This is a genomic window from Micromonospora sp. WMMA1949, assembly GCF_027460145.1.
In the GTDB taxonomy this organism is placed as follows: domain Bacteria; phylum Actinomycetota; class Actinomycetes; order Mycobacteriales; family Micromonosporaceae; genus Micromonospora.
Window position 1 is genome coordinate 4392846 of record NZ_JAPZBG010000001.1, and the last position, 57671, is coordinate 4450516.

General features: G+C 73.6%; 52 protein-coding genes (2 of these 52 cut by a window edge). 35 read left to right on the forward strand and 17 right to left on the reverse strand.

Annotated features, from left to right (window positions below):
• On the reverse strand, positions 1 to 2186 hold the 5' portion of the coding sequence (locus O7607_RS20830) for an ATP-binding protein (RefSeq protein WP_269707046.1). Its footprint begins 1282 nt before the window's first position; only the first 2186 of its 3468 coding nucleotides appear in the window; it begins with the start codon at positions 2184 to 2186; its stop codon lies beyond the left edge, outside the window.
• 139 nt (positions 2187 to 2325) lie between these two features.
• Between O7607_RS20830 and O7607_RS20835 the strand changes: the two genes are divergently transcribed.
• Entirely contained in the window at positions 2326 to 2568 is a 243-nt protein-coding gene (locus O7607_RS20835; protein WP_269704850.1) for a hypothetical protein, read from the forward strand.
• 77 nt (positions 2569 to 2645) lie between these two features.
• Here the strand turns inward: O7607_RS20835 and O7607_RS20840 are convergent, their stop codons facing one another.
• Positions 2646 to 3338, reverse strand: coding sequence for a Crp/Fnr family transcriptional regulator (locus O7607_RS20840; protein ID WP_013287664.1), 693 nt, complete (start codon positions 3336 to 3338; stop codon positions 2646 to 2648).
• A 246-nt stretch (positions 3339 to 3584) separates the two neighbouring features.
• Between O7607_RS20840 and O7607_RS20845 the strand changes: the two genes are divergently transcribed.
• The 4 genes from O7607_RS20845 (at position 3585) to proC (ending at position 6756) form a co-directional block, all read left to right on the forward strand.
• Entirely contained in the window at positions 3585 to 4088 is a 504-nt protein-coding gene (locus tag O7607_RS20845) for a polyadenylate-specific 3'-exoribonuclease AS (RefSeq protein ID WP_013287663.1), read from the forward strand.
• A 58-nt stretch (positions 4089 to 4146) separates the two neighbouring features.
• Entirely contained in the window at positions 4147 to 4650 is a 504-nt protein-coding gene (locus O7607_RS20850) for a pyridoxamine 5'-phosphate oxidase family protein (protein ID WP_269704851.1), read from the forward strand.
• Between the two features lie 178 nt (positions 4651 to 4828).
• The gene (locus O7607_RS20855) at positions 4829 to 5857 is read left to right on the forward strand and encodes a 6-phosphofructokinase (RefSeq protein WP_269707047.1); all 1029 of its coding nucleotides are present in this window, start codon (positions 4829 to 4831) and stop codon (positions 5855 to 5857) included.
• 80 nt (positions 5858 to 5937) lie between these two features.
• Positions 5938 to 6756 carry a pyrroline-5-carboxylate reductase gene (proC, locus tag O7607_RS20860; RefSeq protein WP_269704852.1) on the forward strand — a complete coding sequence of 273 codons (819 nt, stop codon included), beginning with the start codon at positions 5938 to 5940 and terminating at the stop codon, positions 6754 to 6756.
• A gap of 3 nt (positions 6757 to 6759) precedes the next feature.
• Here the strand turns inward: proC and O7607_RS20865 are convergent, their stop codons facing one another.
• Positions 6760 to 7482 carry a YoaK family protein gene (locus tag O7607_RS20865; RefSeq protein WP_269704853.1) on the reverse strand — a complete coding sequence of 241 codons (723 nt, stop codon included), beginning with the start codon at positions 7480 to 7482 and terminating at the stop codon, positions 6760 to 6762.
• Positions 7483 to 7808: 326 nt separating this feature from the next.
• Here O7607_RS20865 and O7607_RS20870 point away from each other — a divergent pair, with 326 nt between their 5' ends.
• From O7607_RS20870 to O7607_RS20930, 13 genes are all read left to right on the forward strand, one after another.
• Positions 7809 to 8111: an urease subunit gamma gene (locus tag O7607_RS20870; RefSeq protein ID WP_013287657.1), complete on the forward strand. Its 303-nt coding sequence runs from the start codon at positions 7809 to 7811 to the stop codon at positions 8109 to 8111.
• A gap of 43 nt (positions 8112 to 8154) precedes the next feature.
• On the forward strand, positions 8155 to 8634 hold the full coding sequence (locus O7607_RS20875; protein ID WP_269704854.1) for an urease subunit beta: 480 nt from the start codon (positions 8155 to 8157) through the stop codon (positions 8632 to 8634).
• Positions 8631 to 10349, forward strand: coding sequence for an urease subunit alpha (locus tag O7607_RS20880; protein ID WP_269704855.1), 1719 nt, complete (start codon positions 8631 to 8633; stop codon positions 10347 to 10349). The genes O7607_RS20875 and O7607_RS20880 overlap by 4 nt, the downstream gene beginning before the upstream one ends.
• 59 nt (positions 10350 to 10408) lie before the next feature.
• Positions 10409 to 10972 (forward strand): urease accessory protein UreE, encoded by a 564-nt coding sequence (ureE, locus tag O7607_RS20885; protein ID WP_013475749.1) that lies wholly within the window; start codon positions 10409 to 10411, stop codon positions 10970 to 10972.
• Positions 10973 to 10990: 18 nt separating this feature from the next.
• Positions 10991 to 11668, forward strand: coding sequence for an urease accessory protein UreF (locus O7607_RS20890; RefSeq protein ID WP_244933245.1), 678 nt, complete (start codon positions 10991 to 10993; stop codon positions 11666 to 11668).
• Between the two features lie 29 nt (positions 11669 to 11697).
• Complete coding sequence (gene ureG / locus O7607_RS20895) at positions 11698 to 12327, forward strand: urease accessory protein UreG (RefSeq protein WP_013287653.1); 630 nt, start codon at positions 11698 to 11700, stop codon at positions 12325 to 12327.
• Positions 12324 to 13241, forward strand: coding sequence for an urease accessory protein UreD (locus O7607_RS20900; protein ID WP_269704856.1), 918 nt, complete (start codon positions 12324 to 12326; stop codon positions 13239 to 13241). Before ureG ends, O7607_RS20900 begins: the two co-directional genes overlap by 4 nt.
• 18 nt (positions 13242 to 13259) lie before the next feature.
• On the forward strand, positions 13260 to 14330 hold the full coding sequence (yut, locus tag O7607_RS20905; RefSeq protein WP_269704857.1) for an urea transporter: 1071 nt from the start codon (positions 13260 to 13262) through the stop codon (positions 14328 to 14330).
• Entirely contained in the window at positions 14308 to 15948 is a 1641-nt protein-coding gene (locus O7607_RS20910; protein ID WP_269704858.1) for an ammonium transporter, read from the forward strand. The genes yut and O7607_RS20910 overlap by 23 nt, the downstream gene beginning before the upstream one ends.
• A gap of 55 nt (positions 15949 to 16003) precedes the next feature.
• The gene (locus tag O7607_RS20915; RefSeq protein WP_269704859.1) at positions 16004 to 16789 is read left to right on the forward strand and encodes a maleylpyruvate isomerase family mycothiol-dependent enzyme; all 786 of its coding nucleotides are present in this window, start codon (positions 16004 to 16006) and stop codon (positions 16787 to 16789) included.
• 24 nt (positions 16790 to 16813) lie between these two features.
• Entirely contained in the window at positions 16814 to 17164 is a 351-nt protein-coding gene (locus O7607_RS20920) for a DUF2203 domain-containing protein (protein ID WP_260034125.1), read from the forward strand.
• 7 nt (positions 17165 to 17171) lie between these two features.
• Complete coding sequence (locus O7607_RS20925; RefSeq protein ID WP_269704860.1) at positions 17172 to 17687, forward strand: GNAT family N-acetyltransferase; 516 nt, start codon at positions 17172 to 17174, stop codon at positions 17685 to 17687.
• Positions 17688 to 17793: 106 nt separating this feature from the next.
• Positions 17794 to 18597 carry an SGNH/GDSL hydrolase family protein gene (locus tag O7607_RS20930; RefSeq protein WP_269704861.1) on the forward strand — a complete coding sequence of 268 codons (804 nt, stop codon included), beginning with the start codon at positions 17794 to 17796 and terminating at the stop codon, positions 18595 to 18597.
• A 64-nt stretch (positions 18598 to 18661) separates the two neighbouring features.
• Here O7607_RS20930 and O7607_RS20935 read toward each other — a convergent pair whose 3' ends face one another.
• On the reverse strand, positions 18662 to 19150 hold the full coding sequence (locus tag O7607_RS20935; RefSeq protein ID WP_269704862.1) for a glutathione peroxidase: 489 nt from the start codon (positions 19148 to 19150) through the stop codon (positions 18662 to 18664).
• A 143-nt stretch (positions 19151 to 19293) separates the two neighbouring features.
• On the opposite strand from O7607_RS20935, the gene O7607_RS20940 reads away from it, so the two are divergent.
• From O7607_RS20940 to O7607_RS20955, 4 genes are all read left to right on the forward strand, one after another.
• A complete protein-coding gene (locus O7607_RS20940) occupies positions 19294 to 20928 on the forward strand; it encodes a glycosyl hydrolase family 18 protein (RefSeq protein ID WP_269704863.1) in 1635 nt (544 codons plus the stop codon).
• Positions 20929 to 21101: 173 nt separating this feature from the next.
• Positions 21102 to 21635: a hypothetical protein gene (locus tag O7607_RS20945; RefSeq protein WP_269704864.1), complete on the forward strand. Its 534-nt coding sequence runs from the start codon at positions 21102 to 21104 to the stop codon at positions 21633 to 21635.
• A gap of 57 nt (positions 21636 to 21692) precedes the next feature.
• A complete protein-coding gene (locus O7607_RS20950; RefSeq protein ID WP_269704865.1) occupies positions 21693 to 23099 on the forward strand; it encodes a class II 3-deoxy-7-phosphoheptulonate synthase in 1407 nt (468 codons plus the stop codon).
• A 162-nt stretch (positions 23100 to 23261) separates the two neighbouring features.
• The gene (locus tag O7607_RS20955) at positions 23262 to 24236 is read left to right on the forward strand and encodes a threonine aldolase family protein (RefSeq protein WP_269707048.1); all 975 of its coding nucleotides are present in this window, start codon (positions 23262 to 23264) and stop codon (positions 24234 to 24236) included.
• A gap of 132 nt (positions 24237 to 24368) precedes the next feature.
• Here O7607_RS20955 and O7607_RS20960 read toward each other — a convergent pair whose 3' ends face one another.
• Together O7607_RS20960 and O7607_RS20965 are read right to left on the reverse strand one after the other, a co-directional pair.
• Positions 24369 to 25238, reverse strand: a complete 870-nt coding sequence (locus O7607_RS20960) for a deoxyribonuclease IV (protein ID WP_269704866.1) — start codon at positions 25236 to 25238, stop codon at positions 24369 to 24371.
• A complete protein-coding gene (locus O7607_RS20965; protein WP_269704867.1) occupies positions 25235 to 27220 on the reverse strand; it encodes a Stk1 family PASTA domain-containing Ser/Thr kinase in 1986 nt (661 codons plus the stop codon). The genes O7607_RS20960 and O7607_RS20965 overlap by 4 nt, the downstream gene beginning before the upstream one ends.
• A gap of 142 nt (positions 27221 to 27362) precedes the next feature.
• Between O7607_RS20965 and O7607_RS20970 the strand changes: the two genes are divergently transcribed.
• Positions 27363 to 27743 carry an Rv2175c family DNA-binding protein gene (locus O7607_RS20970; protein WP_269704868.1) on the forward strand — a complete coding sequence of 127 codons (381 nt, stop codon included), beginning with the start codon at positions 27363 to 27365 and terminating at the stop codon, positions 27741 to 27743.
• Positions 27744 to 27880: 137 nt separating this feature from the next.
• Here the strand turns inward: O7607_RS20970 and O7607_RS20975 are convergent, their stop codons facing one another.
• Positions 27881 to 28963, reverse strand: coding sequence for a polyprenyl synthetase family protein (locus O7607_RS20975; RefSeq protein WP_269704869.1), 1083 nt, complete (start codon positions 28961 to 28963; stop codon positions 27881 to 27883).
• Positions 28964 to 29025: 62 nt separating this feature from the next.
• Positions 29026 to 30447, reverse strand: a complete 1422-nt coding sequence (locus O7607_RS20980; RefSeq protein WP_269704870.1) for a helix-turn-helix domain-containing protein — start codon at positions 30445 to 30447, stop codon at positions 29026 to 29028.
• 228 nt (positions 30448 to 30675) lie between these two features.
• On the opposite strand from O7607_RS20980, the gene metF reads away from it, so the two are divergent.
• Together metF and O7607_RS20990 are read left to right on the forward strand one after the other, a co-directional pair.
• Positions 30676 to 31593, forward strand: coding sequence for a methylenetetrahydrofolate reductase [NAD(P)H] (metF, locus tag O7607_RS20985; protein WP_269704871.1), 918 nt, complete (start codon positions 30676 to 30678; stop codon positions 31591 to 31593).
• Between the two features lie 44 nt (positions 31594 to 31637).
• On the forward strand, positions 31638 to 32327 hold the full coding sequence (locus O7607_RS20990) for a CDP-alcohol phosphatidyltransferase family protein (RefSeq protein WP_174536148.1): 690 nt from the start codon (positions 31638 to 31640) through the stop codon (positions 32325 to 32327).
• A gap of 112 nt (positions 32328 to 32439) precedes the next feature.
• Here the strand turns inward: O7607_RS20990 and O7607_RS20995 are convergent, their stop codons facing one another.
• From O7607_RS20995 to O7607_RS21020, 6 genes are read right to left on the reverse strand one after another with little or no spacing between them, the layout of a single operon-like run.
• A complete protein-coding gene (locus tag O7607_RS20995; protein ID WP_269704872.1) occupies positions 32440 to 33927 on the reverse strand; it encodes a phytoene desaturase family protein in 1488 nt (495 codons plus the stop codon).
• Positions 33928 to 33939: 12 nt separating this feature from the next.
• Positions 33940 to 35067, reverse strand: a complete 1128-nt coding sequence (locus O7607_RS21000) for a glycosyltransferase (protein WP_269704873.1) — start codon at positions 35065 to 35067, stop codon at positions 33940 to 33942.
• Positions 35064 to 35882: a carotenoid biosynthesis protein gene (locus tag O7607_RS21005; RefSeq protein WP_269704874.1), complete on the reverse strand. Its 819-nt coding sequence runs from the start codon at positions 35880 to 35882 to the stop codon at positions 35064 to 35066. Before O7607_RS21005 ends, O7607_RS21000 begins: the two co-directional genes overlap by 4 nt.
• The gene (locus tag O7607_RS21010; RefSeq protein WP_269704875.1) at positions 35879 to 36433 is read right to left on the reverse strand and encodes a GNAT family N-acetyltransferase; all 555 of its coding nucleotides are present in this window, start codon (positions 36431 to 36433) and stop codon (positions 35879 to 35881) included. The genes O7607_RS21005 and O7607_RS21010 overlap by 4 nt, the downstream gene beginning before the upstream one ends.
• Positions 36430 to 37158: a monooxygenase gene (locus O7607_RS21015; protein ID WP_269704876.1), complete on the reverse strand. Its 729-nt coding sequence runs from the start codon at positions 37156 to 37158 to the stop codon at positions 36430 to 36432. Before O7607_RS21015 ends, O7607_RS21010 begins: the two co-directional genes overlap by 4 nt.
• Positions 37155 to 37643 (reverse strand): YbaK/EbsC family protein, encoded by a 489-nt coding sequence (locus tag O7607_RS21020; RefSeq protein ID WP_269704877.1) that lies wholly within the window; start codon positions 37641 to 37643, stop codon positions 37155 to 37157. The genes O7607_RS21015 and O7607_RS21020 overlap by 4 nt, the downstream gene beginning before the upstream one ends.
• Before the next feature lie 545 nt (positions 37644 to 38188).
• Here O7607_RS21020 and O7607_RS21025 point away from each other — a divergent pair.
• The 9 genes from O7607_RS21025 to O7607_RS21065 all read left to right on the forward strand — a co-directional run bounded on the left by O7607_RS21025 (position 38189) and on the right by O7607_RS21065 (position 48925).
• Positions 38189 to 38692, forward strand: coding sequence for an SAV_6107 family HEPN domain-containing protein (locus tag O7607_RS21025; RefSeq protein ID WP_269704878.1), 504 nt, complete (start codon positions 38189 to 38191; stop codon positions 38690 to 38692).
• 138 nt (positions 38693 to 38830) lie between these two features.
• Entirely contained in the window at positions 38831 to 39592 is a 762-nt protein-coding gene (locus O7607_RS21030; protein ID WP_269704879.1) for a hypothetical protein, read from the forward strand.
• Positions 39589 to 41307, forward strand: coding sequence for a DNA polymerase Y family protein (locus O7607_RS21035; RefSeq protein ID WP_269704880.1), 1719 nt, complete (start codon positions 39589 to 39591; stop codon positions 41305 to 41307). Before O7607_RS21030 ends, O7607_RS21035 begins: the two co-directional genes overlap by 4 nt.
• Positions 41308 to 41400: 93 nt before the next feature.
• Positions 41401 to 44751 carry an error-prone DNA polymerase gene (locus O7607_RS21040; RefSeq protein ID WP_269704881.1) on the forward strand — a complete coding sequence of 1117 codons (3351 nt, stop codon included), beginning with the start codon at positions 41401 to 41403 and terminating at the stop codon, positions 44749 to 44751.
• A 96-nt stretch (positions 44752 to 44847) separates the two neighbouring features.
• Positions 44848 to 45027: a hypothetical protein gene (locus O7607_RS21045; RefSeq protein ID WP_269704882.1), complete on the forward strand. Its 180-nt coding sequence runs from the start codon at positions 44848 to 44850 to the stop codon at positions 45025 to 45027.
• Between the two features lie 31 nt (positions 45028 to 45058).
• Positions 45059 to 45790 carry a methyltransferase domain-containing protein gene (locus O7607_RS21050; RefSeq protein ID WP_269704883.1) on the forward strand — a complete coding sequence of 244 codons (732 nt, stop codon included), beginning with the start codon at positions 45059 to 45061 and terminating at the stop codon, positions 45788 to 45790.
• Entirely contained in the window at positions 45787 to 46962 is a 1176-nt protein-coding gene (locus O7607_RS21055) for an alkaline phosphatase family protein (RefSeq protein WP_269704884.1), read from the forward strand. The genes O7607_RS21050 and O7607_RS21055 overlap by 4 nt, the downstream gene beginning before the upstream one ends.
• Before the next feature lie 186 nt (positions 46963 to 47148).
• Positions 47149 to 48408: a DNA polymerase IV gene (locus tag O7607_RS21060; RefSeq protein WP_269704885.1), complete on the forward strand. Its 1260-nt coding sequence runs from the start codon at positions 47149 to 47151 to the stop codon at positions 48406 to 48408.
• Between the two features lie 115 nt (positions 48409 to 48523).
• Positions 48524 to 48925, forward strand: a complete 402-nt coding sequence (locus tag O7607_RS21065; RefSeq protein WP_128139017.1) for a DUF3040 domain-containing protein — start codon at positions 48524 to 48526, stop codon at positions 48923 to 48925.
• Between the two features lie 678 nt (positions 48926 to 49603).
• Here O7607_RS21065 and O7607_RS21070 read toward each other — a convergent pair.
• Genes O7607_RS21070 through O7607_RS21080 form a run of 3 tightly spaced genes read right to left on the reverse strand, consistent with a single transcriptional unit; the run spans position 49604 to position 54438 of the window.
• Entirely contained in the window at positions 49604 to 52066 is a 2463-nt protein-coding gene (locus O7607_RS21070; RefSeq protein WP_269704886.1) for a transglutaminase TgpA family protein, read from the reverse strand.
• Between the two features lie 16 nt (positions 52067 to 52082).
• Positions 52083 to 53381 carry a DUF58 domain-containing protein gene (locus tag O7607_RS21075; protein ID WP_269704887.1) on the reverse strand — a complete coding sequence of 433 codons (1299 nt, stop codon included), beginning with the start codon at positions 53379 to 53381 and terminating at the stop codon, positions 52083 to 52085.
• A 1-nt stretch (position 53382) separates the two neighbouring features.
• A complete protein-coding gene (locus tag O7607_RS21080; RefSeq protein ID WP_269704888.1) occupies positions 53383 to 54438 on the reverse strand; it encodes an AAA family ATPase in 1056 nt (351 codons plus the stop codon).
• Between the two features lie 397 nt (positions 54439 to 54835).
• On the opposite strand from O7607_RS21080, the gene leuS reads away from it, so the two are divergent.
• Positions 54836 to 57671 carry the 5' portion of a leucine--tRNA ligase gene (gene leuS, locus O7607_RS21085; protein WP_269704889.1) on the forward strand. Its footprint extends 5 nt past the window's final position, so only the first 2836 of its 2841 coding nucleotides appear in the window; its start codon is at positions 54836 to 54838; its stop codon lies off the right edge, out of view.

Consider the following 57671-nt stretch of genomic DNA (forward strand, 5'->3'; position numbering starts at 1 on the left):
CGGTAGAACGCCAGCTCGGCCTGGAACAGCTCGAGTGCCGGGTCCGGCCCGCACTCCACGCTCAGCGCGCGCTCCACGAGCGTGGCCGCCGTGTCCAGCGCGTGCAGGTCGTACGCCCGGCGCGCGGCCCGGTGCAGCGCGGACCGGGTCGCCGCCGCCTGCGGGGCCTGGTCCAGCCCGACCGTACGGGCGATCTCGTGCGCCGCCCACCTGTGGTTGGCCAGCACCTCGGCCAGGTCGTGCAGCCGGCCGTCGGCGAGCTGCTCCAGCCAGTCGGCGGTGCGCTGGTGCCGGACGACCCGCTCGGCGCGGGGCAGCCGCTGATAGCAGACGTCCCGGACCAGGACGTGCCGGAACCGGTACTCCGCCTGGCCGGGCATGGCCGAGACGGGCAGCTCGTAGACCAGGTCGCGCCGCTGGAGGTGGTGCAGCGCGCGCTCGACCCACTCCGTCGGGCGGCCCAGCGCCAGCGCCACCGGCGCCGCCCAGAACTGCACGCCGACCACCGAGGCGGCCTGGAGCACCGCCCGGTCGGCCGGATCGAGCAGGTCCAGCCGGTTGGCGATGACCGCCTGCACGGTACGTGGCATCCCGGCGGTGCCGACCGGGTCGACGAGCGCGAGCGCGGCGGTCCGCTCGGCCAGCCCGCCGTCGAGCAGCATCCGCGCGTACTCCTGGGCGTAGAGCGGGTTGCCGTCGGCGAACTCGATGAGCGGCGCGCGCGCCTCCTGCGGCAGCGTGGCCTGGCCGAGCAGCAGCGAGTAGAGCGTGTCGATGTCCCCGTCGTGCATCGGCGGCACCGAGATGGACATCGCCCCGCTGATCGTGCCGGTCCAGGCGGGGTGCCGCTCCCGCAGCTCCGGCCGGGCGGTGGCGACGACGAGCAGCGGCACGTTGCGGGCCGCCGCGCCGAGCTGCTCGACGAAGGACAGCATCGCCTCGTCGGCCCAGTGCATGTCCTCGAAGACGAGCACCGTGGGGCCGGTCGCCGCCAGGGTGAGCAGGAAACGCCGCCACGCCGCCTCGGTCTCGGCCGAGGTGAGCCGTTCCCCGGAGACGCCGACCAGCGGGCCCAGCGCCTCGGCCAGCCGTACCGCGTGCGGGTCGGCGAGGTGGCCCAGTCGCTCGCGCAGCCGGTCCCGGACGGTGGCCGGGTCGTCGGCGCCGGTCAGCCCGGCCCAGCTCCGCACGATGTCCGCCAGCGCCGCGTAGGTGACGTTCTCGCCGAACGGCGGGCACTGGCCGGTCAGCCAGGTGACCCGGGCGCCGGGCAGGCTGGCGGCGTGCCGGGCCAGTTCGCGCAGCAGCCGGCTCTTGCCCACCCCGGCCGGGCCGAAGACGGTGAGCAGCTGCGAGGTGCGCTCGGTGAGCGTGCGGTGCAACGCGCTGACCAGCAGGCCCCGCTCGTGGTCCCGGTCGACCATCGGGGTCAGCTCGGCGGTCTGCCCGTCGCGCCGGGGCCGCGCCCGTACGGCCAGCCAGATCCGGCTCACCGTCGAGCGGCCGCGCAGGGTCACCGGCGGCTGGTCGTCGTACTCCATCTCGCGCCGGGTGGCCGCCCAGGTGCTCTCGTCGACCACCACGCCGCCCACCGGAGCGAGCCCCTGCAACCGGCTGGCGGTGTTCACCACGTCGCCGGTGACGAACGCCTGGCCGCCGTCGCGCGCCGCGGACAGGTCGACCAGGGCCTCGCCGGTGGCGATGCCGACCCGGAACCCGAGCGGCGGATGCGGGCCGGCCGGCTGCCGGGCCAGGCTGCGTTGCAGCTCCAGCCCGGCGCGTACGCAGCGCAGCGCGTCGTTGTCGGTGGCCACCGGCGCGCCGAACAACGCCATGACGGCGTCCCCGATGTACTTCTCCACCACGCCGCCGTACTGGTGCACCAGCCGGCGCACGGTGGCGAAGTACGCCTGTTGCAGGCCACGGGCCTGCTCCGGGTCGGCCCGCTCGGCGTATGTCGTGAAGTCGACGATGTCGATGAAGAGCACGCTCACCTGGCGGCGGTCCTCCTGCACGGCGACCGCGTGGTCGCGCAGCGGCTGACCGCAGTTCGTGCAGAAGTTGGCGCCGGTGTCGTTGGCGTGGCCGCAGCCAGGGCAGGCAGCCGCCAGCGGACGACCGCACCCACCGCAGAAACGGTCGTCCGGCCCGGCGGTCCGGGCGCAGTGTCCACAGGTGAGGTCGATGTCGGGCTCCGTACGCGTGAGGTCCCCAGTGTCCCGCGCGGCCGCGCAGTCGGGTACCCGACGGGTCGGCGGGACGTCACGGCTGTTCGGCCGGGTCTAGTCTCCCCTAGCAGGAAGTCCCGTCGACAGGGAGTTTGCCGTGCACGTCCGGCTGTCCGCCGCATGGACCGATCCACGGGGGACGGTGTGGGCCGTCGGCGACACGGTCGACGTGGACGCCGTAACCCTCGCCGAACTGGAGGAAAAAGGCATGGTGGAGCAGCCCGCGGGTAGTGGATCGACCGAGACCACGACCACCACGACGACCCCGCCGAAGAAGACCGACCCGTCGAAGATCGGCCCGGGCCCGAGCGCGCCCCCGGCCGACACCGACAACGACTGACCGGGCGTACGACGAACGGGCGTACGACGAACGCGGCGGGGGCCGGCGGGACGACCGCCGGCCCCGCCGTCGTCGTGTCAGCGGTCGTTCATGCCGGCCCGGCGGCGCAGCGCGGCCACATCGGTGACCACGATGCGGCGGCCTTCGGTGCGCAGCCAGCCGCGGCTGGCGAACGAGCCGATGGCCTGGTTGACGCTCTGCCGGGAACCGCCCGCCATCTCGGCGAGCTGGCTCTGGTTCAACTCGATGGTGATCATCGGGGCCTGGCTCTCGCCGGCCAGCCGGACCAGCGTCTTGGCCACCCGGCCGGGCAGGTCGAGGAAGACGTGGTCGGCGTTCTGCTCGGTGAGCCGGCGGATCAGCTGGCCCAGGGAGCGCATCACCGCGTCCAGGATGCGCGGGTTGGAGTGCACCAGTTCCATGAACGCGGGCCGGGACAGCGCCAGCGCGGCGCAGTCCTCGATCGCCTCGGCCGACGCCGAGCGGGTGGAGGCGTCCAACAGGGACACCTCGCCGAGCACGTCCGGGGGTCGGATGACCGACAGCACCGCGCGTTCGCCGGTCGGTGCGGTGCGGAAAACCGCCACCGCGCCACGGCGCAGCACGATCAGCGACTCACCGGGGTCGTTCTCGACGAAGAGAAGCTGGCCCTTGCGGTAGGTGCGCGGTACGGCGGCGGCGATGACACGTTGCCGCACCTCCGGCTCCAGCCCGGCGAACATCTCCACACCCGTGAGCGCGTCACCCGGCTCCGGCAGGCGAGACTCCACGGCTCAACCCCTCCCCGGTCAGAAGTCACGACTCGCACACCGGGTGAAGCTGTCATTCCCGGTACGAGGCAGCTCAACCGGTTCGGCGCCCGACGGCGGTACACATCAGATCATGACGCTCTCGTCGCGTGCTGTACACCCCCGGAAACACTTCCGTGACCATGCCCGGCCGCCGCCGGCACGCCGCCGACCTCGGCGGACGCCCCGGCGACCGGCCCGTGCCGGTGATGGGCGAGGATGGGGGTGATGGTCTACCGCTATTTCTACGACTGCGAATTCATCGAGGACGGCCGCATCGTCGACCTGGTGTCGATCGGCGTCGTCGACGAGTACGGCCGCGAGTTCTACGCGGTCTCCACCGAGTTCGACGACTCCCGGGCGGTGCCCTGGGTGCGGCGCAACGTGCTGGACAAGCTCCCGTCGCCTGCTGACCGGGCGTGGCGCTCCCGCGCGCGCATCCGCGACGACCTGCACGAGTTCCTGCTGGAGCCGGTGCGGGACCGGCCGGGCGAGCAGTTGGAGCTGTGGGCCTGGTACGCCGCCTACGACCACGTCGTGCTGGCCCAGCTCTGGGGCGCGATGCCGGCGCTGCCCCGGGAGATCCCTCGCTTCACCAAGGAGCTGCGCCAGCTCTGGGACGACCGGGGGCGCCCCCGGCTGCCGGACGCCGAGGCCGACCGGCACGACGCGCTCGTCGACGCGCGGCACAACCTGGCGCGGTGGCGGGCGATGACCGCGCGGGAGGTTTGACCGGTTCCGCCCAGGGCACCGGAGCGGCATCTACGCCGATCCGAGACAGGAGTGCCCCATGAGCCATGAGCCGACAAACGCCGCGGATGCCCGCCGCCGGGTCACCGAGCTGATCCGGGACGCCCGGATCTGCCTGCTCACCACGACCGGCGTGGACGGCCGTCTGATCAGCCGCCCGATGGGGTTGCAGGAGGCCGATTTCGACGGCGACCTGTGGTTCTTCGCGTACGCCGACTCGGCGAAGGTCCGGCAGATCCGGGTGAATCCGCAGGTCAATGTCGGTTTCTCCGACCAGCGCCACCACGCCTGGGTGTCGGTCGCCGGCACCGCCACCGAGGAGTGGGATCCCGAGCGGGCGAAGGAGCTGTGGAACCCGCTGCTGAAGGCGTGGTTCCCGGACGGGCTGGACACGCCCGGGATCACGTTGATCAAGGTGCACGCCGGGTCGGCGGAGTACTGGGACTCGCCCGGCAGCACCGTGGTCAACCTGCTCGGCTTCGCCAAGGCGGCGGTGACCGGCAAGCCGCCGAAGGCGGGGGAGAACCACGAGGTCGACTACTGACGGGTAGCCCGTCCGCCGTCCGGAACGGCCCGGGGTGCGGTGTCGGCGTACACCTGCGCCGACTACAGTGCGCAGTGACGGCCCGCCCCGGGCCGGCAACGGCGCCGATGGTCTGATCTGACACATATCCTGGGGCTTATCCGGGCTTCACCTGATGCTCCAGGAGGATGAGCAGATCATGCGTATCGGAGTGCTCACCGGCGGCGGCGACTGCCCAGGTCTCAACGCGGTGATTCGGGCGGTGGTCCGCAAGGGCGTCGCCACCTACGGTCACGAGTTCGTGGGCTTCCGGGACGGCTGGAAGGGCCCGCTGGAGGGTCTGACCAAGCCCCTGGGCATCCCCGAGGTGCGCGGCATCCTGCCCCGCGGCGGCACCATCCTCGGCTCGTCCCGCACCAACCCGTTCAAGATCGAGAACGGCGTGGAGCGGATCAAGGACAACCTCGCCGCCCAGGGCGTGGACGCCCTGATCGCGATCGGCGGCGAGGACACGCTCGGCGTCGCGACCAAGCTGCACGAGCTGGGCGTCAACGTCATCGGCGTGCCGAAGACGATCGACAACGACCTCGGTGCGACGGACTACACGTTCGGCTTCGACACCGCCGTCAACATCGCCATGGAGGCGATCGACCGGCTGCACACCACCGCGGAGAGCCACCACCGCACGCTCGTGGTCGAGGTCATGGGCCGCCACGCCGGCTGGATCGCCCTGCACGCCGGCCTCGCCGGTGGCGCCAACGTGATCCTGCTGCCGGAGCGGCAGTTCGACGTCGAGCAGGTCGCCGGCTACGTCGAGAAGCGCTTCCAGCACCAGTACGCCCCGATCGTCGTGGTCGCCGAGGGCGCCCAGCCGCTGGACGGCCAGATGGTGCTGCACAACCAGGAGCTGGACGCGTTCGGTCACGTCCGTCTCGGCGGCATCGGCCAGTGGCTGGCCGAGCAGCTGGAGGCGAAGACCGGCAAGGAGGCCCGCACCGTGGTGCTCGGCCACATCCAGCGCGGCGGCACCCCGACTGCTTTCGACCGGGTGCTGGCCACGCGGCTCGGCCTCCACGCGATCGACGCCGCGAACGAGGGCGACTGGGGCAAGATGGTCGCGATGCAGAGCACGGACATCGTCCGTGTCCCGCTCGCCGACGCCACCCGCGAGCTGAAGACCGTGCCGCTGGAGCGGTACGCCGAGGCCGAAGTCTTCTTCGGTAGCTGATCGACGGCCTACGGGCGTGGCGGGCCGGCGACCCGGCCCGCCACGCCCGTGCCCACGTGACCCGGGAAGGGGTACGGCTGATGGCACGCCAGGTGCACACGGTCGCGGTGATCGGCGCCGGCAAGATCGGTGAGCTGATGCTCTCCGGGCTGCTGCGTTCCGGCTGGCCGGTGGAGCGGCTGCTCGCCACCGCGCGTCGGCCCGCCCGGGCGAAGGAACTGGCCGACCGCTACGGCGTACGGGTGGTGGACAACCTGACCGCCGTGACCGAGGCCGAGGTGCTGGCCGTGTCGGTCAAGCCGCAGGACGCCGCCGCGCTGCTGGACGAGATCGGCCCGAAGGTGCCGGCCGACAAGCTGGTCATCTCGCTCTGCGCCGGCCTGCCGACCGCGTTCTTCAACCGCCGGCTGCCAGAGGGCACCCCCGTGGTCCGGGTGATGACCAACACCCCGGCGCTCGTCGACCAGGCGATGAGCGCCATCTCGGCGGGCGCGCACGCCACCGGCGAGCACCTGGCTCTGGCCGAGGAGATGTTCTCCCCGCTCGGCTCGACGGTGCGGGTGCCCGAGTCGCAGCAGGACGCGGTCACCGCGCTCTCCGGCTCCGGCCCGGCCTACTTCTACCTGCTGGTCGAGGCGATGATCGACGCGGGCATCCTGCTCGGCCTGCCGCGCCAGGTGGCGCACGAGCTGATCGTGCAGACCGCGATCGGCTCGGCGGTGATGTTGCGTGACTCCGGCGAGCACCCGGTGAAGCTGCGTGAGGCGGTCACCTCGCCGGCCGGCACCACCATCTCCGCGATCCGCGAGCTGGAGAACCACGGCGTACGGGCGGCCATGCTGGCGGCGCTGGAGGCGGCCCGGGACCGGGCGCGGGAACTCGCCGCTCAGGCCGACTGACGTTCAGCCGGGCCGCGACGCCGGTCGCGGGTGCCGCCGCAGCAGCAGGATGAGCACGGCCAGGGCGAGCGTCCCCCACAGCGGCACCCAGCGGGGCCGTTGCTGGGCGAGCGTGCCGACCGCGCCGCCGACGCTGTAGCTGACCAGGGCGAGCAGCCCGAGCAGGGTGCCCCGCCGGGCCCGGCCCCGGCCGGCGGTGGGGCCGAACAGCCAGCGGGCGGCCCGCTCACCGGTCTTCGTCGTGGTGTCCGACTGGTAGGTGATCGGCGTCGCGATCCCCGCGGTACGGGTCGCCAGTGTGGTCAGGCTGCCCATGGCGACCGCGCCGGCCGCGGCGAGCAGCACCCGCGACGCCGTGCCGTCCCGGCCGTACGGGAGCACCAGGTTGAGCACCGTCCAGGCGACCATGGCGGCCTCGGTGACGGCGATGTCGACAAGTGGCGCCACGGTCGGCCGGGTGCGACCGCGGAGCAGGGCGACCAGTCCGGCGGCGGTGGCGAACGCGACGATCGAGGCGGCGGAGACCGGCCATGTGGCGTGCCCGCCGGCCGGTCCCATGCCGAGGAAGATGGCGTTGCCGGACTGGTTGGCGACGAACGCGCCGTAGCGCAGGAACGCGAAGGCGTCCAGCGCGCCGGCGGTGACGACGGCGAGCACGAGTGCCGCGAGCGGGTGGCGGAACTCGCGGTAGGAGTCCGCGGAGCCGTACGGCGCCGAGCGGTTCACCCTTCCCCCGTCCGTCCGCAGGAGCAGCCCCGGCGGCGTCCGGACGTTCCGCTGTCGCACCGCTGCGGCGAACCTACCATATGTCGCGTATGTAGGGCTTTCAACCCTTTCGATGGCAGCCTGCACGGCCGTGAGGCGATCCGGCGGGAACTGCGGTCCCCGCAGTGGCGCCGTCCGCTCGAGCAGATCCAGCAGATGTGGGTCGCCGACTACGACCGGCGCAGGCGGGCGCACGCGGATTCCTGAGATCTTGCTGAAAACCTCCTTTCCCCGCAAACCACCCCTAATGTGACGGAATAGCCGAAAGTACGTGGAGGGATCGCGACGTGCATCTCACGCCGAAGGAATTCGACAAGCTGACGATTCACTCGCTGGCGATGGTCGCCAACGCCCGCAAGGCGCGTGGGGTCAAGCTCAACCACCCCGAGGCGGTGGCGGTGATCTGCGCGGCGGCGCTCGAGGGCGCGCGCGAGGGCAAGACCGTCGAGGAGGTCATGAACGACGCGAGCCACGTGCTCACGGCCGACGACGTGATCCCCGGTGTGGCGGACATGATCCCGATGCTCCAGGTCGAAGCGGTCTTCACCGACGGGTCACGGCTGATCACCGTCCACTCACCCATCCAGTAGAGCAGCGACCGGAGGCCACGGTCTCCGGCAGAGCGGGGGCGACATGGCGAAGCAACACCCGGGACCGAACTCCAAGCACCTTCGGCCCATCGGCGGCTACAAGCTCAGCGACCAACCCCTGGAACTCAACGCCGGGCGGCCGGTGACCGAGGTGGTCGTGCACAACACCGGCGACCGGCCCATCCAGGTCGGCTCCCACTTCCACTTCTTCGAGGCCAACCGCTTCCTGGAGTTCGACCGTCCGGCGGCGTTCGGGAAGCGGCTGAACATCCCGGCCACGACCTCGATCCGGTTCGAGCCGGGCGACCGCAAGACCGTCCAGCTCGTCCCGTACGGCGGCTCCCAGCGGGTGTACGGCTTCAACGGCCTGGTCCAGGGCTGGACCGGCGACGGGCCGATCCCCGGCTACCGGCCGGACCGGGCCGAGGCGCTCCACCAGGCCCAGACGCGCGGCTTCAAGACCACCTCGCAGCAGCAGGACCAGGGCAAGGGCCAGGACCAGGGCAAGGGCAAGAACGCATGAGTCAGATCTCACGGCAGGAATACGCCGGAATGTACGGCCCGACCACGGGCGACCAGATCCGGCTGGGTGACACCGACCTCTACATCGAGATCGAGAAGGACCTGCGGGTCCTCGGTGACGAGGTCATGTACGGCGGCGGCAAGACCCTGCGCGACGGCATGGGCAGTGCCAGCCAGGCCACCAGCGCGGAGGGCGTGGTGGATCTGGTGATCACCAACGTGACAGTCGTCGACGCGCTGCTCGGCGTGGTCAAGGCGGACGTCGGGATCAAGGACGGGAAGATCGCCGGGATCGGCAAGGCCGGCAACCCCAACATCATGGACGGGGTGACCCCGGGCCTGGTGACCGGGCCGGGCACCGACGCGATCTCCGGTGAGCATCTGATCCTGACCGCCGGCGGCATCGACGCGCACGTCCACCTGGTCACCCCGCAGCAGGTGTGGGCCGCGCTGAGCAACGGCGTCACCACCCTCTGGGGCGGCGGCACCGGGCCCACCGACAGCACCAACGGCGTCACCATCACGCCCGGCCCGTGGAACATCCAGAACATGATGCGGTCCTTCGAGGACCTGCCGATCAACATCGGCCTGCTGGGCAAGGGCAACAGCAGCGGCCGGGCGCCGCTCGTCGAGCAGATCATGGCCGGGGTGCCCAGCTTCAAGATCCACGAGGACTGGGGTGCGCCGCCCGCGGTGATCCGGTCCTGCCTGGCCGTCGCCGACGAGTACGACGTCCAGATCAGCATCCACACCGACACGCTCAACGAGAGCGGCTACATCGAGGACAGCATCGCCGCCTTCGAGGGCCGCACCATCCACACCTTCCACACCGAGGGCGCCGGTGGCGGGCACGCGCCGGACATCATCAAGGTCGCCGGCCAGATGAACGTCCTGCCCGCGTCGACCACGCCCACCGTGCCGTACGGCATCAACAGCCAGTCCGAGCTGTACGACATGATCATGGTCTGCCACAACTTCAACCCGAAGGTGCCCTCGGACGTCGCCTTCGTGGAGAGCCGGATCCGCACCGAGACGATCGCCGCCGAGGACGTGCTCCTCGACGAGGGCGTCATCTCGATGATGCAGAGCGACTCGCAGGCCATGGGCCGGGTGGGGGAGACCTGGCTGCGCACCGTCCAGCTCGCCGGGCAGATGAAGAACGTCCGCGGCAAGCTGGCCGAGGACTCCGACGCCAACGACAACTTCCGCGTCCTGCGCTACGTCGCCAAGATGACCATCAACCCGGCGATCACCCAGGGCGTCTCGCACGTCATCGGCTCGGTCAGCCCCGGCAAGCTCGCCGACCTGGTGCTCTGGGAGCCCGCGTTCTTCGGCACGAAGCCGAAGATGGTCCTCAAGGGCGGCATGATCGCCTGGTCGATCATGGGTGACCCGAACGCGTCGCTGCCCACCCCGCAGCCGGTCTACTACCGGCCCATGTTCGGCGCCACCGGTTCGCAGGTCGCCAAGAACTGCGTGACGTTCGTGTCCCGCGCCGCGCACGAGTCGGGCGTGGCCGAGCAGTTGGGCCTGCAACGGCAGGTCGTGCCGGTCTACGGCTGCCGCAACCTGACCAAGCGCGACATGGTGCGCAACGACCGTACGCCGAAGCTCGAGGTCGACCCGGAGACCTTCGCCGTGAAGATGGACGGCGTGCACGCGACAGTGCCGGCGGCCAAGAACCTCCCCCTCAGCCAGCTCTACTTCTTCAGCTGACCCGGCGCGGCGACCGCTCCCGGCCGGGCCGGCGGCGGGGTCGCGTGAAAGGAGAACACATGCTCGTCGAAACGGTACTCGGCAACGTGAACGAGCCGGCCTGGACCGAGCGGCTCCGCGAGGCAAAGGTCGACGACCTGGTCCTCGACCAGTGGGACGCCCAGAAGAGCCGGCTGCGCCGGACCACCAGTCTCGGCACCGAACTGGCGCTGTCCCTGGCCCGCGGCGTACGGCTGCGCGACGGTGACGTGCTCGCCTGGGACGACGCCACCGCGACCGCTGTGGTGGCCCGCATCGCGCTCGGCGAGGTCATGGTGGTGCACCTCGACACGCTGCACGGCGAGTCGCTGGACATGGTGATCCGCTCCGCCGTCGAACTGGGCCACGCGATCGGCAACCAGCACTGGCCGGCGGTGGTGAAGGGCACCAAGATGTACGTCCCGCTCACTGTGGACCGCAAGGTCATGGACTCGGTGATGCGCACCCACGCGTTCACCGGTCTCACCCACGAGTTCATTCCCGGCACCGAGATCATCGCGTACCTGGCCCCGCACGAGTCGCGGCGCCTGTTCGGCGGGGCCGACTCGACCCCGCACACGCACCTGCCCGCCGACCTGAACTGAGGGGCCGCGGTGTCCACGGTGACCGAGGCCCTGAAGCTGCTCCAGTTCGGCGACTCGGTCTTCCCGGTCGGCGCGTTCTCCTTCTCCAACGGGCTGGAGACGGCGGTCGAGCAGGGCGCGGTGCACGACCGGGCCACGTTGCAGGAGTTCGTGCGGACGGTCACCCGCGCCGCCGCCACCGGTGACGGGGTGGCGCTGCTCGTGGCGCACCGCGCCGCCCGTGCCGGTGACCTCGACCGGATCCGGGCGGCCGACGAGGCCGTACACCTGCGCAAGATCAACGAGGAGACGCGGACGATGACCGTCCGCATGGGGCGCAAGCTGGCCGAGGCCGCCGAACGGGTGGTGGGGGAGTCCCTGCTGCGCAAGCGCGTCGCGGAGAGCGGCGCCGGCGTCCCGGTCACCTACCCGGTCGCGCTCGGCGTGCTCTTCGCCGAACTCGGCGTGGGCGAGGCGGACGCGTTCGCCGCCCACCAGTACGGCGCGGCCTCCATGGTGCTCGGCGCGGCGGTCCGGCTGATGCGGGTGGACCACCTCGACACCCAGTCGATCCTCTTCGCGGTCAACGAGCGGGTCGGCGAGGACTACGAGGAGGTGCGCACCGCCGGGCTCGACGACATGCAGAGCTTCGCGCCGCACCTCGACGTGCTGGCCGGCGCGCACCAGCACGCACACGTACGGATGTTCATGAGCTGACCGCTCATCACCTGAAGGGCTTTTCAACAATGAAATCAGCGAGTCGGATCGGTGTGGGCGGCCCGGTGGGCAGCGGCAAGACGGCGATCATCGAGGCCGTCGTGCCCCGCCTGGTCGAGCAGGGCCTGCGCATCCTGGTCATCACCAACGACGTGGTCACCACCGAGGACGCCAAGCACGTCCGCCGCGCGCTGACCGGCGTGCTGGTGGAGGAACGCATCGTCGGCGTGGAGACCGGCGCCTGCCCGCACACCGCCGTTCGTGAGGACCCGAGCATGAACCTCGCCGCGGTGGAGGACATGGAGGCGCGGTTCCCGGACAGCGACGTCGTGCTCATCGAGAGCGGCGGGGACAACCTCACGCTCACGTTCAGCCCCGCGCTCGTCGACTACTTCATCTACGTGATCGACGTGGCGGCCGGCGACAAGATCCCGCGCAAGAACGGCCCGGGTATCTCCAAGTCCGACATCCTCGTGATCAACAAGACGGACCTGGCCCCGTACGTCGACGCCGACCTGGACGTGATGGCCCGCGACGCCGAGCTGATGCGCGGCGGCAAGCCGTTCGTGTTCACCAACTGCAAGACCGGCGAGGGCATCGACGACCTGGTGGACCTGGTCCGTCGCAACGCGCTGTTCGACGCCGAAGTGCTGGCATGACCACTCTGGACTCCGTCCGGGAACTCGCGCCGTACCAGGACCAGCCGGCGCAGCTGCCGGCCGCCGCGAACGGCAAGGTGGGCATCCTCCGGCTGGGGTTCGAGCGGCGCGCGGACCGGACCATCCTGCGCGACGTCTTCCGGCAGTCGCCGCTGCTGGTGCAGCGTGCGCTGTACTGGGACGAGGAAATGCCGGGCCTGCCCTGCGTCATGATCCTCACCACCTCCGGCGGCGTGCTCCAGGGCGACCGGCTACGGATGGACGTCGACCTGGGCCCGGGCGCACAGGCGCACCTGGTCACCCAGGCCGCCACCAAGATCCAGGAGATGGACGCCAACTACGGCACCCAGACCCAGAGCTTCACCCTGGCCGACGACGCCTACCTGGAGTTCCTGCCCGAGCCGGTGATCCCGTTCCGGCGCAGCCGGTTCGTCTCCGACACCGTGGTCCGGCTGCCGGAGACCGCAACGATGCTGTACGCGGAGGTGCTCCAGCCCGGCCGCAAGTACTACCGCGACGGCGAGATCTTCGCGTACGACCTGTTCTCCACCACGCTGCGGGCCCAGCGGCCGGACGGACGCCCGCTGTTCGTGGAGAAGTTCGTCATCACGCCCGGCCGCTTCCCGGTGACGCGGATCGGGATGATGGACCGCTTCCACGTCTTCGGCAACGTCGTGCTGCTCACCGACCCGGACCGGGCGGCCCGGGTGTTCGAGCGGACCGCGACACCGGTGTGGGACGAGCAGACACCGCTGGCCACTGCGGTGAGCCGGCTGCCCAACGACGCCGGACTGGTGTTCAAGGTGCTGGGCCAGGAGACCGAACCGGTCCGCGCAGCGGTACGCGAGTTCTGCGTCGCCGCCCGCGAAGAGGTGACCGGCTGCACCTTCCCGCCGGTCTTCAGCTGGCGTTGAGGCGAGGAGAACAGCGACATGGCCGACATCGGACGTGGCTGGCGCCACCTGGCCGACCGGAACCCGGCGGCCGGATTCGTCGACGCGAGCCTGCGCGGCGCCGCGCAGGTGGTGCTCCAGAACAATCCACTCAGCGGCCTGCTCATCCTGATCGCGCTGGCCTGGGGCGCGTTCGAGAACGGGACGCCCCGGGTGTTCGGCGGCGGCGTGCTCGCCCTGGTCGTGGGCACCGCCACCGCGCTGGCGCTGCGGGTCGACATGTCCAGCTGGCGCAAGGGCCTGTTCGGCTTCAGCCCGCTGCTGACCGGGCTCGCGGTGCCCACGTTCCTCGACCAGCGCCCGCTGATGTGGCTCTACCTCGTGCTCGGTGCGATCGGCACGGTGGTGGTCACACTCGCCCTCAACGCCGTGTTCAAACGCTGGAACCTGACCGCCTACACGTTCCCGTTCGTGCTCACGACCTGGTTCCTGCTGATGGCGGCGTACCAGTTCGACAGGTTCACCGTGCTCACCAAGCTGACGCCGAAGTTCCCCGGTGAGGGATCGTCGGCCGGCGGCACGTTCGACTGGGGCCTCGTCCCGACGTTCTTCAAGGGCGTGTCCCAGGTCTACCTGATCGAGAGCTGGGTGACCGGCCTGCTCATCCTCGTCGCCCTCCTGATCAACTCCCGGTGGTCGGCGCTGTTCGCGGTGATCGGCGCCGTCGGCGCGACACTGCTGGCGCTCTGGTTCGGCGCCGACGGCGCGTCCCTGGACAAGGGGCTGTTCGCCTTCAACGCGGTCCTGACCGCGATCGTGGTGGGCGCTGTCGCGCACCGCCCCGGCGCGCTGGTGACCGTCTACACGCTGTTCGGCATCGCGCTGACGCTGGTCGTGCAGATGGCGCTGACCACGATGCTCACGCCGCTGGGCATCCCGGTGCTGACCGGTCCGTTCAACATCGCCACCTGGCTGTTGCTGCTGCCGGACCGGCACTTCGCGCCGCTGCCCAACCACGAACGGGTCAGGGACAGCGTCCTGCACACCGTGCGCGACTCCGTCCACCTGCGAGAGAAGGAGGGAAACCGTGTCCGCTCCGAACGCGGGTGACACCGCCTGGGTGCTTGTCTGCGCCGGGCTGGTCCTGTTCATGACGCCGGGGCTCGCCGCTTTCTACGGCGGCATGGTCCGTACCCGCAACGTGCTGGCGATGCTGCAACAGAACATGATCGCGCTGGGCGTGGTCAGCCTGACCTGGGTGCTCGTCGGCTACACCATCGCCTTCGGCGACGACGCCGGCAGCGGGCTGTTCGGCAACCTGGAGCTGTTCGGGCTCACCGACCTGAAGGTGCCGCCCGCGCCGAACCTGCACGTGGTCGACGGCCGGATCACCATCCCGACGCTGGCGTTCGTACTGTTCCAGATGATGTTCGCGGTGATCACGCCCGCGCTCGTCACCGGCGCCACCGCGGGTCGGCTCAAGTTCGGTGGCTGGGTGCTGTTCCTCGCGGTCTGGTCGATTGTGGTCTACGCGCCGATCGCGCACTGGCTCTGGCACCCCGGCGGATGGCTCGCGAAGTTCGGCACCCAGGACTGGGCCGGCGGTCTGGTTGTGCACGCCAGCGCCGGCGCCGCCGTCCTCGCCGTCCTGCTCGTCGTCGGCCGCCGCCGGGACTGGCCGCACACCGCCGCGCCACCGAACTCGATTCCGCTGACCATCGTCGGCGCCGGCATCCTCTGGTTCGGCTGGTTCGGCTTCAACGGCGGCGACGGCCTCCAGGCCAACGGCCTGGCCGCGCAGGCCGTCCTCAACACGCACCTCGCCGCCGCCGCGGCGATGCTCGTCTGGCTGGCGCTGGAACGCGTCACGGACGGACACAGCACCGTCGTGGGCGCGGTCTCCGGCGCGGTCGCGGGCCTCGCGACAGTCACCCCGACCGCCGGGTACGTCAACGCGGCCTCGGCCGTCGCGATCGGCGCGTTGGCCGGCCTGGTCTGCCACTTCGCGCTGAAGCTGAAGTACCTGCTGCGCCTCGACGACGCCCTCGACGTGCTCGCCGTGCACTTCGTCGGCGGCATGCTCGGCACGCTCCTGCTCGGCCTGTTCGGCAACCGCGGGGTCAACCCGCTCGGCGCCGACGGGCTGTTCCTCGGCGGCGGAGGTGGCCTGCTGTGGCGCCAGCTCGTCGGCGTGGTGAGCGTGGTCGCGTTCTCCTTCGTCCTGACCTGGCTGATCGCCGCCGGGGTGCAGGCGCTCATCGGCCTGCGCGTACCGCCGGCCGACCAGGAACGCCTGGACCAGGCGCAGCAGGGCGCCGACGCGTACCACCTGGGCGGCGTCACCAGCCTGACCGCGCCCGGCGCGCCCCGGCGTCGTACCGCGACGGCGCCGGCCGGCGAACCGGCAGTGCCCCCCGGCCGGCGGGTACGGCTGGTCACCGCGCTGCTGGAACCGGACCCGGCGGCGAACAGCGCCGACCTGCGCGACGCGCTGCTGCGCGCCGGCGCGATCTCGGTCATCGTGAGCGACGCCGCCGTGGCGACCACGACACCTCAGGCCAGCCTGCTACCCCGCGGCTACTGGCAGGACCAGCCCCTCGCCGCCCGGCTGCGCGTCACCGTGCTGGTCGGCGCGGACGGGGTGGGGGCGGTGCTGGACGAGTTGGACCGGATGGGCGCGCGCCGGGCCGACACGTTCGTGCAGGAGGCGGAACGCGTCCAGTCCTGACAGTCGGCGGCGAAAACCGCTGTCCGGTTGCCGGGTGCACTGGTAGAAAGCCGACGTGCACAAGACGTTGACGTTCTCCGATCATCTGCGGCTCATCGACGAACGGTCGACCGCCTTCCGCACCACGGTCGCCGCGGCGCCCAGCCTCGACATGACGGTTCCCACCCATCCGGAGCGGACGCTGTTCGATCTCGTCCGACACGTGGGCACGGGCCGTCGCAAAGCAGCCGCGATCGTCGCCGCGGGGCCCGCGGACGGGCCCCCGGAGGCGTCGGCATGGGAGGACGGAGTGGGTGCGCCCCGGGAACGCGAGGCGCTGCTGGCCTGGTGGACCGAGTCCGTCGAGCGGTTGACGAGGGCGCTGGGTGAGGCCGGCCCGGATCGCGGTTGCTGGACGTGGTGGGACGACTCGCCGTCCCCGCAAACCGCTGGTGCCTGGGCGCGGCGACAGGTTCCCGAGATCGCGGTGCACACCTACGACGCCCAGCTCACGGTGGGCAGCCCTCAGCCGCTGCCGGAGGAGGTCGCCCTCGACGGTTTCGACGACTGCCAGTTCACCCTCTGCGCGACGACTGTCGCCTGGCCGCACCGGCCCGCCGTCGTCGACTACCACGCCGTCGAGGGCCGCTCCTGGCGCCTCCGGCTGTCCGCCGAGGGGGCGCAGGTCGCCCACCTCACGCCCGCTGCCGGTGGGGCCCCGGACGCGGCCGACGTCTCCGCCCGGGGCACCGCCAGTGACTTGGTCCTGTTCTTCTACGGCCGCATACCGCTGGATTCCCTGCAGTTCGACGGCGACCGTCGCATCTTCGACCAGCTCGCGGCCTGGGACCCGTCCGTGTAGCCGGTCGTGCCGCATACTGGCTCGGTGTTCACTCTCGCCCAGGCGCGACACCTGGTGGCAACGTTGCGGCCGCGCGTTGACGAGCTGATCCGGTTGCGGGCCGACCTGGCCGAGTTGCGTGTCGATCTGGCCGACCACGGCGTCAGCGCGCTCGGCGGGCTGGCCGAGGTGAAGGCGTTGGAGGCGCGCCTGCATCTCGTGGTGGACGAGTTCCACCAGCACGAGATCGCGGTCAAGGGAATCGCTCCGGTGCTGCTCGACTTTCCCGGTGAACGTGACGGCCGGGCGGTGCTCTGGTGCTGGCTGGAGGGGGACACCGACATCCGGTGGTACCACCGGGTCGAGTGCGGGTTCGCCGGCCGCCGTCCGGTCTGAGCCGTTCGTGGGTGACGCGCGGCGGGCGGTGCCGTCCGACGCCGACGAGCTGGTGCGGTTGCGTGGGCTGATGCTGGCCGGAATGAGTGGGGTGCCGACGCCGCCGGGTCGCTGGCAGGACGTCGCCCGGGACAATCTGCATGCCTGGCTGGCCGAGCCGGATCCCTGGCTCGCCGCCTTCGTGGTCGACACGCCGGACGGCGCGTCGCTGGCGGCCTGCGCGGTGGGCACTGTGGAGCGGCGGCTCGGCGGGCCGGACGACCCGAGCGGCCTGGTCGGGTACGTCTTCAACGTCAGCACCGACCCGGCGTACCGCCGGCGTGGCCACAGCCGGTCATGCGTGACCGCGCTGCTGGCCTGGTTCCGGGAGCGGGGCGTACGCCGGGTCGACCTGCGGGCCTCGGCGGCCGGCCGGCCGCTCTACCGCGCCCTGGGTTTCCGGGAGACCGCCGACCCGGCGATGCGGCTGACCTTTCCGGCGGAATCCTTCATTCCACCCCGCGAAACCGGCAGCGATTTGTAGCGAGTAGTCGCTATGCGCGCCGAACCGCAAATCGGTGATCTTCCATGCGCTGTGATCTTATTGATATCTATCTCTCACCACCACTTCACGCCCCCAGGAGTGCGACGTGCGGAGATCCCGTCTTGCCACCCTCGCCCTGACCCTGGCCGCCTCGGTCGGGGTCACCCTGTCTCTGGCCGCCCCCGCCCAGGCGGCCCCGACCGACCGCTACGTCGCGCTCGGCGACTCGTACGCCTCCGGCGTCGGCGCCGACAGCTACACGTCCGAGAGCGGTAACTGTCTACGCAGCACGAACGCCTACCCGGCGCTCTACAACGCCAACATCAAGCCCGCGTCGTACCGGTCGGTCGCCTGCTCCGGCGCCACCACGACGGACGTCATCAACAGCCAGCTCTCCGCGCTCTCCTCCACCACCACGCTGGTCAGCGTCACGGTGGGCGGCAACGACGTCGGCTTCGCCAACATCATGAGCACCTGTGTGCTCCAGGGGGAGACCCAGTGCGTGGCGGCTGTGCAGTCCGCCATGAACGTGGCCCGCACCTCGATGCCGGGCCGCCTCGCCAACGTCTACAACGGCATCAAGAGCCGCTCGCCCTCGGCTCGCGTCGTGGTGGTCGGCTACCCGGTCTTCTACCAGCTCGGCACCACCTGCGTCGGGCTCAGCGCGACGTCCCGGGCGAAGATCAACGAGGGCATCAACCTGCTCGACGACATCACCCGTACGGCCGCCGTCTCGGCCGGCTTCACATTCGCCGACGTCCGCTCCATCTTCGTCGGCCACCAGCTGTGCAGCTACGGGACCAAGTGGCTGCACGCGCTCAACGTGCTCAGCCTGAGCAAGTCGTACCACCCGACGGCGGCCGGGCAGTCCGGCGGCTACTACCCGGTCTTCCGGGCCGCCGCCGGCTGACCCGCCCGACGGCAGCGGCACGCCTCCGAACGGGGGCGTGCCGCTTCGCCGTGCCCGGCGGCCGTCAGGCCGGCAGGACCTTCTCGATCGCCGTACGCAGCTCGGGATCCTCGGGCGTGACCTGCGGGCCGAACCGGGCGGCCACCGTGCCGTCCGGCGCGACGAGGAACTTCTCGAAGTTCCAGCGCACGTCGCCGGTGTGGCCCTCGGCGTCCGGCGTGGACACCAGCTCCGCGTAGAGCGGGTGCCGGTCCGGCCCGTTGACGTCGACCTTCTCCGTCAGCGGGAACGTCACGCCGTAGTTGACCTGGCAGAACTCCTCGATCTCGGCGGCGCTGCCCGGCTCCTGGCCGGCGAACTGGTTGCACGGCACCCCGAGCACCGTCAGCCCGCGTCCGGCGTACGTGTCGGCGAGCTCCTGAAGGCCCGCGTACTGCGGGGTGAGGCCGCAGCGGGAGGCCACATTGACCACGAGCAGGGCGCGGCCGCGGTAGCGGCCGAGGTCGGCCGGGCCGCCGGTGAGGGCGTCGATCTGGACGTCGAAAACGGTCATGGGACGAGGCTACGACTCGTCGTGCCCACCGTCCCGCGTCACCCGTGAAATCGATGCATCGACATCTTGACGAAGTGGTGACGGCGTGAGTAGCGTCTCAGCAATCAATTTGGAAAGTTTCCTAACTATTGGAGGGACGCTGTATGAAGAGATCGCTCCGCCGGGCCCTGTGGGCCACCGGCGCCGTGGTCGCGCTTGCGGTCGCCGCGGTGCCCATGACCACCGCGTCGGCCGCCGGCAGCGTCACCGCCACGTTCGCCAAGGTGCAGGACTGGGGGACCGGCCACGAGGGACGGGTGACCGTCACCAACGGCACCAGCTCCACCGTCAACGGCTGGCGCATCGAGTTCACGCTGCCCTCCGGCACCTCGATCAGCAGCTCCTGGGACGCCGACATCACCCGTAGCGGCGACCGCTACGTGGCGGTCAACAAGAGCTGGGCGTCGACGCTCGCCCCCGGCGCCAGCTTCAGCTGGGGCTACAACGGCACCGGCGCGTACAAGGCGCCGGTGAGCTGCACCATCAACGGTGGTACCTGCACCGGCGGCGGCACGCCGACGACCACCGCGCCGACCACCGCACCGCCGACCACGACGCCACCCACCACCACTCCGCCGACAACCACCCCGCCGACCACGCAGCCGCCCACCACGCCGCCGCCCGGCGGCAAGAAGATCGTCGGCTACTTCGCCGAGTGGGGCGTCTACGCCCGCAACTACCACGTCAAGAACATCCACACCAGCGGCTCGGCCGCGAAGCTGACCCACATCCTGTACGCCTTCGGCAACACCACCGGCGGCCGGTGCAGCATCGGGGACAGCTACGCCGACTACGAGAAGGCGTACACCGCGGCGGACAGTGTCGACGGCGTCGCCGACACCTGGGACCAGCCGCTGCGCGGCAGCTTCAACCAGCTGCGCAAGCTCAAGAAGATGTACCCGAACCTGAAGGTGCTCTGGTCCTTCGGCGGCTGGACCTGGTCCGGCGGCTTCACCCAGGCCGCGCAGAACCCGGCCGCGTTCGCCGACTCCTGCTACTCCCTGGTCAAGGACCCGCGCTGGGCGGACGTCTTCGACGGCATCGACGTGGACTGGGAGTACCCGAACGCCTGCGGCCTCCAGTGCGACAGCAGCGGCCCGAACGCGTTCAAGAACGTGGTGTCGGCGCTGCGGAGCAAGTTCGGCTCCAGCTTCCTGGTCACCGCGGCGATCACCGCCGACGGCAGCAACGGCGGCAAGATCGACGCCACCGACTACGCCGGCGCCGCGAACAGCCTCAACTGGCTGATGCCGATGACGTACGACTACTTCGGCGCCTTCAACGCCCAGGGGCCGACCGCGCCGCACTCGCCGCTCTACTCCTACGCGGGCATCCCGCAGCAGGGCTTCTGGTCCGACGCGGCGATCCAGAAGCTCAAGTCCAAGGGCGTACCGTCCAGCAAGCTGCTGCTCGGCGTCGGGTTCTACGGACGCGGCTGGACCGGCGTGACCCAGGCCGCGCCCGGCGGCAGCGCCACCGGCGCGGCACCTGGTACCTACGAGGCCGGCATCGAGGACTACAAGGTGCTCAAGAACAGCTGCCCGGCCACGGGCACCGTCGGCGGCACGGCGTACGCCAAGTGCGGCAGCAACTGGTGGAGCTACGACACGCCGTCGACCATCGGCGGCAAGATGAGCTACGCCAACAGCCAGGGCCTCGGTGGCGCGTTCTTCTGGGAGCTCTCCGGTGACACCAGCAACGGCGAGCTGATCGGCGCCATCAAGGGCGGTCTCGGCTGAGCCGAGGGCCGACGCACCACCCACCCGGCGGGGAGGGGCCGTACCGGCCCCTCCCCGCCCGCGTGCCGTCCTGGCCGAGCGCGCCGATCCGGGTCAGGATGGGGAGTCACCCGGCCACGCGGGCCGGATGTGACACACTCGCCGCTCGACGAGTCCACGCGACGGGAGGACAGATGGGCCGCAGCCACCGGGACCGGTTCGCCGGTCTCGTCGTCCTCGCGCTCCTGCCGGCGGCCCTGGCCGCCTGCGGTTCGGGCGGCCAGGACGGCAAAGACGCCCCGCCCAGCGGGAAGGCACCGGCCGAGGAGGCGGCGGCCAAGAGCCGCGAACGTGTGCAGGCGTACCTGGACGCGCTCACCGCCCGCGACGCCGCCGCCGGCCGCAGCCAGCTCTGCGCGCCCATGCACGCCGCCTTCGACTCCGCCGCCACCGGCCCGAACGGCGACTTCGCCGACCACTTCACCGTGCCCGAGGCGACGATCACCGAGGTCCGCTCCGGCCCGAACGGCCAGGAGGTCAGCGCCTCGATCACCGTCGCCGCCGGCTCGCGCAAGGCCGCCCGCACGCTGCTGTTCACCGTCACCCGTACCGGGGCGGACTGGTGTATCTCCGGCGAGGTGCCCGGCGAGCCCGCAGTCGAGGCGACCGCCGACCCGGCGGAGCCGCCGCCGCCCGCGCGGGCGCCCTCGCCGGTGCCCTCCCAGTGACCGGAACCATCCCCCTCGGCCGCGAGTGATCGAGACGGTCGCCGTACGCTTTCCTTCATGCGCCATGAGTGGCATCAGCTGAGTCACCCCGCCGTGGGCAGCCCTGGTCTGCAGACCAGCCGTCCGACCGCCGACTCCGCCGAGGACGCGGCCCTCGGCCTCGACCGTTGGCGGGAGCTGCCGCGCGCCCAGACCCCGCCGTGGGACGACCCGGCCCAGGTCGCCGAGGTCTGCCGCGTGCTGGACACGGTGCCCTCGGTGGTCGCGCCCTACGAGGTCGACCAGTTGCGGCAGCGGCTGGCGCTGGTCTGCGAGGGCAAGGCGTTCCTGCTCCAGGGCGGTGACTGCGCGGAGACCTTCGCCGACAACACCGAGAGCCACCTGCTCGCCAACGCCCGCACGCTGCTCCAGATGGCCATCGTGCTCACCTACGGCGCGTCGCTGCCCGTGGTCAAGGTCGCCCGGGTCGCCGGCCAGTACACCAAGCCCCGGTCCCTGCCGACCGACGCCCGGGGCCTGCCCGCCTACCGCGGCGACATGATCAATTCCCTGGAGGCCACGCCGGAGGCGCGGGTCGCCGACCCGCAGCGCATGATCCGGGCGTACGCCAACTCGGCCGCCGCGATGAACATGCTCCGGGCGTACCTGGCCGGCGGGCTGGCCGACCTGCACGCCGTGCACGACTGGAACAAGGACTTCGTCCGGCAGTCCCCGGCCGGCGAGCGCTACGACGCGATCGCCCGCGAGATCGACCGGGCGCTGGCCTTCATCCGGGCCTGCGGGATGACCGACGACGAGGCGCTGCGCACCGTCACGCTGCACTGCTCGCACGAGGCGCTGGCGCTGGAGTACGACCGGGCGCTGACCCGGATCTCCAACGGCAAGGCGTACGGCCTGTCCGGGCACTTCCTCTGGATCGGCGAGCGGACCCGGCAGATCGACGGCGCGCACATCGACTTCATCTCCCGCATCGCCAACCCGATCGGGGTCAAGCTCGGCCCGACGACCACCCCGGACGAGGCGATCGAGCTCTGCGAGAAGCTCAACCCGGACAACGTCCCCGGCCGGCTCACGCTGATCAGCCGGATGGGCAACCACCGCGTACGCGACGCGCTGCCGCCGATCGTCGCGAAGGTCACCGCCGCCGGCGCGAAGGTCGTCTGGCAGTGCGACCCGATGCACGGCAACACGCACGAGTCCTCGAACGGCTACAAGACCCGGCACTTCGACCGGATCGTCGACGAGGTGCTCGGCTACTTCGAGGTGCACCGGGGCCTGGACACCCACCCGGGCGGCCTGCACGTCGAGCTGACCGGCGAGGACGTCACCGAGTGCCTGGGCGGCGCCCAGGGCATCGAGGACCTGGACCTGCCCGACCGGTACGAGACCGCCTGCGACCCCCGGCTGAACACCCAGCAGTCGCTGGAGTTGGCGTTCCTGGTGGCGGAGATGCTCCGTGGCTGACGCGAGGAGTGAGCTTGCGAGCCCCGCAGTCGGCAGCCGGAAGAATCACAGTGGCTGACGCGAGGAGTGAGCTTGCGAGCCCCGCAGTCGGCAGCCGGAGGAGGCACAGTGGGTGAGGTCATCGATCTGCGGACGGACACCGTGACCCGGCCGACGCCGGGGATGCGGGAGGCGATGGCCGCCGCCGAGGTGGGCGACGACGTCTACGGCGAGGACCCGACGGTCACCGCGCTGGAGACCGAGGTGGCCGCGCTGTTCGGCCACGAGGCGGCGCTGTTCGCCCCGAGCGGCTCGATGGCCAACCAGATCGCGCTCCAGCTGCACGTGCCGCCCGGTGACGAGCTGCTCTGCGACGCCGACGCGCACGTGGTCACGTACGAGGTCGGCGCCGCCGCCGCGTACGGCGGGATCTCCTCGCGGACCTGGCCGACGGTGGGCGCGGAGCTGGACCCCGACGTGGTCGCCGGGATGATCCGGCCGGACGGCTACTTCGCGGTGCCCACGCGGGCGATCGCGGTGGAGCAGACCCACAACCGGGGCGGCGGCGGGGTGATCCCGCTGCCGACGCTGCGCCGGATGCGTGCGGTCGCCGACGAGCACGGGGTGGCCCTGCACTGTGACGGCGCGCGGATCTGGCACGCGCACGTCGCCGACGGGGTGCCGCTGGCCGAGTACGGCGTGCTGTTCGACACGCTGTCGGTGTGCCTCTCCAAGGGCCTCGGCGCGCCGGTCGGCTCGCTGGTGGTGGGCAGCGCCGAGAAGATCGCCCGGGCGCGGTTCCTGCGCAAGCGGATGGGCGGCGGCATGCGGCAGGTCGGCATCCTCGCCGCCGCCGGCCGGTACGCGCTGGCGCACCACGTCGAGCGGCTCGCCGACGACCACGCCAAGGCGGTCCGGCTGGCCGAGGCGGTCGCCCCGCACGGGGTGCTCGCGTCTGTGGTGCGCACCAACATCGTGCCGATCGACCTGACCAAGCACCCGCTGGACGCGCACGCGCTGGCGGCGGCCGCGCGGGCCGAGGGGTTGCTGATCTCGGTGCTCGGCCCGCGTACCGCCCGGCTGGTCACCCACCTGGACGTCACCGACGCGCAGGTCGACCGCGCCGCCACCATCCTGAACGCCGCGCTGCGCGCCTGACCTTCCGCCCCTGGGCGCTCCACCCCCGCCTCGTTGATCAAGGAGTTTGTGTCCGATTCCGCGCCGTAGCGGGACACGAACTCCTTGATCACCGCGGTCTCGCGGGGGGAGAGGGAGGGGGGAGGGGAACTGTCAGGGGTGGAGACGCTTCAGGGCGGCGATGTCGGCGGCGTGGCCGATGTGCTTCTCCGTGGGGGTCTCCACCAGCACGGGCACACCGGCGGTCGCCGGGTGGCGCATCAGCTCGGCGAACGCCGGCTCGCCGATGGTGCCCTTGCCGATGTTCTCGTGCCGGTCCCGGGTGGAGCCGCACAGGTCCTTCGAGTCGTTCGCGTGCACCAGCCGCAGCCGGTCCGCGCCCACGGTGGCGACGAGCGTGTCGAGGGTGGCGGTCATGCCACCCTCGGCGGCCAGGTCGTGACCGGCCGCCCAGGCGTGGCAGGTGTCGAAGCAGACCCCGAGCATCGGGTGCCGGTCGACCGCGTCCAGGTAGGGGCCGAGGTGCTCGACCCGGGACGCCAGTGACCGGCCGCCCCCGGCACTCGGCTCGACCAGCAGCATCGGCCCACCGGTGGCAGCGACCTCGTCGAGCAGCGGAAGCAGTGCCTCGCGGACCTGCCGCAGGGCCGCCTCGGCGTGACCGGCGTCGACCGAGCTGCCGGCGTGGAAGACCACGCCCTCGGCGCCGATCGCCCGGCCCCGCCGCAGTGCGTGCGCCAGCGTCTCGGCCGACCGGGTGACTGTTGCCGGGGTGGGGGAGCCGAGGTTGACCAGCAGCGACGCGTGGATGAAGACGGGCAGGCCGCGCTCACCGCACCCGTCGCGGAACAGCGTGTCCTGCGCCCGGTCGCCGGGCGGCAACGCCCAGCCGCGCGAGTTCGAGACGTAGACCTGCACCACCTCGGACTCGGCCGCGTCCGCGTACGGCAGGGCCGCCCGGGCCAGGCCGCCGGAGGTGGGGGTGTGCGACCCCACCCGCCGGCGCCCGTCACACCCGCTCACAGGCACGTCACCGTGATCGTCGTACCCGGCGGCACCGGCGTGTTCTCGGCCGGGTTCTGGATCCGGACGATGCCGTTCGGGTTGAGCTGGACGTTGACCGGGAAGCCCTGGCTCTCCAGCGTCTGCTTGGCCTGCTGGCAGGGCATGTCGATCACGCGGGGCACGGCCACCTGCGGCGGACCCTTGCTGATCTCCAGCTTGACCTGGGTGCCCTTCTCCACGCCGGCGCCGTCGGCCGGGCTCTGGCCGAGGATCTCGTCCTTCGGCTTGTCGGACTCCTTGACGGTCTCCACCGGCCTCAGCCCCAGCTGCGCGAGGATGGTGCGCGCTTCGGTGAGGCTCTTGCCGACCAGGTTGGGCACCGTCACCGGCGCGCGACCCTTGCTGAGGATCACCGTCACCTTCGCGCCGGGCTTGACCACAGTGCCCACCTTCGGGTCCGTGGCCAGCACGACACCCGCCGGCAGCGCGTCGTCGTACCGGGAGGAGCCCTTGGCCACGACCAGGTTGGCGCCCTCCAGCTCGGCCTGGGCCAGCGCGTAGTCCTTGCCGACCACGTCCGGCACCGGCAGCCGCTCCGGGCCGAGGGACAGGGTCAGCGTGATCGTGCCGCCCTTGACGATCCGCGCGGCCGAGCCGGGATCCTGCACGAGCACGGTGTCCTTGGGGGCCTGCTCGTCGTGGCGTGGGGCGGTGTACCGCAGCGTGAAGCCGCCGCGCTGGGCCTGCGCCTCCGCGTCGGCCTTGGTCAGGCTCACCATCTGCGGCGCGACCGTGTAGCGGCCCACGCCGAACCACCAGCCACCCACCGCGGCGACCAGGCCGAGCACCACGACCGCCGCGGCGACGGCCAGCCGCCCGCGCGGCGAGCCCATGATCCGGGTACGCAGGGCGGCGAACCCGGTCCCCGGGTCGTCCTCCTCGACGGCGCGGCGCCGGTGCGGGCGCGGCGCGGCGCCGCCCTCGGGCAGCCGGGCCCACGACGGGCGCTCGGCCGGCCGGACCGCGGCCACCATCTGGGTCGGCTGGCTCAGGATCGCCGTGTCGTCGCTGAGCTGCGGCAGCACCGTGGTGTGCGCGTGCGGGTCGCCCAGCTGCTCGCGGGCGGCCTGCACCTCGCTCAGCAGCGCCGCGGCGTCGGCCGGCCGACCGGCCGGATTCCGCCGGGTGGCCCGGGCGACGAGCGCGTCGAGGGCCGGCGGCAGCGTCGGCACCAGCGTCGACGGCGCCGGTACGTCCCGGTCGACGTGCTGCCACGCGACCTCCACCGGGCGGTCGCCGTCGTACGGCACCCGGCCGGTGAGCATCTCGAACAGCACGATGCCGGCGGAGTAGACGTCGGTGCGCGGATCCGCGTGGCCCTGGGTGACCAGCTCCGGCGCGACGTACGCCACGGTCGCCATGAGCTGGTTGCCGTTCTCGTCCTCGGCGCTCGCCTCGACGGCACGGGCCAGCCCGAAGTCGGCCACCTTGACCACGCTGTCGACCAGGTTGCGGCTGCCGCCGGTGGGCACCTCGGCGACGAGCACGTTCTCCGGCTTGACGTCGCGGTGCACCAGGCCGGCCCGGTGCGCGGCGGCCAGCGCGGCGAGCATCTGCTCGGTGATCGCGAGCGCCTCGTCCGGGTTCAGCCGGCGGCGCTCGGCGAGCACGTCGCGCAGCGTGCGGCCACGGACGTACTCCATCACCAGGTACGGCAGGCCGGCGTGGATGCCCTGGTCGTACACCGCCACCACGTTCGGGTGGGTGAGCCGGGCGATCGTCTTCGCCTCGTCGGTGAAGCGCTCGACGAAGCCGGCCATCCGGGCCTGGGCCTGCGGCGCCTGGGTCGGGTGAATGATCTTGACCGCCACGGTGCGCTCCAGGCGCTCGTCGGTGGCGGTGTACACGGTCGCCATGCCGCCACGGGCGACGCGACCGCGAATGCGGTAGCGCCCCTCGATCAGCGAGCCCAGCAACGTGTCGGCGACCTGTGTGTCCATCGGCAGGCAGTCTATGTGTCGGAAGGATGAAGGTAGAACAGGATGCTACCGCCGGGTTGCGACACGGGGGGACCGCCGCGCTCCCGGCGGCGGTGCGGGGTGCCGTGCACCGGGTGCGGCGGGCACGTGGCAGGGTGGTCGGGTGACCGATTCCGTACCCGCCGAGACCGGCCCCGACCTGGCCGGACCGGCCGACCCGGCCGGCTGGCTGACGCTGCCCGACGTGGCCGAGCGCCTGGACCTGTCGATCAGCAAGGTGCATCAGATGATCCGCGACCGCGAACTGATCGCGGTGCGCCGCGACGGCGTGCGCCGGATCCCGGCCGACCTGGTGGCCAACCGCACCGTGCTCAAGCATCTGCCCGGCGTGCTCAACCTGCTCTCCGACGCCGGATACGACGACGAGGAGGCGCTGCGCTGGCTCTACCGGGAGGACCCGTCGCTTCCCGGCACCCCCGCCGTAGCCCTCGGCGGCGACCTGGCCCGAGAGGTAAAACGCCGAGCCCAGGCCGTAGCCTTCTGACCCCCGCCCCGCTCCCGCCCCGCTCCCGCCCCGCTCCCGCTCCCGTCGATCATGAAGTTGGCGGCGAAGTCGATCTCCGAAAGTGCCGCCAACTTCATGATCGACCGCTGAAGGGGCGGGCGAGGCGGGGAGGGTGGTCAGGCGGGGCGGCGGGTGGCGGCGATGGCCAGGTCGACCAGGGCCTGACGGGCCTCGGTGTCCAGGTCGACAGCGGTGAGCGCGGCCAGGGCGCTCTCGGTGAGCTCGCTGATGTGCCGCTCGGCCCGATCCAGCGCGCCGCTCGTGGTGATCAGCTCGCGCAGCCGGTCCACCCCCGCCGCGTCCAGGTCGGGCACGCCGAGCCCGCCCAGCAGCGCCTCCCGGCCGGCCGGGTCGAGCGTCTCCAGGGCCGCCGCCACCAGATACGTCCGCTTGCCCTCGCGCAGGTCGTCACCGGCCGGCTTGCCGGTGCGCTCCGGGTCGCCGAACACCCCCAGCACGTCGTCGCGGAGCTGGAACGCCTCACCCAGCGGCAACCCGTACGCCGAGTACGCGGCGTGCACCTCCGGCGGCGCCCCGGCCAGCGCGGCGCCCAGCAGCAGCGGGCGCTCGACCGTGTACTTCGCCGACTTGTACCGGGCCACCTTGGCGGCCCGGTCCAGCGAGGTGTCCCCGGTGGCCTGGGTCAGCACGTCCAGGTACTGCCCGACGGTCACCTCGGTGCGCATCTCGTCGAAGACCGGCCGGGCCCGGGCCACCGTGGCCGGCGGCAGGCCGGAGGAGTGCAGCAGCTCGTCGGACCAGACCAGGCACAGGTCGCCCAGCAGGATCGCCGCGGCGTCGCCGAAGGAGTCCGCGTCGCCGCCCCAGCCGGCCGCGCGGTGCCGGGCGGCGAACCGCCTGTGCATCGCCGGCTCGCCGCGCCGGGTGTCCGACCGGTCCATCAGGTCGTCGTGGATCAGTGCGCTGGCCTGCACGAACTCCAGCGCGGCCAGGGTGGCGACGACCTGGTCGGAGTCGACCCCGCCGGCACCCCGGTAGCCCCAGTAGCCGAACGCCGGGCGCAGCCGCTTGCCGCCGCCCAGCACGAACGCCTCGATCGCCTCGGCGACGGGCAGCAGGCCGTCGTCGACGGCGGTCAGCCAGCCGCGCTGGCCGGCGAGGAACTCGGTGAGCGCCTTGTCGATCCGCTGGCGCAGGCCGGCGCGGTCGACGGGGGATACGGGAGCAGCGTGGGTCACGCCACGACGCTAGCGGTTCACACCCGTTCCCGCCGTGCCCGGCGCCCGGCGTGCCTCGTGGCTCACCTGCCCGGACGGTCGCGCGGATGACGCGGCACGCCGGACGGCAGGTACGGGCGGGCCGAGGCGACCAGTCGCGCGTACCCCCGGGTGGCCGGACCGGGCGGTGCGTGCGCCAGGCCGCGGCGGAACGTGGTGAGCTGGCCGACGGCCCGGGGTGAACCGGACCGGACCGCGTCGAGCAGCGCCTCGCCGGCCACCGCGCACGCCTCGGGCACCGCGCCCAGGCGCAGGTGGCCGCGGGCCAGCCAGCCGCCGTACACGGCCGAGCGGCGCGGGTGGCCGCGCGCGCCCACCACCGGCGTGAGCAGCGGCACGGCGGCGGCCGGACGGCCCAACGCGACGAGCGTGCGCCCGGTCATCGCCGCCAGCTCGGCCGCGTCGAGCCAGTAGAGCCAGGGCGGCTCCCGGCCGGGCTCCGGCGTGCCGGCCCGATCCGCGCCGGCCAGCGCCTGCCCGGCGACGCGGGGACGCCCGGCGAGCGCGGCGGCGAGCGCGACCCGGTGCAGCAGCAGCGCCCGCAGGCCGGGTGAGGCGGTGGCGCGGCCGGCGGCGTACCCGATCCGGGCCAGGACCAGCGCGCCGGCCGGGTCGCCGGCGTCGGCCAGCAGGTGACTGGCCGACGCGAGCACGTGCCCGGCCAGCGGCGGCTGCCCGGCGGCCACCGCCGCCCGCAGCGCCAGCCGGTACGCGACCAGGCCCCCGCCGAGGTCGCCCGCGTCGGCGGCCAGCCAGCCGGCGAGCTGCGCCGACTCGGCGAGCGCGGGCAGCATCGCGCGCCGGCCGGCGGGCCCGGCGCGACGGTAGCCGCGCACCACCCGCCGCAGCCGGCGGGCGCCGTACCCGGCGAGGTCGCCGCCGCCGAGCAGGTCGTCCCAGCGTCGTAGCGTGGCGAGCGTCACCCCGTCCGCCGGGCGACCACGACCGGACCCGCCGCCGGCGGGCTCGGCGTCCGGTCCGGGCTCGTCCGCGACCGGCGTACACCGGCCGGCCCGCCCGTGCTCGTCCCCCCATGTGGGACGGCCGGGCAGCGGCGGCGGTGCGGCGGCGAACGGGCCGGCCAGCGTGCGCCCGGCCGGGTCGGCCGCCCAGCGGTACGCGAGCGTGAGCAGGGCCAGCCGGGCGCGGGAGCCGGCCGGGTCGACCACCGCGGGCGCCACGCCGAGACGGCGGCTGCGGGCGGCGGCCTCGGCGAGCAGTTCGCCCGGCACCCCCAGGACCGTCGCCAGCCAGGCGGACCAGAAGTCGCCGGGAAGACGCAGCTGGCGCTCCCAGCGGGACACCTCGTTGCGGGTCAGCGTGGGCACGCCGGAGGCGGCGCACAGCTCGGCGGCCATCCGCTGCTGGCTCCAGCCACGGGCGGCCCGCAACTCGGCCAGCAGCGGCCCGAGCAGGCGCGGGCCGGGCGGCGGGGACGGGATCATCGGGAACCTCCGGGGGCGACGACGCTGATGGCGACGCGGACGCCCGGCCAGGTGGTGGCGCCGGTGCGTCGCCGTCGTGGCGACCCCCGCGCGGGCCCCCGGAACGGCCGTCGGCCGCCCACCGCGCTGCCGTCTTTCTACCCCCGGGGTACGACGTCGCGCCGGGACAGGTGTTCGCGGGCTGGGAAGATTCCCGATGCGCAGTGCCGTCCCGGTTACAGTCGGTCCGTGGCGCTCGGTCTTCCCTCGGTCCTTCCCAATCCCCAGCCGGCCATCGGGGAGCTGATCCGTGACGGCCGGCCCACCTTCTCCTTCGAGTTCTTCCCGCCGAAGACCCCGGCCGGGGAGAAGCTGCTCTGGCAGGCCATCCGCGAGCTGGAGTCGCTGCGTCCCTCGTTCGTCTCGATCACCTACGGCGCGGGCGGGTCGACCCGCGACACCACGGTGGCGGTGACCGAGCGGATCGCCACCGAGACGACGCTGCTGCCGATGGCGCACCTGACCGCGGTGAACCACTCGGTGGCCGAGCTGCGGCACGTGATCGGCCGGCTGGCCTCGGTCGGGGTGCGCAACGTGCTCGCCGTGCGGGGTGACCCGCCGGGCGACCCGGGCGGCGAGTGGATCGCCCACCCCGAGGGCGTCCGGTACGCCGAGGACCTGGTCCGGCTGGTCCGCGACAGCGGCGACTTCAGCGTCGGGGTGGCCGCCTTCCCGTACAAGCACCCGCGCTCGCCGGACGTGACCAGCGACACCGCGCACTTCGTCCGCAAGTGCCGGGCCGGCGCGGAGTTCGCGATCACCCAGATGTTCTTCGACGCCGACGACTACCTGCGCCTGCGCGACCGGGTGGCCGCGGCCGGCTGCGACACGCCGATCCTGGCCGGGGTGATGCCGGTGACCCAGATCGGCACCATCGAACGGTCGGTGCAGCTGTCCGGCGCGCCGTTCCCGCCGGCGCTCGCGCAGCGGTTCGAGCAGGTGGCCGACGACCCGGAGGCGGTCCGCCGCCTCGGCGTCGAGCAGGCGAGCGAGATGTGCGAGAAGCTGCTCGACGAGGGTGTGCCGGGGATCCACTTCATCACGCTCAACCGGTCCACTGCGACCCGGGAGGTGTGGCAGCGGCTGCGCGCCGCCGCACGGGTGTGACCACCCGCCACACGACACCCGCGCCGTGCTTCTACGGTTGATCCGTGGTGGGCACACAGCTGAACTGGGACCAGTACGCGACCGCGTGGGCACGGCTGCACGGCGGCTTCGATCCGCGTACCGCCGCGCCGGTGGTACGCGCCTGGCTGCGCTTCGCCTACCACGTGGGCTACGTGCTGGGCCGGCTGCGCGTCGGCCCCACCCCGGTGACCGTGTTCGGGGTGCTGCTCTGCTTCTGCGTACCCCTGTTCGTGGAGCGGCCCGGCGACGGGCCGTTCCTGGGCGCGTTGTTCGTGCTGCTGGCGGCGGTGGCCGACAGCGTCGACGGCGCGGTGGCGGTCGCCACCGGCCGCACCACCCGGCTGGGCTACGTGTACGACTCGGTCGCCGACCGGCTCGGCGAGGTGGCCTGGCTGATCGCGTTCTGGCTGCTCGGCGCGCCGGGCGCGCTGGTCGCGGCGGCCGGCGGCCTGTCCTGGCTGCACGAGTACGTGCGGGCGCGCGCGGTCTCGGCCGGGATGCGGGAGATCGGCGCGGTGACGGTGGGGGAGCGGCCCACCCGGGTCTGCGTGGCACTGGTCGGGCTGCTGGTCGCCGGGCTCACCGGGCTGATCGACGCCGACCTGACCGCCGGCACCATCACCATGGCCACCACGGTCTGGGTGCTGCTCGCCGGGTTCGGCCTGGGGCAGTTGCTCTCCGCCGTCCGCCGCGCCCTGGTCGACGCCGGCTGACCGCCGCGGGCTGCCGGCGCGACCCGCCGCGCGTGGGCGCGGCGGGCTGCCGGCGTTAACAAGGGGCCCTTCCTCTACCGGAGGCGTTAACAAGGGGCCCTTCCTTACACCATCACCAAGCGGGGCCGACCGCCTCCGCGACGATTTCCGCGGACAACGTCACCATGGGCAGCCCGCCCCCCGGGTGGCTGGAGCCGCCGACCAGCCAGAGCCCGGCCACCGGCCCCCGGTTGGCCGGGCGCAGCAGCCCGCCCGCGGTGCCGTAGATCGCCCCGCCCGGCGCGCCGGTGGCCGCATCCAGGTCGGCCGGGGTACGGATCTCCCGGAACACCAGCCGGTCCCGCACGTCGGCGCCGCGCTCGGCCAGCACGTCGAGGATCCGGTCCGCGTACGCCTCGGCCAGGCCGGGCCGCCGCCAGTCCACGGCGCTCGCGGCGGTGCCGTGGCGGGGCGCGTTGACGAGCACGAACCACGCCTCGTGGCCGTCCGGGCGGACCGCCGGGTCGTCGGCCGCGGTGACGAACACGGTCGGGTCGGGCGCCGGGCGGGCCCGCACCCCGCGACCGGGGTCGCCGAACACGGCGTCGAACTCGGCGTCGTAGTCGCGGGGGAAGAAGACGGTGTGGTGGGCCAGCCCGGAGTCGCCGCGTACGCCCAGCAGCAGCACGAACCCGGCCAGGCTGCGGTCGGTGAGCGCGGCCAGCCGGCGCGGGTCGGGCAGCAGGTTCCGGTAGACGGTGAGCGCGTCCACGTTCGCCACCACCACGTCGGCCGGAACCGGCGCGGCCATCCCCGCCACGCGTACCCCGTGCACCCGCCCGCCCGCGGCGTCGATCCGGGTGACAGTGGCGTCGGTGCGTACCACCACGCCGAGGTCGAGGCAGCGCGACAGCAGCGCGTCGGCGAGCGTGCCCAGTCCGCCGCGCAGGTACCAGCCGCCGTACGCCAGTTCGGCGTAGGGGACGGCGACGAGCGCGGCCGGGGCGCGGCGCGGGTCGGCGCCGGTGTACGTGGCGTACCGGTCCAGCAGCATCCGCATCCGCGGGTCGGACAGGTGACGGCGGCCCAGCCCGCGCAGGCTGCGGCCGGGGCCGATGGCGGCGAGGTCGCCCAGCCGCCAGGCCAGCGCGGCCAGGTCGCGCGGCGAGTCGACGGTACGGCGCAGGATGTCCCGGTGCGAGGCCGCCCACACCCGGCCGGCGCGCCGCCACAGCCCGCGCCAGTCGGCGGCGGACCGCTCGCCGAACGCGGCGCCGATCCGGGCGGCGAACTCGTCCGGGTCGGCGCAGGAGTCGAGCGTGGGTCCACCGCCGGGGAAGACGTGCCGCACGATCGGGTCCAGCGGGACCAGGTCCAGGTATTCGTCGAGCTTCGCCCCGGTCGCCTCGAACAGGTCGTGGAAGACCTGCGGCAGCGTGAACAGGCTCGGCCCGGTGTCGAAGTGCCACACCCCCTCCGGGGTGTGGTGGGCGTACCGGCCGAGCTTGCCCCCGACCGTGCCGGCCCGTTCGAGGACGGTGACCTCGTGCCCGGTGACCGCGAGCCGGGCGGCGGTGGCGAGCCCGCCCACCCCGGCGCCGATGACCACGATGCGCGCCATGGCGTGCCCCTCCTAGGTGACCGGACGACCCCGCCAGGTGAGCCGGTGTCGCTTCCGCAGATGGTACGACCGGACGGTCAGCCAACCGAGGACCACGACCGATACGGGGTGTGCGAGCGCGTCGGGCCACGCCCGCCCGCCGGTGGCGCGGGCGCTGACCACCCGCCCGGCGACCCCGGCCAGGTAGGCCAGGAACGCCACGGCGGCCACCGCCGGCGCGCCGGCGAGCAGCGCCCCGAGGGTCAGCAGCGGCGGCGCGACGTAGAGCGCGACCAGCAGCGCCAGCACGGCCACCGCCGCGGCAGGGTGCCCGAACGTGGCCCACAGCGACTTGGTGTAGCCGTCGCGCAGCTGCGGCCAGGTGTCGTACATCCGGCAGGACGCCAGCCGGGAGCCGTCGGCGAGCGCGATCCGCCCGCCGGCCCGTTTCACCGCCCGGGCCAGCTCGATGTCCTCCAGCACCTTGTCGGCCACCGCCGCGTGCCCGCCGGCCCGCAGGTAGCCGGTCCGGTCCACGACCAGGAACTGCCCGCCCGCCGCGGCCAGCGACGGCCGCCGCGAGCGTTCCATCGCGCGCAGCGGCAGGAACGTCAGCCACAACCACTGCAACAGCGGCTGCACCAGCCGGTCGGCCGCCGTCCGCACCACGATCCGGGGGTACGGCGACAGCAGCGCCGCGTCCGCCGCGCGCAACTCGGTCACCGCCGCCGCCACCGCGTACGGGGTGAGCACCACGTCCGCGTCGACGAAGGCCAGCACCGCCGGTTCCGGGGCGGTACGGGTGGCGAGCTGCCAGCAGGCGTGCGGCTTGCCCAGCCAGCCCGGCGGCGGGGTGACGCCGGTGAGCAGCGTGAGGCGGGGATCGTCACCGGCCACCGCGCGGACCACGTCGGCGGTGCCGTCGGTCGAGCCGTCGTCGAGCACCACGATCCGCAGGTCCGGCACGCCGCGCTGGGCCAGCAGCGCGCGCAGGCACGGGGTGACCCGCTCGGCCTCGTCGCGCAGCGGCAGCAGCACCGCCACCGGTTCGGTCACCTCGGCCGGGCCGGTGCCGGGGCGGCGCAGCCAGGCGTACGCGTTGACCAGCGTGTGGCCGGTGAGCGCGGCGACCGCCACGGCCAGCGCGAAGACGGCGATCATGCTGGGGCGTCGACGCGCGGCGCCGGCTGCGGCGTTCCGGCCCGGTCCTGGCGGGCCCGCCACAGCGTCACCGCCAGCGGTACCGCCGCCACCGCCATTCCGGCCGCGCCCCACAGCGCCGACGCCGGCAGCCGCAGGAACACCGCGTGCGCCAGCACGCTGGAGGCGTACGTCCAGAGGTAGAGCGCGAACATCGGGGCGTCCCGGCCGTCGACCCGGTCCACGGACGACCCGGCGAGCGGGCGCAGCGCGACGGCGAGCAGCACCGCGAAGCCCAGCCAGCCCAGGTAGTTGCTGACCGGGATGCCCGCTAGCCCGGGCAGCGCCGGGGTGGCGTCGCGCCAGGTCCAGTAGCCCTCGGCCACCATCTGCGGGTCGAGGAACAGGTCCCAGGCGGCCAGCCCCACCGCCGAGAGCGCGATCCGCGCGATCCGGGAGCGGACCAGCCGGACCGCGGTGAGCCAGGCCGGCCAGGCCATCCAGGTCCAGGCGAGCGGGATGATCAGCGGCACCCCGGCCAGCTTCGGGCCCAGCTCGCCGGAGTAGTCGTAGGTGCCGAACGGGAACCCGGTGGCCACGCCGATCGCCTCCACCGCGAACCCGCCGCCGGTGACGACGGCGACCAGCGCGGCGGCGGTACGGGCGCCCCGGGTGAGCAGCGCGTGGCCGACCGAGAGCAGCCAGCCGAGCACCACCGTGGCCACCGTGAGCCCGGCCCGGGTGGAGCCGCCGGTGAGCGGGTAGCAGATCTGGGCGAGCACCAGCGCGGCCAGCAGCGCCCAGGGCAGCCGCGCCCAGGGCAGCCCCGCCCTCATGACGCTTCCGGCGGGGGCAGCGGCAGGTCCCGGCCGAGCACGCCGAACGGCCGCTCGTCGCCGGGGAAGTGGAAGTGCCGCAGGACGTCGACGAAGCCGAACCGGCGGTACAGCCGCCAGGCCCGGGACTTCTCCTCGTCGGCCTCCGGGGTGGACAGCAGCGTGGTGTCGCCCTCGGCCACGGCGAGCAGCGCGCGCAACTGGCGGGCGCCCAGGCCGTGCCCCTGCGCGGGCGGGCGGACGTGCAGCTCGACCACCTCGAACGGGTGCGCCAGCCAGCGCTGCCGGTCCTGCGCGTTCAGCGCCCGGTGCACCTGGTCGTGCCACCACTGCCCGGTGGCGCCCCGGTAGCCGTACCCGAAACCGGCCAGGTGCCCCTCGCTGGTGAGGCTGGCGACGGCGCGGAAGCCGGGCCGGCGTACGTGGGTGGCGATGTAGCCGCGGCGGGCCTCCAGCAGGTCGGGCCGGTAGCCCATCGCCTCGCCGTAGACGGCCACCACGTCGTCCAGCCGCCGGACCAGGTCGTCCGGTGTCCACCGCACCAGCCTCATGCGTGCCCTCTCGCTGTCTCCGGGTCGCCCTCGGCGGCCCAGCCGAGCACCGTACGGTCGCCGGCCACGTCGCCCACCGCGAACCGCGCGAACAGTTCCTCCGCGTACCAGCCCTCGGTGGGGGTGCGGGTGATCGCGGCGCGGTGCTCCGGGGAACGGTACGCGAACGCGACCAGGTCCGCCGGGTCGCGCCACACGCTCACCGTGCCCTGCCAGCCCAGCGGCGCCTCCCCGACGCCGAACCGGGCGAGCAGCCCGGGCGCGGCGTGCAACTCGGCGGCGACCGGCGGGATCGCCCGCCAGAACGTGGCCGCGCGGCGGGCCCGCAACCGGGCCCGGGTCAGCGCCAGCACCGGCCCGGTGACCCGCCCGCCGGACGGCGCGCCGAACGGCTCCCGGCCGGACCATTGGCCGCGGCTGGTCAGCGGGCGCAGGTCCACCCGTACCGTGGCGCGCGCGATCCGGGCCCAGGACCGGGCGACGGGGGAGGCGTCGAAGCCGGCCGCGTCGGCGGGGGAGTCCCAGACCACGAGCGCGGCCCACCGGGTCAGATCGGCGTCGCCGGGGCCGAAGCCGGTGCCGGTCCCGGTGCCGAGCAGCTTGGCGAAGCGGACGCCCGGCAGCCGGCGCAGCCGGGCCGGGTGGGTGGCCATCCGGGTCAGCACACCGGGTACGGCCCGCCGGGGCACACGCCACACGTGCAGCGTGACGAGTCCGGGGTTCACGCCACCTCGGCCGGGGCACCGGCGGTGATCCGCAGCAGTTCCGCGTACGTGGTGGGGAACACCGCCCGGGGTACGCCACCGGCCGCCCACACCTCGTCGTACCCGGCCAGGGCGGTGTCGACGACGGTGCGCAGCGGCGCGGGGTGGCCGACCGGGGCGACGCCGCCGATCACCTGCCCGGTGTGCCGTTTGACGAACTCCGGGGTGGCCCGGCGCAGCCGGGTCACGCCCAGCGTGGCGGCCAGCCCGGCGGTGTCCACCCGGTGCGCGCCGGAGGTGAGCACCAGCAGCGGCGCGTCGTCCGCGTCGAAGATCAGCGAGTTGGCGATGGCACCGACGGCGACGCCGAGCGCCTCGGCCGCCGCGGCCGCGGTGTGCACCGCCTCGGGCAGCAGTCGGACGAGGCTGGCCTCGCCCGATCCGTTCCGCGCGCCCGCGTCGTCGAGCGCGCGCTGCACCGCCTGCACGTTCGGGTGTGGCTGCATCCCCCCATTCTTCCCCCACCCCGGCGCGGCCCCGCCGGGGGCCGTCACCCTCCCGCGCGTCCCCGGCGCGTCACACGTTGCGTTTTCGTCGGTGGGGAGGTGTACTGTCAGGGTAGTTAGAACGAGTGTTCGATTCCGGCTCGAGGTTCGATCGGCCCGAAGTTCGGCCCAGTCCGAACGGCAACGGCTCAGCTCCCCGGCTGGCCCGGCCTGATCCGAGCCGGTCGCGCACTCGTCGAACGCTCCGGAAGCGGTGTTTCGCGGCACCGGCTTCCGGGAGGTGCGGCACCGCGGGCCGCACCGGGTCTCGGACAGTCGCGAGTCCGGGCCCGTCAGGCAGGTCGTCGTCCGCCGCCCACGACCCCCGGGCGGCGGACGACGGACCCGCCGGCACGCCGGCCGGGTGTGGGTGTGGGGAAGCGTCCACATCCGGCCGGCCGCCACCCTGCAAGGTGCGTCTTCCTCCGCACCGACCGCTCCGGGCGACCGGGCGACGTTCCCCGTCGCGCGACCGCCCGCCCCGGCCACACGCGGAGGAGAGACCCATGCCGACCAGTCCGGCCCAGGCGCCCACGGTGCCCGCGCACGTGCTGCCGCACCGCACCCCCGCCCAGTTGCTCGCGGTGGCCCGCGACGGGCTGGCCGAGGCATCCCGCACCCGTCCCGACGGCCTCCGGTACGCCGCCGCCCACCTCGCGGCGCTGCGCGCCGCCGCCGCCGTGCTCGCCGCCCGGGCCCGCCCCGCGCCCACCAAGCGGCACCGGATCACCAGTGTCTGGGTGCTGCTCGCCACCATCGCCCCCGAGTTGGACGAGTGGGCCGCCTACTTCGCCGCCGGCGCGAGCAAGCGGGCCGCCGCCGAGGCCGGCATCCCCCGCGTGGTCACCGCCCGGGAGGCCGACGACCTGCTGCGCGCCGCCGAGGAGTTCGTGACGGTGGTGGAGACCGCACTCGGCCTGGCGCACCAGCCGGCGCTCGACGGCCTGCCCCGACCGCTGCGGCTCGGCGCCTCCGGCTCCCCGCCCCGCCCGGGAGCAGCCGCCGCCTGATTCGTGGCGCCCGGCCACCACCGGCGGGACCCCGGGTGGCCGGGCGCCGCACCACGGCACACGCGTGCCGCGCACGACACGATCCACAGCACCATCCACGGGCGGGCCCGTGGCGAAACACGACGGGGGGTTGGTCCGATGGCGGGCCGCATGGTGGTCGGTTCCGCCGCTCTGGCGGATCTGGTCCGGCCGGCGAGCGCGCCCGACCCGGCCGGTGGCCACCGGGTGCTGCCCGTGCGGGCCGAGCTGACCGGGCTGCTGCCCAACCGCGGCCTGCGGCGCGGCAGCACCGTCGCGGTCGGCGCCGGCCAGCCCCGGCGCAGCGGCGCCACCTCGCTGATCCTCGCGCTGCTCGCCGAGGCGTCCCGGGCCGGCTCGTGGTGCGCGGTGGTCGGCGTACCCACCTTCGGGGCCGGCGCGGCGGCCGAGGCGGGCATCGCCCTGGACCGGCTGGCCCTGGTGCCCGACCCCGGGCCGGAGTGGCCCACAGTGGTCGCCGCGCTCATCGACGGGGTCGACGTGGTGGTCACCGCCGTGCCGGCCACCGTCTCCGCCTCGGTCGCCACCCGGCTGGCCGCCCGGGCCCGGCAGCGTGGAAGCGTGCTCGTCCCGTACGGCAGGTGGGACGGCGCGGACGTCACGCTCCAGGTGGTCCGGGGCGTCTGGCAGGGGCTCGGCCCCGGCCGCGGGCGGCTGCGCCGCCGCGAGGTGACAGTGTCGGCCCGGGGGCGGGGCGCCGCCGCCCGCCCCAAGGAGATCAAGGTGTGGCTGCCCGGCGACGAGCTGACTCGGGTGATCCCCCGCTCGGCCGGGCTCGGCGCACCGTCCGCCGCGCCGTCGCGGCGGCTGCGTATGGTGGCCCCACCCGCCCGTACGCTCACCGCGGCCGGGCCGGCGTGAGCGGCGTACCGCAGCGGACGCTGCTGCTCTGGTGCCCGGACTGGCCGGTCCTGGCCGCCGAGATCGTCGACGGGGTGCCCGCCACCGACCCGGTCGTGGTGTTGCACGCCAACCGGGTGATCGCCTGCTCCGAGCGGGCCCGCGCCGAGGGGATCCGGCGCGGGCTGCGCCGCCGCGAGGCGCAGGGGCGCTGCCCGCACCTGACGGTGGTCGACCACGACCCCGGCCGGGACGTGCGGGCGTTCGAGCCGGTGGTGGCCGCCGTGGAGGAGGTGGTCGCCGGCGTCGAGGTGATCCGGCCCGGCGCCTGCGCGACGGCGGCCCGGGGGCCGAGCCGCTACCTCGGCGGTGAGGAGGCGGCAGCCGAGCGGATCGTGGAGCACGTCGCGCAGAGTTGCGCGGTGGAGAGCCAGGTCGGCATCGCCGACGGGGTGTTCGCGGCCGGGCTGGCCGCCCGGGAGGGCCGGATCGTGACCCCCGGCGGCACCCGCGAGTTCCTGGCCGCCCGGCCGGTCGAGGCGCTCGGCCGGCCCGCGCTGGCCGACCTGCTGCGTCGGCTCGGCGTGCGTACCCTCGGCGAGTTCGCGGCGCTGCCCGCCGGGGACGTGCTGGCCCGGTTCGGTTTCGACGGGGCGCTGGCGCACCGGCTCGCCGGTGGCCGGGACGACCGCCCGCTGGCGGTCCGGCAGCCGCCCGCCGACCTCACCGTCACCGCCGACTACGACGAGCCGGTCGACCGGGTCGACGCCGCCGCGTTCGCCGCCCGCACGCTCGCCGAGCGGCTGCACGAACGGCTGGCCGGGTACGGGCTGGCCTGCACCCGCCTCGGCATCGAGGCGGTCACCGCACACGGCCAGGAACTGCACCGGGTCTGGCGGCACGACGGCCTGCTCACCGCAGCCGCCATCGCCGACCGGGTCCGTTGGCAGCTCGACGGCTGGCTCTCCGGCAGCAACGGCCGGGGCGGGACACGTCCGGCCCGCCCCACCGCCGGAATCGTCCGGTTGCGACTGGTGCCGGACGGGGTGCTCGCCCAGGCGGGCCTGCAACCCGGGCTGTGGGGGGAGACCGGTGAGGAGCGGGAGCGGGCGCACCGCGCGCTGAGCCGGGTACAGGGCATCCTCGGTCCCGAGGCGGTGGTCACCGCGGTGCTCGGCGGTGGGCGTTCCCCGGCCGACCAGGTGCGCCTGGTGCCGTGGGGCGACGAACGGGTGCCCGCGCGTCCCGGCCCGCCATCCCTGCCACCCGCCGCGGCGTCCCCGGCTCCGGCCGCTCCGCCGTCCCCGGCTGTCGGGGCCGCTCCGGGTGCCGCGTCCGCCCCGGTCGCCGTACCCGATGCCGGGATGCGGACCGGGCGGCGGACCCGGCGGGGCCGGACGGTGGCCGAGCCGCCGTGGCCGGGGCGGATTCCGCCGCCGTCGCCGGCCGTGGTGCTGCCCACCCCGTTGCCGGCCGACGTGCGTGACGCCGCCGGGGAGCCGGTCGTGGTGAGTGCCCGGCTGGCGGTCAGCGCGGCGCCGGCCCGGCTCACCGTCGGCGACGGCCGCCCGGCCGAGATCACCGGGTGGGCCGGTCCGTGGCCGGTGGACGAGCGCTGGTGGGCGCCGGCCGAGGCGCGCCGCCGGGCCCGGTTCCAGGTGTGCCTGGCCGACGGCGCCGCCCTGTTGCTCGCGGTCGAGGGCGGGCAGTGGCTGGTGGAGGCGATCTATGACTGAGCGCCGGGGAAGATCTTGGAAGGAAAGCGCCCCTCCGGGGGCCGTTTCGTACCAAGATCTCGGGCGGCCGGGTGCGGGGCGAGGCGGGCGTCGGTGAGCTTCCACAACCCGAAGATGCCGTGGTCCAAGCTGGAGCAGGTGCTCTCCGGGCGGGCCAAGGGCGAGCGGCACCTGCACGTGGTCGACCCGCTCGCTGTCGACGCCGACGGCGGCGACTCCCCGGCCTGGAGCCGCAAGCGCCAGGAGTACCGGCCGCCGGAGCTGGCCCGCCCGGACGGCGTGGTGCCGTACGCGGAGCTGCACGCGCACTCCAACTTCAGCTTCCTCGACGGCGCCAGCCACCCGGAGGAACTGGCCGAGGAGGCGGCCCGGCTCGGCCTGACCGCGCTCGCCGTCACCGACCACGACGGCTTCTACGGTGTGGTGCGCTTCGCCGAGGCGGCCCGCGCGCTGCGGCTGCCGACGATCTTCGGCGCGGAACTGTCGCTCGGGCTGCCCGGCCCGCAGAACGGCGAACCCGACCCGCTCGGCCGGCATCTGCTGGTGCTGGCGCACGGCCACGAGGGGTACGCGCGCCTGGCCGCCACCATCTCCCGGGCCCAGCTGCGCGGCGGGGAGAAGGGCCGCCCGGTCTACGGCGAGCTGGAGGAGATCGCCGCCGAGCTGCGCGACCACGTGCTGGTGCTCACCGGCTGCCGCAAGGGGCATGTGCCCGCGGCGCTGCTCACCGAGGGCGTCGACGCGGCGGCCCGGGAGCTGGACCGGCTCACCGCGTTGTTCGGCGCGGAGACGGTGGCGGTGGAGCTGACCGACCACGGCCATCCGATCGACGCCGACCGCAACGACGCGCTCGCCGACCTGGCCGCCGCGGCCGGGCTGCCCACTGTGGCCACGAACAACGTGCACTACGCCACCCCGGGCCGGCGGCGGCTGGCCACCACAGTCGCGGCGGTCCGGGCCCGGCGCAGCCTCGACGAGATCGACGGCTGGCTGCCCGCCGCGGCCACCGCCCACCTGCGCAGCGGCGCGGAGATGGCGGCGCGGTTCGCCGCGTACCCGGGCGCGGTGGCGCGGGCCGCCGAGTACGGCGCGGAACTCGCCTTCGACCTGCAGCTCGTGGCGCCGAAGCTGCCCGCGTACCCGGTGCCGCCCGGGCACACCGAGATGAGCTGGCTGCGCCGGCTGACCATGGACGGCGCCCGGGAGCGCTACGGCCCGCCCGAGGCGCACCCGGAGGCGTACGCGCAACTGGAACACGAGCTGCGGATGATCGAGGATCTCGGGTTCCCCGGCTACTTCCTGGTGGTCTACGACATCGTCGCGTTCTGCCGCGCGCAGGACATCTACTGCCAGGGCCGGGGCTCGGCGGCCAACTCGGCGGTCTGCTACGCGCTGCGCATCACCAACGTGGACGCGGTCCGGCACCGGCTGCTGTTCGAACGGTTCCTCGCCCCCGAACGCGACGGCCCGCCCGACATCGACGTGGACATCGAGTCCGACCGCCGGGAGGAGGTGATCCAGCACGTCTACGCCCGCTACGGCCGGGAGCACACCGCCCAGGTCGCCAACGTCATCTCGTACCGGCCCCGGTCGGCGGTGCGCGACGTCGCCAAGGCGTTCGGTTTCTCGCCCGGCCAGCAGGACGCCTGGAGCAAGCAGATCGACAGGTGGGGCTCGGTCGCCGCGGTCGACGTGGCGGACATCCCCGAGCAGGTGGTCGCGTACGCCAACGAGCTGCAGACGTTCCCCCGGCACCTGGGCATCCACTCCGGCGGCATGGTGATCTGCGACCGGCCGGTGATCGAGGTGTGCCCGGTGGAGTGGGGCCGGATGCCCGGCCGCAGCGTGCTCCAGTGGGACAAGGACGACTGCGCGGCCGTCGGCCTGGTCAAGTTCGACCTGCTCGGCCTCGGCATGCTCTCGGCGCTGCACTACGGCTACGACCTGATCGGCTCCCGCCTCGACCTGGGCGACATGACGCTGGACGACCCCGAGGTCTACGACATGCTCTGCCGGGCCGACTCGGTGGGCGTGTTCCAGGTGGAGAGCCGCGCCCAGATGGCCACGCTGCCGCGGCTCAAGCCCCGCGAGTTCTACGACCTGGTGGTGGAGGTGGCGCTGATCCGGCCCGGTCCGATCCAGGGCGGCTCGGTGCACCCGTACATCCGGCGCAAGAACGGCCAGGAGCCGGTGACGTACGCGCACCCGCTGATGCGCAACGCGCTGGAGAAGACGCTCGGCGTGCCGCTGTTCCAGGAGCAGCTCATGCAGCTCGCCATCGACCTGGCCGGGTTCGACGCGGCCGGCGCCGACCAGCTGCGCCGGGCCATGGGGGCGAAGCGGTCGGTGGAGCGGATGGCGCAGATCGCCGACCGGCTCTACGCCGGGATGGCCGAGCGGGGCATCACCGGCGAGCTGGCCGACGACGTCTACCGCAAGCTCACCGCGTTCGCCAGCTACGGCTTCCCGGAGAGCCACGCGATGAGCTTCGCCTACCTGGTGTACGCCAGCTCGTGGCTCAAGCGCTACCACCCGGGCCCGTTCCTGGCCGCGCTGCTCAACGCCCAGCCGATGGGCTTCTACTCGCCGCAGACGCTCACCGACGACGCCCGCCGGCACGGCGTGGAGGTGCGCCGGCCGGACATCAACGCCAGCGGCGCCAAGGCGGTGCTGGAGTCCACCCCGCAGACCCGGTGGGGCAGCGTGCCGGGCGAGCCGCCGCACGCCTGGGGGCTGGGCGGCCCGGCGGTACGGCTCGGGCTGGGCAGCGTCCGTACCCTCGGCGAGGACGTGGCCGAGCGGATCGAGGCGGAACGCGCCGCGCACGGGGCGTACCGGGACATGCCGGACCTGGCCCGCCGCGTCGGTCTCACCGCCGCGCAGCTGGAGGCACTGGCCACCGCCGACGCGTTCGCCTGTTTCGGGCTGACCCGGCGGCAGGCCCTCTGGGCCGCCGGCGCGGCGGCCCAGGACCGGCCCGGCCGGCTGCCCGGCACGGTGACCGGCGCGGACCCGCCGACCCTGCCCGGCATGGCCGCGGTGGACCGCCTGGTCGCCGACGTCTGGGCCACCGGCCTGTCCCCGGAGAGCCATCCGGCCCGGTTCATCCGGGATCGCCTCGACGAGCTGGGCGCGGTGCCGATCGCCCGGCTCGGTCAGGTGCCGCCCGGGCAGCGGATCCGGGTCGGCGGGATCGTCACCCACCGGCAGCGCCCGGCGACCGCCGGTGGCGTCACGTTCATCAACCTGGAGGACGAGACCGGGATGCTCAATGTCACTTGCTCCCCGGGGTTGTGGCAGAGATACCGTCGAGTCGCCCGCACCAGTGGAGCACTTGTGGTGCGGGGCCGGCTGCAGCGGCACGAGGGCGTCACGAACCTCACCGCGGACCGGCTGGACGCGATCGAGCCCCCCGTCACACCGGCATCCAGGGATTTCCGTTGATGGAGTGATCCACATTACGGTTTCCGTGAGCCGGAGGCGGGAGACTCCCGACGCGGGTGGGCAGAGTGGCCCACCCGGGGTATGGGGGATGAACAGATGACCTTTCACCGCACGTACGCCGGCGGCGTAGCCAACGTCCGACGGACCCGCCTCGGCGCCGACTGGGCGCCCACCCACGAGGCCGAGCCGCGGGAATACCAGGTGACCGACGGCCCGGTGGCGAACGACCAGCGCTCCCGCGCCGAGGACGACCCCGCCGGCGGCGGCGAGTCCTGAACCCGGGCCGGGGGGTGACTAGGCTCGGCCCGTGGAGCAGATCCGAACCCTCACCCCCCGCACCGCCGTCATCTGGTCGGTGCTCCGGGCCGAGCTGGACCGGCGGGCCGGCGAACGACTCTCCGTGCTCGACGTCGGCGGCGGGACCGGCGGCTTCGCCGTCCCGCTCGCCGAGGCCGGTCACCGGGTCACCGTCGTCGACGCCAGCCCCGACGCGCTCGCCGCGCTGACCCGCCGGGCCGCCGAGGCCGGGGTCGCCGATCGGGTACGCGCGACGCAGGGCGACGCCGACGCGCTCACCGGGCTCGTCGAACCGGCCACCGTGGACCTGGTGCTCTGCCACTCCGTCCTCGAGGTGGTCGACGACCCGGAACCGGTGATGTCCGCGCTGGTCACCGCGTTGCGACCGGGCGGCGCCGCGAGCGTGCTCGTCGCCGGCCGGGCCGCCGCCGTGTTCGGCCGGGCGATGAACGGGCAACTGGACGCCGCCGCCGCGCTCGCCGCCGATCCGCGCGGCACCACAGGCGGCCGGGACACGCTGCGCCGCCGCTACGACGCCACCGACGCGACCGGGCTGCTCACCGCCGCCGGCCTCGTCGTGGAGGAGATCCACGGGGTACGGGTGCTCGCTGACCTGCTCCCGGCCGCGGTGGCCGACGGGCAGCAGGCGGCCCTGGTGGAGCTGGAGCGCGCCCTCGCCGCCCGGTCCCCGTACCGCGATCTCGCCGCCCAGCTGCACCTGTTCGCCCGCCGCCCGGCATGACCGGCCCGGTTCCCGATCCGGCGCCCGGCCCGCTGGACCGGGTGGCGCCCCGCTACGACGGCGGCGCCCTGACCGACGTGCTGCCCAGCGCGCTGGCGCTGCTCGGCGTACCGGGCGCGGCCGACCGGCTCGGCCTGACCCCGCGCCTGGCCGGGGTACGCCGGATCGCGGTGCTGCTCGTCGACGGCCTCGGCTGGTACCAGATCCCCACCGCCGCCCCGTACGCGCCGACGCTCGCCGGCCTGGCCGCCACCGCCGGCCGGCCGCTCACCACCGGCTTCCCGTCCACCACCCCGACCAGCCTGGTCAGCCTCGGCACCGGCACCCCGTCGGGCGCCCACGGCGTGCTCGGCTTCACGGTCCGGGTGCCCGGCACCGACCGGGTGCTCAACCACATCGACTGGACCGGTGACCCGGACCCGGCGAGCTGGCAGCCGGTGCCCACCTGGTACCAGCGGGCCCGCGCCGCCGGCGTCGCGGTGACTGTGGTCAGCCGCCCCGAGTTCGCCGGCAGCGGCCTGACCCTCGCCGCCAACCGGGGCGGCGACTACCGGGGCGCGGCCGGCGTGGACGCGCTCGCCGCCCGGATGCTGGCGGCGCTCGCCGCCGGGGACGGTCCCGCGCTCGTCTCCGGCTACCACCCCGACCTGGACCGGCACGGGCACCTCAGCGGCGTCGACTCCGCGCCCTGGCGGACGGCCGCCACCGATGTGGACGCGCTGCTGGCCCGGCTCGTCGACGGGCTGCCGCCGGACGCCGCGCTGCTGGTGACCGCCGACCACGGCCAGCTCGACGTGCCCGCCGGGCACCGGATCGACCTGGACACCGACCCCCGGCTGCGAACCGGGGTGCGGGTGGTCGCCGGCGAGCCCCGGGTCCGCTACCTGCACGTCGAGCCGGGTGCCGAGGCCGACGTGGTGGCCGCCTGGACCGAGGTGCTGGGCCCGGCGGCGCAGGTGCTGACCCGGGCCGAGGCGGTGGCGACCGGCTGGTTCGGGCCGGTGCCCGAGGCGCACCTGAGGCGGATCGGCGACGTGGTGGTGGTGTGCCGGGACACGTACGCCGTGGTCGCGACCCGTTCCGAACCGCCGATGGCGTCGCGGCTGGTGGCGTACCACGGCGCGGACACCGCCGCCGAGATGACAGTCCCGCTGCTGGTGGTCCGGGGCTGACCCCGGTTCGTCCCTGCCTCCGCGCCGCGGCCCCGGTTGGCCCTGCCTCCGCGCCGCGCCCCTGGTCGGACCCGCCTCGTCCGGGGCCGGTGGGCGGTGACCGCCGGCCCGGGTCTGGTCCGGGGCCGGTGGCGTCGCCGCGGGCTGGGCGGCGGGGTTGTCGGACCGGCGGGCTAGCCTGCTGGCATGGGCCGCAGCCAGTCGTTGCCCCGAGGCGGTGACCCGCGCTTCGGGCCGGACGCCGACGACACCGGCTGCACCATCCTGCACGTCGACATGGACGCGTTCTACGCCTCCGTGGAGGTGCGCCGCCGCCCCGAGCTGCGCGGCCGGCCGGTGGTGGTGGGCGGCGTCGGCCCGCGCGGCGTGGTCAGCTCCGCCAGCTACGAGGCCCGGCGGTACGGCGTCCGCAGCGCGATGCCCACCGCCCGCGCCCGGGCCCTGTGCCCCGGCGCCGTCTACCTCCCACCCGACTTCGCCGCCTACACCGAGGCGTCGCGGGCGGTGATGCGGATCTTCCGGGACGTCACCCCGCTGGTCGAGCCGCTCTCGCTGGACGAGGCGTTCCTCGACGTGGCGGGCGCCCGACGGCTGTTCGGCCGGCCCGCCGACATCGCCGCGCTGATCCGCCGCCGGGTCGCCGAGGAGCAGCAGCTGACCTGTTCGGTGGGCGTGGGGCCGAGCAAGTTCGTGGCCAAGCTCGGCTCCACCCGGGCCAAGCCCGACGGGCTGCTCGTGGTCCCGGCCGCCCGGGTGCTGGACTTCCTGCACCCGCTGCCGGTGTCCGCCCTGTGGGGCGTGGGGGAGCGCTCAGCGGACGCGTTGCGCCGCCTCGGCCTGCGCACCGTGCGCGACCTCGCCGAGGCGCCGGCCGGCCTGCTGCGCCGGGCCGTGGGCGATGCGTCCGCCTCCCACCTGCACGAGCTGGCCTGGGGGCGTGACCCGCGCGGGGTCACACCCGAGCAGGTGGAGAAGTCGATCGGCGCGGAGGTCACGTTCGACACCGACGTGACCGACCCGGCCGAGATCCGGCGGTCCCTGCTCGCGCTCGCCGACAAGGCCGGTTCCCGGCTGCGCGCGGCCGGGCAGGTGGGCCGTACGGTGTCGCTCAAGGTCCGCTTCGCCGACTTCCGAACGATCAGCCGCTCCCGCACGCTCGCCGTGCCCACCGACACCGCCCGGGAGATGTTCGACACGGCCTGGGCGCTCTGGGTCGCGCTCGCCCCCGGCGAGCCGGTTCGGCTGGTCGGTGTCCGGATGGAAGGTCTCGCCCCCGCCGGGGAGACCCCGCAGCAGCTCACCCTCGGTGCGCCCGAGCGCGGCTGGCGTGAGGCGGAGGCGGCGGCCGACGCGGCTGCTGCCCGATTCGGGCGGTCCGTCATAGGTCCGGCCAGTCTTCTCGGCCGTCGTGATACACGACAAGTCGAAAAACCGACCCGGCCGTAGGTCGTCCCGCTTTCCGACGCGCGGGGGCCCTCGTAGACTTGCGGGTAAGCAGCCGGTTGGCTGCCACGGTCTGTCGGCCCGCCCGGGCCGACCAACGTGACCGGGGAGGAGTGCCGTGCCGCTCTCGGAGCACGAGCAGCGGCTGTTCGAGCAGATCGAGCGGTCGCTTGCCGAGGACCCCAAGTTCGCCTCGGCCGTGCGCGCCAGCGACCCGCGTTTCCACGCGCGGCGTCGCGTGCTCGTCGCTGCCGGCGTGGTCGTCGCTGGTCTGGCCCTGTTGATCTACGGTGCCGTGATCAAGATTCCCGCGGTGGCCGTGGCGGGTTTCGTCGTCATGCTGGCCTCGTTGGGCTACGCGGTGCAGTCGCACCGCCGATCCCAGTCGCCCGACCTGCACGTGGTCGGCGGCACAACGAGCCGGCGTCGTCCCCGTGGCCGCAGTGGTGGTGGTCGCCGGGGCTCCTTCCTCGACCGGATGGAGGACCGCTGGCGGCAGCGCCCGGAGGGCCACCGCTGACCGCGCCCCGCCCCTGACCAGGGGCGGGAAACCGGCGGTGCCTCCGTAGGCCGACGAGCGCCGCCGGCGCTACTTGCTGCCGGGGTGTTGTGGCGGCGAGGGCGAGGGCGCGCGCTCAGTCATGCCCACGATCGATCCCACCGCCCCGCCCCTAGGCGCGCCCCCCGCGGTCCGTCCCCCTCTACGCGCCTCATTCGCTACGTGGCGCCCCGGGCTGCCCGCACGCATGTGCACCGCCCCGCCCGGGTCGCGGTTCGCGCCCGAGCCTCAGCGTCACGCGAGCGCCTCCTCAAGGCTCATCAGCCCCCGCCCTCCGCCCCGCCCGCCCGCTCTCCCGCTCTCCCGCGCGATCTTGCACTTTCGGCCCGAGCGGTGCCCCGAATGTCCCGTTCACCCGGGCACAAACCGCAAGATCGCCGAGGCGAGGGGGCCTGCTCGGCCGGCCCGCCTCATCAGCCCATGCGCCGCGTATCGCGGAAGCCGTCGTAGATCTTGGTGCGAAAACGCCCTCACGAGGGCCATTTCGTACCAAGATCTCGTGCGCATCCGGCCAGAAGCGGTGATCAAGGAGTTTGTGTCTTCAGCGGGGCTGGATGTGGACACAAACTCCTTGATCACCGCCGGGGCCGGGCGGGAGGGGACGGGGGCACGAGGGCCGGAGGGCCGGGGGAGGGGGGGTCAGCGGGCGGGGCGGCCGGCCAGGAGGCGGCGTGGGCTCCAGCGCGTCATCCGCTGCCGGATCTGACCGCTCGTGGTCACCGCCCTCGCCGACCGTTCGGCCAGGGCGGTACGCCAGCGTTGCAGCACCGACGGGGGCAGCAGCGCGGCCAGCAGGCGGGTACGGCGGTCCGCGCCGGCCGCCAGCGCGCCCCGGACCGTGCGCAGCGCCGGCTGCAACTCCGCGTCGGTCAGCGGGTCACGCGCGTAGCGGGCGCGTTCCTCGGCGCGGCCGAGCAGGCGTACCCCGGTCGCGGCGTCGCCCTTCTCGGCGAGCGCCTCCCGGGCCAGCCGCTCGGCGGTCGCGCGCGGGGTCTCCGTGCGGTCCACCCGGACGTGGAAGTCGACGAGCGTGTCGAGCAGCTCGTCCCAGGCGGCGTGCGCGTCGGCGCGGGCCGCCTCGGCGTCCACGCCGACCACGACCTCCCGCGTCTCGCCGCGCTGGCCCGGCACCGGCAGCGCGGTGGCCGTGGGTGTGACGGTCCGGACGCGACGGCGGCGGCGCAGGGCGGAGCGGCGCAGGGCCGGTACGGCGAGCAGCGCCAGCAGCGCCAGCGCACCGGCCAGCCACCACGGCCAGACGGGGCTCTCCTCGGCGGGCGCGCCCTGGTCCAGCGTCAGGCCCTGGTCGGTGTCCTTGTCGAGCCGGTCGGCCTCGTTCGGCCCGGCCGACGGGCCGGCCGCGTCGGGAGCGGTGGTGCTGCCGGCCGAGGGGGTGACCTCCTCGGGGGCGTCGACGTCCGGCGCCCAGGCAGAACGGACCGAGCCCGTCACGGCCGCTGCCGGGGTGGCGTCGAACGGCACCCAGCCGATCCCGTTGAAGTTGACTTCGGTCCAGGCGTGCAGGTTGCGGTTGGTCAGCACGTACGTGCCGCTGTCGGCCTTGCTGCCGTTGGTGAACCCGACCGCCACCCGGGCCGGGATCCCGGCGGCCCGGACCAGCCAGGCCATCGCCGCGGCGTACTGCTGGCAGTAGCCGACCTTGGTGGCGAGGAAGTCGGTGATGTCCTCCCCGCTGCTGCCGTTACGGGTGGACAGCGCGTAGGTGAAGCCGTTCTCCACGGAGAAGTAGTCGTAGATCGCCCGGACCTTGTCGTAGTCGTTCGACTTGCCCTTGACCAGTTCCGCGACCAGTTCCTCGACGGCCGGGACGGACGGCCGCTCGGTCTGCTGGCGCATCAGCGGGCTGTCCGAGGGTAGTGACCGGGCCGCGCGCAGCGCCGCCGGGCTGTAGGTGGACCGGACGTAGTCGAACGAGTAGTTCTTGCCGCGGGCGGTGTCCCGCTTGGAGAAGATGACCTGCTGGCTCTCGTCGTACAGCCAGTTGCCGTTGAGGTCGTCGGCCTTGACCGGCTCGGTGTAGACCGGCAGCAACGGCATGTTCAGGTTCTTCGTCACCTCGACGGTGGCGCGGTAGCGCTGCCGGTCGACGCCGCGCGGGGCGTCGACCGGGTCGGACAGCGAACGGGAGATCGACTTCCCGGTCGGCACCCGCGCCTGGAAGCCGCTCGGCCGCAGGTCGTCCACCACGCCCAGGCGCAGGTAGAACGGGGCCGTCTCGTTGGTGCTGACCTTGACCAGATCGACTTCCTCGCTCTGGTTGAGCTGACCGCTGAGCGCCGCGAACAGGTCGACCCGGCCGGAGCTGCCGCCCTGGCCCGGCCGCCCGTTGCCCTCGCCGGGCCCGGCGCCGACGTTGTTCAGCAGCCCGCCGGTCATCCCGGGCACTGCGAGCGGCAGCGCCACCGCGGCGATCACACCGACCACCGCGAGCCGCCGCCCGGCCGCGGCGAGCGGGGACGCCTCCCAGACGTCGACGTCGCGGCCCTCGCCGGTGAACCGGCGGCCGAACCGGCGTACCCGGTCGACGTTGTCGGTGACCAGCAGCCAGAGGTAACCGGCAGCACCCACCACGAACGGGGTGGCCGGGACGCTGTCCACGTACACCGCGACCGGCACCGAGTAGATGGCGAGCATCGGCAGGCCGGCCAGCGCGGGCCGGCGCAGCCCGACCGCGAGCACGTCCACCACCACCGCCACCGCGCCGATGCCGAGCACCGCGAGGAACAGCAGCGAGTCGACGTCCGGCACCTGTACGCCGTACGAGCGCATGTCCTGCAGCGACGCCTGGAGCAGGTCGCCGAAGTGGCCGAACGTCGCAGGGGTCGGCAGGAACGCGAGCAGTTCGGTGCCGCCGGGGAAGACCCAGGTCAGGCCCAGGGTCAGCCCGGCCAGCATGGCCAGCACCTGCCCCCACAGCGGTAGCCGGCCGAGACGGCTCAGCGCGGCCGAGCCGGCCACCACGGCGACCACGACGGCGGCCTGGATCAGCCAGGTCCAGCGCTCGAAGATCGCCGACAGCGGGGCCGCCGCCAGCAGCGTCGCCGCCGCGGCGACGAAGCCGATGTTGCGGTGCGGGGTCACAGGACCATCCCTCCGGTCATCGTCGTCCGCCGGCCACCGTCTCGGCCATGGCCGCCCGCAGCGCGAAGCCCTGCGAGCCCCGTCCGGCCTGCGGCCACAGCATCGGCAGCCGGGTGCCGTGCTCCACCCCGATGACCCGCCAGCCGCTCTGCAGCAGCGTGAGCGCGGCGGCGCCGTGTGCCCGCTCCGCCTCGGCCCGGGCGTTCGGCGGCAGGTTGAGCCAGGTGTTGCTGTCGAGCAGGAACGCCACGCAGGTGGCGCCGTTGCCGCGCAACCCGGCCAGCAGTTCCGCCTCGGCGGTGCCGAGCGTGCCGAGCAGCGCGATGATCAGGCCGCCGTCGGCCCGCTGCCGGACCTGCTGCACGAGCGTGGTGATCTCACCGCGCCGGTCCAGGTGCACGTCGGCGAGGTGGTCGAGAAGCAGTCCCTCACCGCCCGCCTCGGTGGCACCGACGTCGGCGCCGTTGCCGGTGACCAGCCGCAGCTTGTAGCCGGCCTCGCGCAGGTGCACGGCGATGCTGGCGGCCGCCGACACCGCCCACTCGAAGCTCGCAGTCGGGCCCTCGCCCCGGTGCCCGCCGGCGCGGGTGTCGAGCACCACCGTGGCGCGGCTCTCCCACGGCTGCTCCTCGCGGCGCACCATCAGCTCGCCGGTGCGGGCGGTGGACTTCCAGTGCACCCGGCGCAGGTCGTCACCCATCCGGTACTCCCGGGTGGCGGCGTCGTCCTCGCCGTGCACCGCCACCGAGCGGGCCCGGCTGTCGCCGCTGCCGGCGTACTCGCCGGGAAGCCGCACCGACGGCAGCGGGGTGACCTGCGGGATCACCGTGAGGTGGTCGGTGCTGGGGAACGACCGGGTCAGCTCGCACAGCCCGAACGGGTCGGTCAGCCGGATCACCAGCGGGCCCACCTCGTAGCGGCCGCGCACGTCCGCGCGGACCGTGTACGCCACGGAGCTGGCCTGGTGCGCGCCGAGCCGCTCCAGCACCACCCGGGGCCGGCTGCCCAGCGCGTACGGCAGGCGGTCCTCCAGCAGCAGCGTGCCGGTGGGCAGCCGGGACAGGTTCTGCAACCGCAGCACCACCCGGGAACTGGCGCCGACCGGCACCCGGTGCGGCTCCAGCGAGCGGTTGCAGGCGAGCTTGTATCGGCTGCGCCCGACGTACGCGGCGGCCAGCAGCGGCAGCACGGCGAGCAGGACCGCCACCCGGAGCAGGTCCTTCTCGCCGAGGATGCCGGCGGAGATCGCGGCGGCCACCGCGGCCGCCAGGAAGGAGCGGCCGCGGGTGGTCAGCCCACGCAGGCCGTCGCGCACGTCACGGCCTCCGCGGCTCGTACGGCCCGCGGCCGTTGTTCGCGCCGCCGGGCCGGGTGTCGTACGGGGAGCGCTGCCGGTCGTGCGGGAGCGGCAGGCGGTGCACCAGCTCGGAGACGATCGCGTCGGTGGTGCGCCGGGCCAGCTGCGCGTCGGCGGTGGGGATGATCCGGTGCGCCAGCACCGGCACCGCGAGCACCTGCAGGTCGTCGGGCAGCACGTAGTCGCGGCCCTCCAGGGCGGCCACCGCGCGGGCGGTGCGCAGCAGCTGGAGCGTGGCCCGCGGGGACGCGCCCAGGCGCAGGTCGGGCGCCTCCCGGGTGGCGGTGACCAGGTCGATCGCGTACTGCTTGACGGCGTCGGCGACGTGCACCTGCCGGACGTGACCGATCAGCCGGCGGACGGTGGCCGCGTCGGAGACGGGCCGCAGCCCCGGCAGCGGGTCGGTGGCGCCGTGCCCGTCGAGCATGGCCAGCTCGGCGCGCGGGTCCGGGTAGCCCATGGCGATGCGGGCGGTGAACCGGTCGCGCTGCGCCTCGGGCAGCGGGTAGGTGCCCTCCATCTCGATCGGGTTCTGCGTCGCGATCACCATGAACGGCGTCTGCAACTGGTAGGTGACCCCGTCGACGGTGACCTGCCGCTCCTCCATGCACTCCAGCAGCGCCGACTGGGTCTTCGGCGAGGCCCGGTTGATCTCGTCGCCGACGACCAGGTTGGCGAAGACCGCGCCGGGGCGGAACTCGAAGTCGTGCGTCTCCTGGTTGTAGACGCTGACGCCGGTGACGTCGCTGGGAAGCAGGTCGGGGGTGAACTGGATCCGCCGGACCGAGCAGTCGATGGACCGGGCCATCGCCTTGGCGAGCTTGGTCTTGCCGACGCCGGGCACGTCCTCGATGAGCAGGTGGCCCTCGGCCAGCAGCACCGCCAGGGCGAGCCGGACGGTGGCGGTCTTGCCCTCGATGACCTGCTCGATGTTGGCCACGATGGCCTCGCTGGCGGCGCGGAACTCGTCGTGCGGCAGCAGACCGCCCACCTCGTCCCAGGTCTGTTGTGTCACGGGCCTCCTCCTCGTCGCCTGGACGGCAGCTCTTTATAGAGCACCTGGACCCGCCGTTGGGTTCGCGACGCCGAGCCACGTCTGCCGCAGTAATCTCACTGGCCTCTCAGGCTAACCATGTTTGTCGTTACTGCCGACTCCCGCAGGTGGTCGGTCGGTTACGCCCGGAATATTCGCCGGACCGGGGGACCGGCCGCCGAGGGTGGAACGGGCGCGCCGCCGCCGAGGGGTGCGAGGTACACTGCCTGCATGGCCGGGTTCTTCCTGCTTCTTACCGAGCCGTGTTGATGCGCTGAACGCGCGACAGCACGGCCGCCCCTCCTGCGCGAGGGGCTTTTTTGTGCCCGCAGCAGACCGCCCACAATTTTTTCGAATCGTTCCGCGCCGAGGAGACGCCATGAGTGAGGCAGCCGCACCGGCGACCGACATCCCCCCGTTCCGGTACACCGCCGCCCTGGCCGACGAGATCGAGCACCGCTGGCAGGACACCTGGGCGCGGGAGGGCACCTTCCAGGCGCCGAACCCGGCCGGTCCGCTGGCCGACCCCGGCCACCCGCGGGCGGGCGCCGAGAAGCTGTACGTGCTGGACATGTTCCCGTACCCGTCCGGCGCCGGCCTGCACGTCGGCCACCCGCTGGGCTACATCGGCACCGACTGCTACGCCCGCTACCAGCGGATGGCCGGGCGCAACGTGCTGCACGCGATGGGCTTCGACGCGTTCGGCCTGCCCGCCGAGCAGTACGCGGTGCAGACCGGCACCCACCCCCGGACCACCACCGAGGCCAACATCGAGCGGTTCAAGGCGCAGCTGCGCCGGCTGGGGCTGGGCCACGACGAGCGGCGTTCGGTGGCGACCATCGACACCGACTTCTACCGCTGGACCCAGTGGATCTTCCTGCAGATCTTCAACTCCTGGTACGACGCGGACGCGCGCAAGGCCCGGCCGATCGCCGAGCTGATCGCCGAGTTCGAGGGCGGCACCCGTGCCACCCCCGACGGGCGTCCGTGGGCCGAGCTGTCCGTGGGGGAGCGGCGGCGCGTCGTCGACGACCACCGGCTGGCGTACGTCTCGGAAGCGCCGGTGAACTGGTGCCCGGGCCTGGGCACCGTGGTGGCCAACGAGGAGGTCACCGCCGACGGCCGCTCCGAGCGCGGCAACTTCCCGGTCTTCAAGCGCAACCTGAAGCAGTGGATGATGCGGATCACCGCGTACGGGGACCGGCTGCTGGAGGATCTGGACACACTGGACTGGCCGGAGCCGATCAAGCTGCAGCAGCGCAACTGGATCGGCCGGTCGACCGGCGCGCACATCGACTTCCCGACCGCCGCGGCCCCGGTGCGGGTGTTCACGACCCGGCCGGACACCGTCTTCGGCGCCACCTACATGGTGCTGGCGCCCGAGCACGAGCTGGTCGACGTGCTGACGCCGGCCGCCTGGCCGGAGGGCACGAAGGACGCCTGGACCGGCGGGCACGCCGGCCCGCGTGAGGCCGTCGAGGCGTACCGGAAGGCCGCCTCGGCCAAGACGGACGTGGAGCGGCAGGCGGACAGCAAGGAGAAGACCGGCGTCTTCGTCGGCGCCTACGCCACCAACCCGGTGACCGGCGGGCAGATCCCGATCTTCATCGCCGACTACGTGCTGGCCGGGTACGGCACCGGCGCGATCATGGCGGTACCCGCCCAGGACGAGCGGGACTGGGCCTTCGCCGAGGTCTTCGAGCTGCCGATCGTACGGACCGTGCAGCCGCCGGAGGGCTTCGACGGCAAGGCGTACACCGGGGACGGTCCGGCGATCAACAGCGCCGCGCCGGATCGCGGCATCGACCTGGACGGCCTGGGCGTGGCCGACGCGAAGGCGCGCATCATCGAGTGGCTGGAGGCCAACGGACACGGCGCCGGCGCGGTCACCTGGCGGCTGCGCGACTGGCTGTTCTCCCGGCAGCGCTACTGGGGCGAGCCGTTCCCGATCGTGTACGACGAGACCGGCGCGCCGATCGCGCTGCCCGAGTCGATGCTGCCGGTCGAGCTGCCCGAGGTGGAGGACTTCTCGCCGAAGACGTTCGACCCGGAGGACGCCGACAGCGATCCGGAGACCCCGCTGTCGCGGCGGCGCGACTGGGTGGAGGTGGAGCTGGACCTGGGCGACGGGCCCAAGCGCTACACCCGTGAGACCAACGTGATGCCGCAGTGGGCCGGCTCCTGCTGGTACGAGCTGCGCTACCTGGACCCGACCGACTCGCAGCGCTTCGCCGACCCGGAGAACGAGGCGTACTGGATGGGGCCGCAGCGTCCGGGCGACTGCGGTGGCACCGACCTGTACGTCGGCGGCGCCGAGCACGCCGTGCTGCACCTGCTGTACGCCCGCTTCTGGCACAAGGTGCTGTACGACCTGGGCCACGTCTCGTCGTTCGAGCCGTTCCGCCGCCTGTTCAACCAGGGCATGATCCAGGCGTACGCGTTCGTCGACTCGCGCGGCGCGTACGTGCCCGCCGAGGAGGTCGTCGAGGTCGACGGCCGCTGGTTCCACGGCGAGACCGAGGTCCGGCGCGAGTACGGCAAGATGGGCAAGTCGCTGAAGAACGTCGTCACCCCGGACGACATGTGCGCGGCGTACGGCGCGGACACGTTCCGGGTGTACGAGATGTCGATGGGCCCGCTGGAGGTGTCCCGCCCGTGGGACACCCGGGCCGTGGTCGGCTCGTACCGGTTCCTGCAGCGGGTCTGGCGTAGCGTCGTCGACGAGCAGACCGGCGAGCTGCGGATCACCGACGAACCGGCCGACGAGGCGACCCGGCGGCTGCTGCACAAGACGATCGACGGGGTCCGCGCCGACATGGACGGGATCCGCTTCAACACGGCCATCGCCAAGCTGATCGAGCTGACCAACGGCCTGACCCGGCTGGCGCGTACGCCGCGCGAGGTGGCCGAGCCGCTGGTGCTGATGGTGGCCCCGTTCGCCCCGCACATGGCCGAGGAACTGTGGCGCAAGCTGGGTCACGAGGACTCGCTGGCGTACGCGGACTTCCCGGTCGCCGACCCGGCTCTGCTGGTGGCCGAGTCGGTCACCTACCCGGTGCAGGTCAACGGCAAGGTCCGGGGCCGAATCGAGGTGCCGGCCGACGCGTCCGAGGAGACCGTCCGCGCGGTGGCGCTGGAGGCGGTCACGGGCGCGCTGGCCGGCAAGGAGCCACGCAAGGTCATCGTGGTGAAGGGCCGGATGGTGTCCGTGGTCG

Excerpts from the sequence above, each read along its gene's own strand:
- O7607_RS20855 (WP_269707047.1), top strand. The coding sequence starts at position 4,829 with ATGCGTATCGGAGTGCTCACCGGCGGCGGCGACTGCCCAGGTCTCAAC.
- yut (WP_269704857.1), top strand. The coding sequence starts at position 13,260 with ATGGCCGACATCGGACGTGGCTGGCGCCACCTGGCCGACCGGAACCCG.
- ureE (WP_013475749.1), top strand. The coding sequence starts at position 10,409 with ATGCTCGTCGAAACGGTACTCGGCAACGTGAACGAGCCGGCCTGGACC.
- O7607_RS20980 (WP_269704870.1), bottom strand. The coding sequence starts at position 30,447 with ATGATCCCGTCCCCGCCGCCCGGCCCGCGCCTGCTCGGGCCGCTGCTG.
- O7607_RS20940 (WP_269704863.1), top strand. The coding sequence starts at position 19,294 with ATGAAGAGATCGCTCCGCCGGGCCCTGTGGGCCACCGGCGCCGTGGTC.
- O7607_RS21030 (WP_269704879.1), top strand. The coding sequence starts at position 38,831 with ATGGCGGGCCGCATGGTGGTCGGTTCCGCCGCTCTGGCGGATCTGGTC.
- O7607_RS20995 (WP_269704872.1), bottom strand. The coding sequence starts at position 33,927 with ATGGCGCGCATCGTGGTCATCGGCGCCGGGGTGGGCGGGCTCGCCACC.
- O7607_RS21000 (WP_269704873.1), bottom strand. The coding sequence starts at position 35,067 with ATGATCGCCGTCTTCGCGCTGGCCGTGGCGGTCGCCGCGCTCACCGGC.
- O7607_RS20845 (WP_013287663.1), top strand. The coding sequence starts at position 3,585 with ATGGTCTACCGCTATTTCTACGACTGCGAATTCATCGAGGACGGCCGC.
- O7607_RS20950 (WP_269704865.1), top strand. The coding sequence starts at position 21,693 with ATGCGCCATGAGTGGCATCAGCTGAGTCACCCCGCCGTGGGCAGCCCT.
- O7607_RS21020 (WP_269704877.1), bottom strand. The coding sequence starts at position 37,643 with ATGCAGCCACACCCGAACGTGCAGGCGGTGCAGCGCGCGCTCGACGAC.
- O7607_RS21055 (WP_269704884.1), top strand. The coding sequence starts at position 45,787 with ATGACCGGCCCGGTTCCCGATCCGGCGCCCGGCCCGCTGGACCGGGTG.
- proC (WP_269704852.1), top strand. The coding sequence starts at position 5,938 with ATGGCACGCCAGGTGCACACGGTCGCGGTGATCGGCGCCGGCAAGATC.
- O7607_RS20965 (WP_269704867.1), bottom strand. The coding sequence starts at position 27,220 with ATGGACACACAGGTCGCCGACACGTTGCTGGGCTCGCTGATCGAGGGG.
- O7607_RS20955 (WP_269707048.1), top strand. The coding sequence starts at position 23,262 with ATGCGGGAGGCGATGGCCGCCGCCGAGGTGGGCGACGACGTCTACGGC.
- O7607_RS20945 (WP_269704864.1), top strand. The coding sequence starts at position 21,102 with ATGGGCCGCAGCCACCGGGACCGGTTCGCCGGTCTCGTCGTCCTCGCG.
- O7607_RS20850 (WP_269704851.1), top strand. The coding sequence starts at position 4,147 with ATGAGCCATGAGCCGACAAACGCCGCGGATGCCCGCCGCCGGGTCACC.
- O7607_RS20880 (WP_269704855.1), top strand. The coding sequence starts at position 8,631 with ATGAGTCAGATCTCACGGCAGGAATACGCCGGAATGTACGGCCCGACC.
- O7607_RS21025 (WP_269704878.1), top strand. The coding sequence starts at position 38,189 with ATGCCGACCAGTCCGGCCCAGGCGCCCACGGTGCCCGCGCACGTGCTG.
- O7607_RS20875 (WP_269704854.1), top strand. The coding sequence starts at position 8,155 with ATGGCGAAGCAACACCCGGGACCGAACTCCAAGCACCTTCGGCCCATC.
- ureG (WP_013287653.1), top strand. The coding sequence starts at position 11,698 with ATGAAATCAGCGAGTCGGATCGGTGTGGGCGGCCCGGTGGGCAGCGGC.
- O7607_RS21010 (WP_269704875.1), bottom strand. The coding sequence starts at position 36,433 with ATGAGGCTGGTGCGGTGGACACCGGACGACCTGGTCCGGCGGCTGGAC.
- O7607_RS20935 (WP_269704862.1), bottom strand. The coding sequence starts at position 19,150 with ATGACCGTTTTCGACGTCCAGATCGACGCCCTCACCGGCGGCCCGGCC.
- O7607_RS21060 (WP_269704885.1), top strand. The coding sequence starts at position 47,149 with ATGGGCCGCAGCCAGTCGTTGCCCCGAGGCGGTGACCCGCGCTTCGGG.
- O7607_RS21045 (WP_269704882.1), top strand. The coding sequence starts at position 44,848 with ATGACCTTTCACCGCACGTACGCCGGCGGCGTAGCCAACGTCCGACGG.
- O7607_RS20900 (WP_269704856.1), top strand. The coding sequence starts at position 12,324 with ATGACCACTCTGGACTCCGTCCGGGAACTCGCGCCGTACCAGGACCAG.
- O7607_RS21005 (WP_269704874.1), bottom strand. The coding sequence starts at position 35,882 with ATGAGGGCGGGGCTGCCCTGGGCGCGGCTGCCCTGGGCGCTGCTGGCC.